Below are 43,421 nucleotides of genomic sequence, written 5' to 3'. Positions count from 1 at the left end.
CTACAACCTCGGCATCGCGAACAACGTGCTCCTGTTCGACCTGCTGGACGAGAACGTCTTCTCCCGGATCGAACTGCGGGAGTCCCGCGGCCCGTCGCCGGCGGCCGAGCGCGGCCCGGGCGGCGTGTTCCTCGGCGGCCTGTCTAGCGGCCAGGTAGGCCTGGACGGCGGCCATGCCGTAGACGGGCTGGATGAGCTGGTGTCCCTTGAAGAAGGGTCTGGCCGGGGCGAACCCGGCGGCGACCACGAGGTCGCGGATCTCTGCTATCTCGGCCTCACTGCGCGCGGTGAAGCGGACCTCCCAGCCCTTCTTGTACGTATGCCCCTTCTCGCCGCTTCGGCGGGCGGGGTCCGGGCGGCGGACGTATCCGGGCAGGCGGCCGAGGCGGAGCTGGGCCGCGCGGAGGCCGGCGGTCTCGTCACGTGACATGACGTAAGCCTAGGCAATCCCCGGGGCCGGATTGACGCCTTGGGGGTCCCTCGCCGTATGCCTTTGGTCACTCTGGGTCAGGCGACCAGGTCGCCGATCGTTTTCGATCACATATGACAACCTGATGAGCGTCAATTACTCCAAATGAGTGAGGGTATGAGGACTTTAGTGCGGGCTGATCCCGGTTTCGCGACGGTTGAGTAACAGTGCGTCAGGGTCCCGGTCGCAGGTCCTGACGGGCGGGGATGGTGTCGGCATGAGCTACCGGATTCCGTCGCCGCCGCCGTCCCTGGAGGAGCTGGCGAAGCGTCAACAGAACGTCGTCACCGCGAGCCAGTTGCGGGCCCGGGGCGTGCCGGCCCGGATCATCACCGAGCACTGCCGCCGGGGCGGCCCCTGGCAGCGGGTGCTGCCCCGGGTCTACCTCCTGCAGGCCGCCGAGCCCACCCCGGAGCAGCGGATGTGGGCCGCGCTGCTGTACGCCGCGCAGAACGGCCGTGAGGAGGGCCGCCGGGAGGGTGCGGTGATCACCGGTGCGGCCGCGCTGGCGCTGTACGGATTCACCGTCGTGCCCCGGCTGCCCGCGGTGACCGGGGTGGACGTCCTGGTGCCCCGGCAGCGCCGGCTGAAGGACGCCGGCGAGGTGCGGATCCGGCGCACCGAACGGGAGTTGGTGGCCCGCTCGGTGCACGGCCTGGCCTGTGCGCCGGTGGCCAGGGCGGTCGCCGACGCGCTGGTCGAGTGGACGGCCGGTCCGGTCGGTCCGGGAGGTTCGGCGCCGGTGCGCGAGGTGCTGCGGGAGGCGGTCTCCCGGCCCGAGGACCGTTGCACGGTGGGGGAGTTGGTGGCGGAGCTGACCGACTCCGGGCTGACCGGTGAGCCCCGGGTGCGGGCCGCATTGGACGAACTGCTCGCCACCGAGCGGGACTTGGCGCTGGAGCGGATCGGCCGCCTGGCGGACGAGTGGCTGCTGCCGGCCCCGCTGAACGCCCCCGAGCTGCGGATGCGCGGAGGCACGTACATCGCCGTCCCGGACCTCTACTGGCCGGAGCGGGGTGTCGCGGTGGAGGTGGACTCGGAGCTGCGCAGTGTGAGCGAGGGGGAGGCCGCCTGGGTGCGCGGCGGCCAGCACCGGATGGAGTACCTGGGCATCCGGGTGGTGTACGTCTCCGGAGCCCGGCTGGCCGAGGACCCGGACGTGGTCGGCGGCGAACTGCGCGAGGCCTACCGGATCGGGGGGACGGACGTGGTGGAGCTGCTGGTGGTCTGAGCGCGGCCCCGAGACGGCGGGCCGCCCCCGCGCCGCGAACGCCCCCCACTCCCCGCGGCACCCACGCGTCACGACGCACGCGCCGCGAAACCCACGCACCGCGCCCCCGCAGCCGGCCCCCCGGAGTCGTTACGAACGGACCACCGGCTCGCCGACCAGCTCGACCCCGGCCGCCCGCAGCTCCGCCAGCGCGGCGGCGGTGGTCTCCGCGGCGACCCCGGCGGTGAGGTCCAGCAGCACGCGGGTGGTGAAGCCGGCCCGGGCGGCGTCCAGGGCGGTCGCCCGGACGCAGTGGTCGGTGGCGATGCCGACCACGTCGACCTCGTCGACCTGCCGTTCGCGCAGCCACTCCACCGGGCCGCGGCCGTTCTCGTCCAGCCCCTCGAAGCCGCTGTACGCCGCCGAGCGGGCGCCCTTGTCGAAGACCGCCTCGACCGCGCCGGAGATGACGGAGGGCGCGAAGTTGGGGTGGAAGCCGACGCCTTCGGTGCCGGCCACGCAGTGCGGCGGCCAGCTGTCGACGTAGTCCGGCTCGTCCGAGAAGTGGTCGCCCGGGTCGATGTGGTGGTCGCGGGTGGCGAGGACGTGCCGGTATCCGGGGGAGGACTCGGCGATCAGGTCGGTGATGGCGGCGGCCACCTCGGCGCCGCCGGCGACGGCCAGGCTGCCGCCCTCGCAGAAGTCGTTCTGCACGTCGACGACGATCAGTGCCCGGTGCATGACGTGACTCGCATCCTCGGATCTCGGGGGCCCGCGGGAGGCGGCGCCCCGGTGGGGGAGCCCTCGGGGGTGCGCGGCCCGGTCGTGCCGGGCGCGGGGGGTCCTCGGGGAGCTCCGGGGGAACTCGGGAACTCTACGGCTGACTCTAGGGAGTGGCGCGCGGGGGCGGAAGCCCCGGGGCGGGTCTTCGGGCCCGCGTCCGCGTGGGGTGTGCGGGACGGAGCCCGGGGCCGGATCCGAACCGCCGGACCGGCCCCGGGCTCCGGTCAGTGGGCCGGGTCGGCGGGCAGGACCAGCTCGGTCGGCAGTACCGGGTCGCCCTTGGAGAGCTGGGTCGCCGACAGGGGCAGTGCGGCGCGGGCGCGCACGTGCCGGTCGCGGGCGGCGTTCAGCGGCTCCCGGCCGACGGTCTCGCCGTCCAGGACGAGCGGCACCTGCACCAGGTGCGGCCGCAGTTCGTCCGGGACGGGGCCGGTGCCGACGACCTCGGCCTCGGCGACGCCGTCGGCGTCGGGCCGGCGGGCCGCCCACTTGCGGCCGCCGATGCTGGTCTTGCCGCCGGCCGCGCGCTTGGCGACCGGCACCAGCGGGCCGCCGTCGGTCTCGGCCCGGGCGACCAGCTTGTAGACCATCGCGCAGGTGGGGTGGCCGCTGCCGGTGACCAGGCTGGTGCCGACGCCGTAGCCGTCCACCGGGGCGGCGGCCAGGGCGGCGATCGCGTACTCGTCCAGGTCGGAGGTGACGATGATCCTGGTCCGGTCGGCGCCGAGGTCGTCCAGTTGGCGGCGGACCCGGTGGGCCAGCAGGGTGAGGTCGCCGGAGTCGATCCGGACGGCGCCCAGCTCGGGGCCGGCCACCTCGACGGCGGTGCGCACGGCTTCGGGCAGGTCGAAGGTGTCGACCAGCAGGGTGGTGCCCTTGCCCATGGAGGCGATCTGCGCCGTGAAGGCGTCCCGTTCGCTGTCGTGCACGAGGGTGAAGGCGTGGGCGGCGGTGCCGGTGGTCGGGATGCCGTGGGTGAAGCCGGCCTCCAGGTCGGAGGTGGCGGCGAAGCCGGCCACGTAGGCCGCCCGGGCGGCGGAGACGGCGGACTGCTCGTGGGCCCGGCGGGCGCCCATCTCGATCACCGGGCGGCCGCCGGCGGCGGCGGTCATCCGGGAGGCGGCGGCCGCGATGGCCGAGTCGTGGTTGAGGATCGAGAGGATCACCGTCTCCAGGATCACGGCCTCGGCGAAGCTGCCCTCGACGGTGAGCAGCGGGGAGCCGGGGAAGTAGACCTCGCCCTCGGGGTAGCCGTGGATGTCGCCGCGGAAGCGGTAGTCGGCGAGGAAGCGCAGGGTGTCCTCGTCGACCACGTCCTGGTCGGCCAGCCAGTCCAGCTGGGGGGTGGTGAAGCGGAAGTTCTCGACGGCGTCCAGCACCCGGCCGGTGCCGGCCACGACGCCGTAGCGGCGACCGCTGGGCAGGCGGCGGGTGAACACCTCGAAGACGGAGCGGCGGTGCGCGGCCCCGCTGCGCAGGGCGGCCTGCAGCATGGTGAGCTCGTAGCGGTCGGTGAGCAGCGCGGTCGAGCCGGCCGCGCGCACTGAAGTGGCGTCCATGCGGATGATGCTACTACCACTTAGCGTCAGAGTGACGATTTCTCGTGGAGCGTGCCGGGCCGGAATCGCCCGGCTGTCCCCCGGATGGCAGCATGGGGCGTGAGGGGTTACGGACGACTGTGCAGCGAGGAGGACCCGGCGTGAGCGTCGCGCCCGTGGAGATCGAGCGCCCGGAGGTCGAAGGGGTACCGGTGACCGAACCGGACACGCCCTGGGTGACCATCGTGCACAACGACCCGGTGAACCTGATGAGCTACGTCCAGTACGTCTTCCAGGCCTACTTCGGCTACCCGAAGGACAAGGCCCGGAAGCTGATGATGGACGTCCACACCAAGGGTCGGGCGGTGGTCTCCAGCGGCTCCCGCGAGGAGATGGAACGCGACGTCCAGGCGATGCACGGCTACGGCCTCTGGGCGACGCTGCAGCACGACTGACGCCGGGCCGGCCCGTGCCGGCTGGGCGGGCGCCGGCGCGACCGGCGCAGGAGCGGCCGGCGCCGGCCCGATGGGTGCCGGACCGCCGGCCGTACGACCGAAGACGACGAAGACGGGCTGACCGATACAGATGGCTGGGTTGTTCGAGAGCACCGGCGGTGGCGGCGCGGCGATCGCGCTGGACGAGTGGGAGGCCTCCATCCTGCGCTCGCTGGAAGTGCAGTTGCTGGAGCTGATCGGCCCCGGTCCGGGCGGGGCCGGTGACGACCCGCTGGCCGCGCTGTTCGCCGAGGGCCCGACCGAGGCGCCGGCCGACCCGGTGCTGGCCCGGTTCTTCCCGGACGCCTACGGCGACCCGGGGAAGCCGGAGGACGAGGAGTCCAGGGTCGCGTCCGGGGAGTTCCGCCGTTTCACCGAGCTGGACCTGCGGGCCCGCAAGCGGGACGACGCGCTGTTCGTCGTCCGGGCGCTGGACGGGCTCGGCGACGGCGGGGTGCTCAAGCTGGCCGCGGCCGACTGCCCGCGCTGGCTGGGTGCGCTCAACGACCTGCGGCTGGCCGTCGGTGTCCGGCTGGAGGTCACCGAGGACGACGAGGACGGCCTCTACGAGCTGCCGGACGGTGACGAGCGCAAGCCGCTGGTGATGGCGTACCTGTGGCTGGGCGCCCTGCAGGAGTCGCTGCTGGAGGCGATCGCGGACTGATCCTGCCCGCTTTCGGGCAAGCCCCGGCCGTTTTGTCCAGGATGTGGACGATCAGCCGGGGCATTTCTTATGAAAATCGGGCAAACCATGCCAGGTCATGCTCAAATAACGCTCAGATGGACACCGCTATCCGAACCTCGCGTGGTACGACTTCTCCACCCCCGAGACCGACCAGGACGGTGCACAGTGGTCGAGAAGTCGTACGACGAAATGGTCGACAATTCACCCGACGCGGAGGGCTACGAGCGCGGGCTCGGCAGCCGCCAGATCCAGATGATCGCCATCGGCGGCGCGATCGGCACCGGCCTGTTCCTCGGCGCCGGCACCGCGATCTCCCGCTCCGGCCCGAGCCTGATCCTCTCCTACGCCGTGGCCGGCCTGGTGATCTTCGTGATCATGCGTGCCCTCGGCGAACTGCTCACCTACCGCCCGGTCTCCGGCAGCTTCGCCGAGTACGCCCGGGAGTTCCTCGGCCCCTTCGCCGGCTACGTGACCGGCTGGACGTACTGGCTGTTCTGGGTCGTCACCGGAATGGCGGAGACCACCGCAGCCGCGGTCTACGTGCGGTTCTGGGCGCCCGACATACCGCAGTGGATCAGCGCGCTGACCTTCCTGGTCCTGCTCTACGCGGCCAACCTGATCTCGGTGAAGCTGTTCGGCGAGATCGAGTTCTGGTTCTCCATGGTCAAGGTCACCGCCATCATCGGCATGATCCTGATCGGCGTCGGAGTGCTCACCCTCGGCTTCAGCAAGGCCGGTGACACCGCCTCAATCAGCCACCTCTGGCAGGACGGCGGCTTCTTCCCCCAGGGCATCGGCTCCACCGTGATGACCCTTCAGATCGTCATGTTCGCCTACCTGGGCGTCGAACTCGTCGGCGTCACCGCAGGCGAGAGCGAGAACCCCGAGAAGACCCTGCCGCGGGCCATCAACACCCTGCCCTGGCGGATCATGCTGTTCTACATCGGCGCCCTGGTGGTCATCCTCTCCCTCGTGCCGTGGACCGAATTCCAGCCCGGCGTCAGCCCGTTCGTCGCCGCCTTCGGCAAGATCGGCATCCCGGCGGCAGCCGGCATCATCAACTTCGTGGTGCTCACCGCCGCGCTCTCCTCCTGCAACTCCGGGATGTACTCCACCGGCCGGATGCTCCGCGACCTCGCGCTCAGCGGCCAGGCCCCGGGACGGCTGACCAAGCTCAACACCCGCCGCACCCCGGCCTTCGCGATCACCGTCTCCAGCCTGCTGATGGGCCTCGGCGTGGTGCTCAACTACCTCGTCCCGGCACGGGCGTTCGAGTACATCACCTCCGTCGCCACGGTCTGCGGGCTGTGGACCTGGGCGATGATCCTGATCTCCCAGATCCGCTACCGCCGGGCCTGGCAGGCCGGACGGCTGCCGGCGCCCACCTTCAAGGCGCCCGGCGGCGCCTGGGTCAGCGGGGCCGCGCTCGCCTTCCTCGCCCTGGTCGTGGTGCTCATCGGGCTGGACCGGGACAACCGGATCTCGCTGTTCGTCTTCCCGTGCTGGGCGCTGCTGCTGGTGATCGGCTACCAGGTGCTCAAGCGCCGCGACCCGCGGGCCCTCCACGGCGGCACGCCGGCCCGGGAGCCCGTCGGAGAGGGGACCGCGGACGCCCCCGGCGGGAACGTGGACACCCGCTGACCGCACCTCGGACACCACCGCGGACGGCCGTCGGGCCGTGGCTATCCTGACCGCATGCTGACCATCACCCGAGAACTCCGCGACCGGATCGTGGCCCACGCCCGCGCCGACCACCCGGACGAGGCCTGCGGCGTGGTCGCCGGACCGGCCGGCAGCGGCCGCCCCGAGCGGTTCGTCCCGATGCTCAACGCCGCCCGCTCGCCCACCTTCTACGAGTTCGACTCGGGCGACCTGCTCAAGCTCTACCGCGAGATGGACGACCGGGACGAGGAGCCGGTGATCGTCTACCACTCGCACACCGCCACCGAGGCCTACCCCTCGCGCACCGACGTGAGCTACGCCTCCGAGCCGTTCGCCCACTACGTGCTGGTCTCCACCGCCGAGGGCAACGACGAGGGGGACCCGTACCAGTTCCGCTCGTTCCGCATCGTGGACGGCGAGATCACAGAGGAAGACGTGCAGGTCGTCGAGGCCTACCCGGCCTGACCGGCACCCCCGCGGACCCGGCCCGCCGCCCCTCCCCGAGGGGCGGCGGGCCTCCGTCGTCTCAGCCCTGGGAACGGAAACATCCGGATCCCGAGACGGGCATGTCGGAGCGGGACCGGGAATCTATACGATGAGTCCATGCGTTCCGTCGATGTGAGCACTCAGGCCCCGGGCACCCGCCTCGTGGCGCGCCTGCACATCGACCTGTGCCGGCACGCCGGTGCGATCTGTCCCGGCACGCCCGCGCGCTCGCGCTGAGAGCCGCTTCACCACCCCACCCGGGCCCGCCGCCCCGGCGACGCCGGGCCCGGGCGCCCGCCCCGCCGCGTCCGCCGCGGCCACCCACTCCACGACCCGCACAGGAGCGCACTCATGGCCATCGAGGTCCGCATCCCGACCATCCTCCGCACCTACACCGACGGTGCCAAGGCCGTCGAGGGCAACGGCAGCAACCTCGGGGAACTCTTCACCGACCTCGACGCCCGCCACCCGGGCATCGCCGCCCGACTGGTCGAGGGCGGCGAACTGCGCCGCTTCGTCAACGTCTACCTGAACGACGAGGACGTCCGCTTCCTGGAGGGCATCTCCACCGCCCTCGCCGACGGCGACAGCGTCACCATCCTGCCCGCCGTGGCCGGCGGCGCCCGCTGACCTCCCGGTTCCCCCGCCGGATCCCCGCGGCACGGCGGGGGAACCGACCCGGGGGAACCGCCCCCGCCACCCTCACCGCCCCGGCCGGAGGCCTCCCTTGCGTTACGACAGTCCGCTCGAAGCCGTCGGCAACACCCCGCTGGTCCGCCTGCCGCGGCTGTCCGCCGCCGTCCCCGGCAACGACGAGGGCCTGGTGCGCCTCTGGGCCAAGCTGGAGGACCGCAACCCCACCGGCTCGATCAAGGACCGCCCGGCCCTGCACATGATCGAGCGCGCCGAGGCCGACGGCCGGCTCACCCCCGGCTGCACCGTCCTGGAGCCCACCAGCGGCAACACCGGCATCTCGCTGGCCATGGCCGCCAAGCTCAAGGGCTACCGGATGGTCTGCGTGATGCCCGAGAACACCAGCGAGGAACGGCGCGAACTGCTCCGCATGTGGGGCGCCGAGATCATCCCCTCCCCGGCCGCGGGCGGCTCCAACACCGCCGTCCGGATCGCCAAGGAGATCGCCGCCGAGCACCCCGACTGGGTCATGCTCTATCAGTACGGCAACCCCGACAACGCGGGCGCCCACTACACCGGCACCGGCCCCGAGATCCTCGCCGACCTGCCGACCGTCACCCACTTCGTGGCCGGCCTCGGCACCACCGGCACCCTGATGGGCGTCGGCCGCTACCTGCGCGAGAAGGTCCCCGGCGTGAAGATCGTCGCCGCCGAACCGCGCTACGACGACCTGGTGTACGGGCTGCGCAACCTGGACGAGGGCTTCGTCCCCGAGCTGTACGACGCCGAGGTGCTCACCACCCGCTTCTCGGTCGGCTCCGCCGACGCCGTCCGCCGCACCCGCGAACTCCTCCAGCAGGAGGGCATCTTCGCGGGCGTCTCGACCGGCGCCATCCTGCACGCGGCGATCGGCGTCGGGCGCAAGGCGGCGGCCGCCGGGGAGCGCGCGGACATCGTCTTCGTGGTCGCCGACGGCGGCTGGAAGTACCTGTCCACCGGCATCTACACCGCCGAATCCACCGAGGCCGCGGTCGAGGCCCTGCAGGGCCAGCTCTGGGCGTGACGCCCCGGCGCCCCTGACGGGGGCGGCGCTCCGGGCCCGACGCCTCAGCGGCTCTGGACGGCCCGCCGGGCCCGGGCCCAGACCTGCCCGTCCAGCGTGCCGGCCCGGCGGCGGAACGCCGACAGCGGCACCTCGCGCAGCTCGTCGGTCTCCAGCCAACTGGCCCGGCCCTGCCGGTCGCCCACCGTGCCGGGCGGCAGCGGCAGCACGCCCGGGCGCTCGGCGTGGTGCTTGCTGGTGATCTTTGCGACGGTGGCGGTCCGGCCGTGCACCCGCAGCACCAGGCACGGGCGGTCCTTGGAGCCGGGGCCGTCCTCGAACGGCACCTGCGCCCACCAGATCTCCTGCGGTCGCGGGCCCGCCCCCGTCCGCGGTCGCGGGCCGGCGGGCCGTGGGCCGGTCGGGCGGGCCGGGCGCGCGGTCGGGCGCGTGCGCCGCACCAGCGCCGCGACGGCGGCGGCCGACAGCGCGATGCCGAGCAGCGCCAGGACGATCCACGTGGCGGTCATGGCGTTCATGCGGCGAACCGTACCGGGCCCGCGGCGGAGGCCACCACCGTGCGGGCCGTGACAGTCGGGCATTTGTCCGCGGGTTGCTCCCGGTTCGTCACGGTCCTGCCACAATGCCCGTTCTGTGCCCGGAGTTCGGCCCGAAGCCCCGACCGGCCCGGCCAGGCTGCGTCACGAACGCCCGCCGCCGTCCCCCCGGAGGTGCCCTCGTGACCAGTGGCCCCGAGCTGTGGTCCTACGCCGAGATCGCCCGCCACATCAACGTCCGGCCCGCGACCGTCCGCAGCTACCGCCGGCACCGGCTGCTGCCCGATCCGGACGTGATCAACGGCAGCGGCCACCCGAGGTGGTACCCGTTCACCATCCGCGCCTGGGCCCGGAACCGGCCCCGGCGCCGCTGATCCCGGCCCGTCAACCGGTCGCGCACCCGCCCCGGGCGTTCTGGTGATTCCGCCCACAGCCCGGCACGGGGACGGGGGCAAAGTGCCGCTCCGCCCTTACCCTCGACACACCAACGCAGTGCTACCGGCCGGTCCACCGGGTCCGGCCTGCCGTTTTCCATGCTGTCCTGCACGCTTCCCGTGGAGGACGGCGATGCCGTTTTCCAACAGCAGCCAGGATGTGTCGGGGCGGAGGGGCTCGGATGAAACTGACCGTGGTGGGGTGCTCGGGGAGCTTCCCGGCCGCCGACTCGCCCTGCTCCAGCTACCTGGTCGAGGCCGAGGGCTACCGCGTCGTCCTCGACCTCGGCAACGGAGCGCTCGGCGCCCTGCAGAAGTACACCGGTCTCTACGACGTCGACGCCGTCCTGCTCAGCCACCTGCACGCCGACCACTGCGTCGACCTGTGCGCCTACTGGGTGGCCCGCAACTACCGCGCCGAGGGCTGCCCCGAACTGCTGCCCGTGTACGGCCCGGCCGGCACCGCCGAGCGGCTCGCCCGCGCCTACGACATGCCGGAGAACCCCGGGATGAAGGAGGTGTTCGAGTTCCGCACCCTCACGCCCGGCAGCTTCGAGCTCGGCCCGTTCCGGATCGGCGTCGCCCAGGTCAACCACCCCGTCGACGCCTTCGCCTTCCGGGTGGAGCACGACGGCCGCTCGCTGGTCTACAGCGGGGACACCGGCGAGAGCGCCGAACTCGTCGAACTCGCCCGCGACACCGACCTGTTCCTCTGCGAGGCCGCGTACATCGACGGGCGCGACACCTACCAGGCCGTCCACCTCAACGGCCGCGAGGCGGGCGAGCACGCCGCGGCGGCCGGCGCCCGCCGGCTCGTCCTCACCCACATCCCGCCGTGGACCGACGCCGAGCGCAACCGGCGGGACGCCGCGGACGCCTACCCGGGGCCGGTCGAGGTCGCCCGGGCCGGCGCGGTGTACGAGGTCTGAGCAGGTCGGCGGGGTACCGGGTGGCACCCCGCCGCCGCGCCCGGCGTTGCGGGCGGGCCCCGGACGTTCAGCGCTGCCCGGGGAGGGGCAGGCCGAGGTGGTCGCGCAGGGTCGGGCCGGTGTAGTCGGTGCGGAACACCCCGCGCTCCTGGAGCAGCGGGACGACCCGGTCGACGAACTCGTCCAGGCCGCCGGGGGTGAGGTGCGGGACGAGGATGAAGCCGTCGGCCGCGTCGTTCTGCACGAAGTGGTCGATCTGCGCGGCGACGGTGGCGGGCGATCCTATGAAGGACTGCCGGCCGGTCAGCTCGATCACCAGCTCGCGGCTGGTCAGCTTCTTCTCCGCGGCCACCGCCCGCCACCGCCGTGCGACGGCCACCGGGTCGCCGTGCCGGACCCTGCCCTGGACCAGCGCGCTGTCCGGGTCGGGGTCGACGGCCGGCAGCGGACCGTCCGGGTCGTGGTCGGACAGGTCGACGCCCCAGACCTGCTCCAGGAAGGCGATCGCGGTCCGCGGGCCGACCTGGGCCCGGCGGATCCCGTGGGCCCGCTCGGCCGCCTCGGCGTCGGTGTCGCCGACGACGAAGGTGGCCCCGGGCATGATCTTCAGCTCGTCCGGCTTGCGTCCGTACGCGGCGAGCCGGCGCTTGACGTCGGCGTGGAAGGCCTGGCCCTCGGTGAGAGTGGAGTGCCGGGAGAAGACCACGTCGGCGGTGGCGGCGGCGAACTCGCGTCCCTCGTCGGAGTCCCCGGCCTGGATCACCACCGGGTGGCCCTGCGGCGGGCGCGGCAGCGAGAGTCGGCCCTCGACCTCGAACTGCGGGCCGGAGTGCCGGACGGGCTCCTCCTCCGCGTCCCAGAACTCCCGTGCCAGCTGCACGAATTCGGCGGCCCGGGTGTAGCGGTCGGCGCGGTCCAGGTAGCCGCCGCGGCGGAAGTTCTCCCCGGTGAAGGCGTCCGAGGAGGTGACCACGTTCCAGGCCGCGCGGCCGCCGGAGAGGTGGTCCAACGAGGCGAAGCGGCGGGCGAGTTCGTACGGCTCGTTGAAGGTCGCGTTGACGGTGGCGGCCAGTCCGAGCCGTTCGGTGACGGCGGCCAGCGCGTTCAGCACGGTGAGCGACTCGGGGCGGCCGACCACGTCGAGGTCGTGGATCAGGCCCTTGGTCTCGCGCAGCCGCAGTCCCTCGGCGAGGAAGAAGAAGTCGAACTTCCCGCGTTCGGCGGTCTGCGCGAGGTGGCGGAAGGAGGAGAACTCGATGTGGCTGCCGGCGGCCGGGTCGCTCCACACCGTGGTGTTGTTGACGCCGGGGAAGTGCGCGGCGAGGTGGATCTGCTTGAGCGGTCGGTCCGTCATCGGGTCACCTCGGCGAGGGCGGGGGAAGCGGGGGAATCGGTGGGGGAGGCGGGGCGGGTGGCGTAGCGGCTGGCCGGGCGGGCCAGGCCGAGGTGGTCGCGCAGGGTGCGGCCGGTGTACTCGGCGCGCAGCAGCCCGGCGGCGCGCAGGGCGGGGGCGATCCGGTCGGCCAGTGCGGCCAGGTCGCGCGGCGGGTCGGCGGGCGTGAGGTGGAAGCCGTCGACGCCGTCGCCGGTCGCGGTGAGCTCGGCGAGCAGCCGCTCGTCGGCGGCGCGGTCGGGCAGGGCGGACAGAGCCGGGCCGAGCCGGGCGAGGATGCGCAGGTTCTCTCCGGACCGCAGCCGCAGCTCGGTGGCGGCGGTCAGCCGGGTCGCGCGGTCGGGGGCGTCGAGCAGGACGACGTCGGCGTGCCGGATCGCGGCGGCGACCCGGGCGCGCCCGCCGGGGGAGGCGTCCGGCGCGAGGTCGGCGGCGCCGACGGGCAGGGCGACCACCGGGCGGCCCTGCGGCGGGCGCGGGGTGATGGACGGGCCGCGGACGGAGAAGTGCGGGCCCTCGAAGTCGATGTGGTGCAGCTTGTCGCGGTCGACGAAGCGGCCGGTGGCGGTGTCGCGGATCTCCGCGTCGTCCTCCCAGCTGTCCCAGAGCCGGGCGGCCACCTCGACGGCGTCGGCGGCCTCGGCCCAGAGCTCGTCCTCGGCGGCGACCGGCCGGCGGCCGAAGGCCCGGGCCTCGGCCTCGGTGGCGGAGACGCCGACCAGCCAGCCGGCCCGGCCCTCGCTCGCCCAGTCCAGGGTGTTGACCGAGATCGAGGTGTGGAAGGGCTCGGTGTGGGTGGTGGTGACGGTCGGCACCAGCCCGACCCGGTCGGTGAGCGGGGCGATCCGGGCGAGGGCGGCGAGCGCGTCGGGGCGGCTCGGCGCGGCGGCGAAGGAGTCGTCGAGGGTGACGAAGTCCAGGGTGGCCCGTTCGGCGAGGCGGGCCAGGTAGGCGTAGTGCCCGGCGTCGAGGTGGCCGGGGCTGTCGAGGGCGGCGGACAGGTGCAACTGGCGGGGCATGGTGAGCCTGACTTCCTCGTGCGGACGCGTGCGGTCGCGTGCGGCCGCGCCCGGACACCGGCGCGGCCGTGCGGGGGCACGGCTGCGCGGGTGCGCGGCGCGGATCGGAGCGCGGTGGCGGCCCGGGGGCGGAGCCCGTACGGGCGGGGGGAGGGAACCGGCGCCGGGCGGGTCGTCAGCCGGGCGGCGGCGGGGGAACGGTCAGCTCAGCCGCGACACGCCGCGGACCACACGCGACCGAAGTCGATGTGGCTGCGGGTGACCAGCGGGCACGAGGCGTTCACCGCTTCAGTTGACCAGGGCCTCCGTCGGTTCGTCAACCGTCGTTCCCGCGGCACACCCGGGCCCGGGCACGCCGAAGGCCCCGCCCCGCCGCTGGGGGAGCAGCGGCGGGGCGGGGCCTTCGGGGAGGGGCGGTGACGCGGGCGTCAGGCCTTGGTGACGTCCTCGATCTCGTCGTCGTCCTCGCGACCGGGGGTCTTGAGGTCGAACTTGGTGATCGCGAAGCGGAACAGGAAGTAGTAGACCGCGGCGAAGACCAGGCCGAGCGGGATGATCATCCACGGGTCGGTGGCCTTGTTCCAGGCCAGCGCGTAGTCGATCAGGCCGCCGGAGAAGGTGAAGCCGTCGTGCACGCCGAGCGCCCAGGTGACGGTCATCGAGACGGCGGTGAGCACCGCGTGGATGACGTACAGGATCGGGGCGATGAAGACGAAGGCGAACTCGATCGGCTCGGTGACACCGGTGACGAAGGAGGTCAGGGCCAGCGAGACCATCATGCCGGTGACGGCCTTGCGGCGGTGCGCCTTGGCGGAGTGGGCGATGGCCAGCGCGGCGGCGGGCAGCGCGAACATCATGATCGGGTAGAAGCCCGACATGAACTGTCCGGCGGTCGGGTCGCCGGCGAAGAAGCGGGTCAGGTCGCCGTGCACGACGGTGCCGTCGGGCTTGGTGAAGTCACCGGTCTGGAACCAGGCGAAGGAGTTCACGAACTGGTGCATGCCGACCGGCAGCAGACCGCGGTTGACCAGGCCGAACGCGCCGGCACCGAACGCGCCGGCACCGATCAGGGTGTCGTTCAGGCTCTTGATGGCGTCGCCGATCGGGCCCCAGGCCAGACCGAAGAAGACGCCGATGCCGGTGCCGACGAAGGCCATCAGGATCGGGACGAGGCGGCGGCCGTTGAAGAAGCCGAGCCAGTCGACCAGCCTGGTGCGGTGGTACTTCTGCCAGAGCACCGCGGCCAGCAGACCGATCACGATGCCGCCGAGCACGCCGGGGTTCTGGTAGGTCGGGGGGACCCACTTGCCGTCGGCGATGTGGCCCTCGGCGATCGGGAACGCGGTGAGCACGTTCTTGTAGACCAGGAAGCCGACGAGGGCGGCGAGGGCGGTGGAGCCGTCGGCCTTCTTGGCGAAGCCGATCGCGATGCCGACCGCGAAGAGCAGCGGCAGGTTGTCGAAGACCCCGTTGCCGGCGGTCAGGAAGACCGAGGCGACCTTGTTCCAGCCGAGGCCGTCCTTGCCGAACACGTCGTCCTGGCCGAGACGCATCAGCAGACCGGCGGCGGGGAGCACCGCGATGGGCAGCTGGAGGCTGCGACCGATCTTCTGCAGACCCTGGAGGAGGTTCTGGCCGAACTTCTTGGCGGGGCTTGGCGTGGCCGGAGCCGTAGCGGGCGCCGGTGCCTGCTCAGACTGACTCATGGGGGTGGGTTCCTAACGGCATGGCGGTCGGTCGGGGGGACGGCACAGGGGGCCAACCGCGAACTGGTCTACACCACACGTGGTGTAGACCAGTTTTGTAGCACGGGTGGAGAAGTCGAGGAACCCCGGAAAGCGCCGTGGCCGGGAAGCGCTATGAAATCGAAACCTACTTACCGAATGGCGATCATGGTATCCGCCGTGATTGGGACTTTGGCCGATCGCGCAACAAAATCGATTTTGGCTAATCGCGCAACAAAAACACAGCGTGCCCCGTCGGATGCGTTGGGCCAGGGTCTGACGGGGGTCGGGCCAGGGCTGGGGCGGTGCCGGGCCTGGTTCGGGCCCGCGGCGGCGGCCTTTCGGAAATGCCGACGGCCCCCGGACCGGTGGGTCCGGGGGCCATTGCCGGGATAACCCGGGCGGCGCTCCGTTTCAGGCCTTGGTGACGTCCTCGACCTCGGCCTCGTCCTCCCGCCCCGGTGTTTTCAGGTTGAATTTGACGATGATGAACCGGAAGAGCGCGTAGTACACGGCGGCGAAGCAGAGACCGATCGGGATGATCAGCCACGGCTTGGTGGCGAGCCCCCAGTTGATCACGTAGTCGATCAGGCCGGCCGAGAAGCTGAACCCGTCGTGCACCCCGAGCCCCCAGGTCACCGCCATCGAGGCGCCGGTCAGCAGGGCGTGCACGGCGTACAGCGCCGGGGCGATGTAGGCGAAGGAGTACTCGATCGGCTCGGTGACGCCCGTCACGAAGGAGGTCAGGCCGACCGAGAGCATCAGGCCGTAGATCTCCTTGCGCCGGTGCGGCTTCGCCGAATGGGCGATCGCGAGCGCGGCGGCCGGCAGCGCGAACATCATGATCGGGAAGAAGCCGGACTGGAACTGGCCGGCCGTCGGGTCGCCCGCCAGGAAGCGCGGGATGTCGCCGTGCACGATCGTGCCGTCCGGCTTGACGAACTCCCCGAACTGGAACCAGACGAAGGTGTTCAGCAACTGGTGCATGCCGATCAGCAGCAGCGCGCGGTTGAACAGGCCGAAGATGCCGGCGCCGCCCGCACCCAGGTCGGAGAGGTTCTGCGAGAAGTCGTTCAGGCCGCGGCCGATCGGGGGCCAGACCCAGAGCGCCAGCACGGCGACGACCAGGCCCACCAGGGCGGTGATCATCGGCACCAGGCGGCGGCCGTTGAAGAAGCCGAGCCAGTCGACCAGCCTGGTGCGGTGGAACCGGACCCACAGCCAGGCCGACAGCAGGCCGATCAGGATGCCGCCCAGCACGCCCGGGTTCTGGTAGGTCGCGGCCGCGGCCTTCGCCGAGGAGTAGCTCACGCACTGGCCGGTCCAGGCGTCCGGGACGAGGGCCGTTCCCGCCGGGCAGCTCTCCGGGAAGGCGTGCAGGACCTTGTAGTAGACCAGGAAGCCGACCACGGCGGCGAGCGCCGTCGAGCCGTCCGCCTTCTTCGCCATGCCGATCGCGACGCCGACGCAGAACAGCATCGGCAGGCCGAAGGAGGAGTCGAGCAGCGCGCCGCCGGCGGAGGCGAAGACCTTCGCGACGTTGTTCCAGCCGAGGCCGTCCTTGCCGAACACGTCCGGCTGGCCGAGCCGGTTGAGGATGCCCGCGGCGGGAAGCACCGCCACCGGTAGCTGCAGGGAGCGGCCCATCTTCTGGAGGCCACCGTAGAAGGTGTGCCACCACGTGGTCCGCGGGGCCGTGGCGCCTGCCGAACTCATCCTTCGCCCTCCGAGAGCAGTTGCCGGCCGGAGGTCCCCTGCGGGACCCTCGGGCGGGGCCCGGGAACACCCGGGGCCGTTCCCGCGTTCCTCGGAGTACACATATATTGGTGTAGACCACTTGAACGCAGGCCGCACTCCGAGGGCGGGAACCCCGCTGATCGTCATCCTCGGGCGGCGATCGGGAGCCTGCCTGCGGGAGTGGGCCAAAAGTGGACTAACGTGGCGGACCGGACCGGCGCGGGTGATGCTGGTCGCGCTGTCCGACGGCACGGCCGCAGCCGAACCCGCGTCAGCCACCGGCACGGACCTCGCCGCCCGACGGCCGAGGGACACCCCAGCACCAGCGCAGGACGGCACCCGGCAGAGCCGCCGAAGGGCCGAGACAGAGGGAGAAATCAGATGGCCAGCAAGGCTGAGAAGATCGTCGCCGGTCTGGGCGGCATCGACAACATCGAAGAGGTCGAGGGCTGCATCACCCGCCTGCGCACCGAGGTCAAGGACGCCTCCTTGGTCGACGAGGCCGCCCTCAAGGCCGCCGGCGCCCACGGCGTCGTGAAGATGGGCACCGCGATCCAGGTCGTCATCGGCACCGACGCCGACCCGATCGCCGCCGACATCGAGGACATGATGTGAGCTGAGCCACCCAGGTTCAGCCCGCCCGGCCCGCCGACCCGCTCAGGGGGACGGCGGGCCGCGGCGCGTCCGGCCACCCCTCCCGGGGCGGCCCCCTCGCCCGCCCGAGCCCCTCACCGGCTCGGGCACCGGCCTCCCCGCCGGCCTCCCCGCCGGGCTCCCCACCGGCTGCCCCGCCGGCCTCCCCGCCGCATCCCTGAGCGGCCCCCCGGAGCGACTACGCTCAGTGCCTATGTCACGCATCGACGGCCGCACCCCCGAACAGCTCCGCCCGATCACCATCGAACGGGGCTGGAGCAAGCACGCCGAAGGCTCCGTCCTCATCTCCTACGGCGACACCAAGGTGCTGTGCACCGCCAGCGTCACCGAGGGCGTGCCCCGCTGGCGCAAGGGCAGCGGCGAGGGCTGGGTCACCGCCGAGTACTCCATGCTCCCGCGCGCCACCAACACCCGCGGCGACCGCGAGTCCGTCAAGGGCCGCATCGGCGGCCGCACCCACGAGATCAGCCGGCTCATCGGCCGCTCGCTGCGCGCCGTGGTGGACCACCGCGCGCTCGCCGAGAACACCATCGTCCTCGACTGCGACGTCCTCCAGGCCGACGGCGGCACCCGCACCGCCGCCATCACCGGCGCCTACGTCGCCCTGGTCGACGCCGTCTCCTGGGCCCGCGACAAGAAGCTGCTGCGCGCCAAGGGCCAGCCGATCACCGGCGGCGTCAGCGCCGTCAGCGTCGGCATCATCGACGGCGTCCCGATGCTCGACCTCCGGTACGAGGAGGATGTGCGCGCCGAGACCGACATGAACATCGTCTGCACCTCCGACGGCCGCTTCGTCGAGGTCCAGGGCACCGCCGAGGGCGCCCCGTTCGACCGCGCGCTCCTCGACCGGCTCCTCGACCTCGGCAGCCTCGGCTGCGCGGAGCTGGACGAGATCCAGCGCAAGGCCCTGGAGGGCTGAACCCCCGCGGGCCGAACCGGTCCGGGCTGAACCCGCGCGGGCCGAACCGGCCCGGGCCAACCGGCGCGCGCTGAACCCGCGCGGGCCCCGCGGCCGTGGACCGGATCGGACGCACGGTCAGACCCCGAACGGGAACGGCCGTTCGGCCGCGGACGGCCGCACGCGCGGGCCGCGGTGCGAACGGCCCGCCGAACGGACGGCCTGCTGTACAGGCCGGGCCCGGAGACCGTACGGTTCCCGCAGCACTCCCGCTGCGGGAACCGCGCACCCCCCGGCGCGCGTCCCACACCACGGAACCCGCGCCCCACAGGAGGATCGGATGCCGTCGAGCATCGCCCGCCCCGCCGCCCTCGCCGTGGCCGGACTCATCGCGATCCTCCCGCTCAGCATGGTGAGCTGCTCCGCCGCCCAGAAGGCGATCGACTGCGGCAACACCGCCGTGAGGATCACCGGCGACCTCGCCGACGTCACCCAGGCCTACGACAACGCGAGCAACGACTCGGCGGCCGCCGGCAAGGCCCTCCAGAAACTCAAGAACGACCTCGACCAGGTCGGGAAGAACTCCAAGAACACCGACGTCGCCAAGGCCGTGACCGATCTGCAGAAGCAGGTCGAGAACGTGCAGCGGGCCGCGGACAAGAACGAGATCCCCGACCTCAAGCCGCTCGGCGACGCCGCCGGCAACCTCACCTCGATCTGCACCGGCTGACCGCCCCGGCATCCCCGCCGCTCGGTAGGGTGGGCGATATGTCCACCCGCCTGATCCTCGCCACCCGCAACCAGCACAAGGTCACCGAGCTCCGCGCCATCCTGGCGGACGCCGGCCTGGACGTCGAACTCGTCGGCGCCGACGCCTACCCGGAGATCCCGGACGTCCCCGAGACCGGCGTCACCTTCGCCGAGAACGCCCTGCTCAAGGCACACGCCCTGGCCCGCGCCACCGGCCTGCCCGCCGTCGCCGACGACTCCGGCCTCTGCGTGGACGTGCTGAACGGCGCGCCCGGCATCTTCTCCGCCCGCTGGTCCGGCAAGCACGGCGACGACCGCGCCAACCTCGACCTGCTGCTCGCCCAGCTCTCCGACATCGCCGAGCCGCACCGCGCCGCCCACTTCTTCTGCGCCGCCGCCCTCGCCCTCCCCGACGGGACCGAGCGCGTCGTCGAAGGCCGCCTCCTCGGCACCCTGCGCACCGCCCCGGCCGGCGACGGCGGCTTCGGCTACGACCCGATCCTCCAGCCCCTCGGCGAGACCCGCACCTGCGCGGAGCTCACCGCGGAGGAGAAGAACGCCATCAGCCACCGCGGCAAGGCCTTCCGCGCCCTGGCCCCCGTGGTGAAGGACCTCCTGGCCTGAGAGCGGCGAAGGGCCCGACCGAACGTTGATCGGTCGGGCCCTTCGCTTTGAAGGACTTCTCTGTGCGGCCGAAGGGATTCGAACCCTCAAGCCCTCACGGGCCAACGGACCTAAACCGTCTGCGTCGCCACTGCGCCACGGCCGCCTGTCCTGCTGGCCATCATGTTACTGGGCACGCGGAACGCTCGGCACCTCCGTTTCGGGTGTCACCGGGTGGCGGGACCGTTCTTCTTTCTCCGGCAGTAGGTCGGAGTGACGGAATGGCAGTTCGGGCAGAGCAGCCGAAGGTTCTCGGGCCGGTTGTCGGACCAGTCGCCGTTGACGTGATCGACCTCCAGGGTCATCGGACTCCCGCGCCACTCGGGGCCGGTGCCGCAGCCCTCGCACACTTCCGGACGGCCGATCGCGGTCAGCGCTCGGCGGATGCGGAATCCGGGACGGCGCTTGTCGTCCGCCGCGCCCAGGACCAGGACCTCGGCCGGCGCGAGCCGTCGAGGCGACGGCTTGCCGCGATTGTGGGCCGCGCCTGTGAAGTGGGAGGTGTCGATCCCGAACTGCTTGATGCGGCGTCCGACATGGGCCTGTGTGCCGCCGGCTTGGCGCCGGTTGAGGTAGCGGATGACTCCGGCCACGCTGTCCGAGGCGGCAACGGCCTCCTGGAGAAGTTCCTTCGTGTAGAAGGTGGCGGGCTCAGGGAAGTGCGAGGCCTCGATGCCGTACGCCTTGATGCGCTGGCGCAGGTACGAGCGACTGTACGGGGTGGGCTCCCGGCCGAGCGCCGTGAGCATCTCGTCCAGCGTGGTTGCGGCTGCCGCGGCTTCGGTCAGCAGTTCGCGGGTGTACTTGACCGGCATGGTGGCCCCCGATGTGGGCTCGTGCGGGCCTTCTTCCGGAGGGGGTAACGAGCGGGGAGGGGTTCGGTTACGGGGGTGGTGGGTTTCGGCCATCGGTTGACTGGTTGTCGGGGGCTCCGACCTGTGATGTTTGGCTGTTGATTACCAATTGGTACAGACCTATTGACCTATGTGGTTCAGACCACATAGCTTCTGCGCCAATTGCAATCCCCCACGTGCGTGCTCCCCCACAGGCACGTGCCGACACTCTCTCCTGGAGGACCGAGTGTTGATCCGAAACACGGCGGAGCGGCGTCCCACCGCCGCTCACCGCCGGAAGAGCCCGGCGGCCCGGGCCGGTGTGGCGTCGCTCGCGGCGGCGTCGTTGGCCGGGCTGCTGATGGCGACGCTGGGCGCGGCGCCCTCGCAGGCGTCGGCGGCCGTCGACAACTCCGCGTGTCGGCCGGACGGCCTGTACCAGACGCCCGGCGTGGACGTCCCGTACTGCTCGGTCTACGACACCAGCGGGCGCGAGAAGATGGGCGCGGACCACCAGCGCCGCATCATCGGGTACTTCACCGGCTGGCGCACCGGCAAGAACGGCGACGCCCCGTACCTGGTGAGCGACGTCCCCTGGGACAAGGTCACCCACCTCAACTACGCCTTCGGCCACGTCGGCGGCGACAACAAGCTCTCGGTCGGCACCGACGGCCCGACCAACGAGGCCACCGGGATCTCCTTCCCCGGCGTCCCTGGTGCCGAGTTGGACCCGAGCCTGCCGTACAAGGGCCACTTCAACCTGCTGACGAAGTACAAGAAGCAGTACCCGAACGTCAAGACCATGATCTCGGTGGGCGGTTGGACCGAGACGGGCGGCTACTTCGGGGACGACGGCAAGCGCGTCAACACCGGCGGCTTCTACTCGATGACCGTCAACCCGGACGGCAGCGTCAACCAGGCCGGCATCGACACCTTCGCCGCCTCTTCGGTCGACTTCATCCGCAAGTACGGCTTCAACGGCGTCGACGTCGACTACGAGTACCCGACCTCGATGAAGGACGCCGGCAACCCGCTGGACTGGCAGCTCGCCAACGCCAAGCGCGGCTCGCTGGCCAAGGGTTACGCGGCGCTGATGAAGACCCTGCGCGAGAGCCTGGACAAGGCCGGCGCCGCCGACGGCAAGCACTACCTGCTGTCGGTCGCCGCCCCGTCCTCGGGCTACCTGCTGCGCGGCATGGAGACCTTCCAGGTGGCCAAGTACCTGGACTACGTCAACATCATGTCGTACGACCTGCACGGCGCCTGGAACAAGTACGTCGGCCCGAACGCCTCGCTGTTCGACGACGGCAAGGACGGCGAGCTGGCGGCCGCCAACGTCTACGGCACCGCGCAGTACGGCGGCATCGGCTACCTGAACGCCGACTGGTCGTACCACTACTTCCGCGGTTCGATGCCCGGCGGCCGGATCAACGTGGGCCTGCCGTACTACACCCGCGGCTTCAAGAACGTGCAGGGCGGCACCAACGGCCTCTGGGGCACCGCCTCGGCGACGACCTGCCCGGTCGGCTCGGGCCTGACCGCCTGCGGTGACGGCGCGGTCGGCATCGACAACATCTGGAACGACAAGGACGACGCGGGCAAGGAGTCCCCGGCCGGGTCGAACCCGATGTGGCACGCCAAGAACCTGGAGAAGGGCATCCTGCCCGACTACCTGGCCAAGTACGGCGTGTCCGACACCGCGCTGCAGGGCACCTACACCCGCAACTACAGCTCCACCCTGGTGGCGCCGTGGCTGTGGAACGACACCAAGAAGGTGTTCCTCTCCACCGAGGACGAGCAGTCGGTGGGCGCCAAGGCGGACTACATCGTCAACCAGGGCGCCGGCGGCGCGATGATCTGGGAGCTGGCGGGCGACTACAAGTGGGACGCCGCCGCGAACGGCGGCAAGGGCGAGTACGTCCCCGGGTCGACGCTGACCTCGCTGATGTACGACAAGTTCAAGTCGGCGACCCCGTACGGCGCGATCCGCTCGACGACGACGCTGCCGCAGCAGACCCTGCCGATCGACGTGTCGTTCACCAACTTCGCGCTGGGCGACTCGAACTACCCGATCAACCCGAAGCTGCACATCGTCAACAACTCGACGCTGACCCTGCCGGGCGGCACCGAGTTCCAGTTCGACTACGCCAACTCGGCCCCGGGCAACGCCAAGGACCAGTCGGGCTTCGGCCTCCAGGTCATCAAGCAGGACAACCCGGGTTCGGGCAACGTGGGCGGCCTGAAGGGCAACTACAACCGGGTGTCGGTCAAGCTGCCGGGCTGGCAGTCGCTGGCGCCGGGCGCCTCGATCGACATGGACTTCGTCTACTACCTGCCGGTGTCCACGCCGTCGAACTGGACGGTCAACGTGGGCGGCACGCTGTACGGGATCAAGGGCGACCTGACCCGCGGCGCGGTGGACGGCGGCACGCCGACCCCGACCCCGACCCCCACGGGGACGGCCACCCCGACGCCGACCCCCACGGGGACGGCCACGCCGACCCCGACGCCGACCGGCACGGCCACCCCGACCCCGACCTCGACGCCGACCTCGGGCACCTGCGCGGCCGCCCCGAGCTGGGACGCCGGCACCACCTACGCGACCCCCACCAAGGTCTCGTGGAAGGGGCACTACTACCAGAACAAGTGGTGGACCAAGGGCGACGACCCCGCGGCCAGCGGTGCGTGGGGCGTCTGGAACGACCTCGGGGCCTGCTGATCAGGGCGGTCCGCTGAGGTGAGATACGGCGGTGGCGGTGCACCCGGTCGGGGGGTGTGCCGCCACCGCTTCGTCGTGGCCGGGGGCGCGGGCCGGGGCCCGGTGGCCCCGGCCCGCGCCGGGCCGGAGCGTCAGGCCCCGACCTTCAGGTCGCGCAGCAGCTTGGCGACGTGGCCAGTGGCCCGCACGTTGTAGAACGCGTGCTCGACCTTGCCCTGCTCGTCCACGACGATCGTGGAGCGGATCACCCCGAGGTAGGTGCGGCCGTAGTTCTGCTTCTCGCCGAAGGCGCCGTACGCCTCCAGCACCTTCTTCTCGACGTCGGACACCAGGGTGACCTTGAGGTTCTCGGCCTCGCGGAACTTGCCGAGCTTCTCCGGCTTGTCCGGGGAGACGCCGATGACGTCGTAGCCGGCGTCCGCGAGGAGCTCCAGGTTGTCGGTGAAGTCGCAGGCCTGCTTGGTGCAGCCCGGGGTCAGGGCGGCGGGGTAGAAGTAGACGATGACCTTGCGGCCCGCGTGGTCGGCGAGGGACACCTGGTTGCCGTCGGCGTCGGGCAGGCTGAAGGCGGGTGCGGTGTCGCCGGGCTGGAGACGCTCACTCACGGTCGTACTCTCCTGGGGGCTGGGACGGTCGGTCGTACCACGGCAAACTTACCTCCGATGGTGGGTGGGGCCGCGCGACCGCGTGCGGCAGCTGACACACTGGGTCAGTCACACCGATCGCACGGATCGGCGGAACAACATCGGCAAGTGAATGGGGTGGCCCGAGTGGGCGAGGCGAGCACGCAGGACAAGTCGGCGCGGACGACCTCCCAGATCGAGGCGGACATCGAGCGGACGCGTGACCGGCTGGCGTCGACCCTCGACGAGTTGGCCGTCCGCGTCCACCCGAGCACGATCTCGGCCCAGGTCAAGGCCAAGGCGGCGGCCGCCGTCGAGGAGAAGACCGCCCGGGCGTACGTGGCCGCCAGCGGCGCGGTGGAGAAGCTCCGGGCGCAGTTCGTGGACGAGCAGGGGCAGCCGCGCCGCGAGCGGATCGTCCCGGCCGCGCTGGTCGGCGTGGGCCTGGTGCTGCTGGTCGCCTCGGCCCGTAAGCGCCGCAAGGGCTGAGCACCGCGGGACGGAAGGCCGGGCGCCCCGCGCGCCCGGCCTTCCGCATGGCCGGGCCAGCGTCACGCGCCGCGCCCGGGGGAGGTACCTTCGGGACCGTGAGTACGAACCGCGAGAGCCACTCCGACCACCTGCAGGACTCCGTCCGCCACGACCGGCTCGGCGAGAAGCTGCCGATCCGGATGCTGCACGACCGCGTGCTGGTGCGCATCGAGGGCGGTGAGGGGGAGCGCCGTTCGACCGGGGGCATCCTGATCCCGGCGACGGCGGAGCTGTCCAAGCGCTGCACCTGGGCGGAGGCCGTCGCGGTGGGCCAGAGCGTGCGCTCGGTGGAGCCGGGCGACCGGGTGCTGTACGACCCGGAGGACAAGCTGGAGGTCGAGGTCCGCGGCGCCACCTACGTGCTGCTGCGCGAGCGCGACCTGCACGCCGTCGCCGCGTCCCGCTTCGGTGACACGGAGGGCTCGACCGGGCTCTACCTGTGACGGCCTGATCCGCCCGGTACCCGCGGGTGCCCCCGGTCCACGCCGGGGGCACCCGCGGGTGCGTTCCTGCGGCGGCGTGTCGGTGGTGCGGGCTATGGTCCCGGCATGAGTGTGCCGGTGATCGGGGATGCGGAGCGTCGGGCCAGGCTGGGGCGGCGCCAGTCGCTGGCGCCGTCGGCGCGGGCGGCGCGGGTGGAGGACGTGGCCGACGCGGTGGTCGGGCTGCACGCGACGGACGCGGCCACGGTGTACCTGTCGGCCTGCGCGCGGCTGGCGGAGCCCTCGGCGGCCGAGGTGGACCGGGCGCTGTACGAGGACGTCTCGCTGGTGAAGCTGCTGTCGATGCGGCGGACGATCTTCGCGGTGACGGAGGGCTTCGCCCCGTACGTGAGCTCGGCGGCGGCGCGGGCGATCGCGGCGAAGGAGCGGGCCACGCTGCTGAAGCACCTGCGGGACCACGCCGAGGGCTGGGACGAGGCCCGGCTGGCCCGGACGGAGCGCGAGGTGCTGGCCGCGCTGGCCGTGCGCGGCGAGGCGACGACCAAGGAACTGTCCGAGGACGTACCGCAGTTGCGCGAGACGATGCTGATGTCGCCGGGCAAGGCGTACGAGGCGAGACAGAGCGTGGGCAGCCGGCTGCTGCGGCTGCTGGCCTCGGACGGGCACGTGCGCCGCTGCCGTCCGCGCGGCTCGTGGCTGAGCAGCAGCTACCCGTGGGCGCCGGTGCCGCAGTGGCCGGAGGTGCCGGTGCGGGAGGCGAAGGCCGAGGTGGTGCGGCGCTGGCTGGCGGCGTACGGGCCGGCGACGGTCGAGGACGTGAAGTGGTGGACGGGCTGGACGCTGGGGGACGTCCGCCGGGCGCTGGCGGACCTCGGGGCGCGGGACGTGGCGCTGGCCGGCGGAACGCCCGCCCTGGTGCTGCCGGGTGACGAGGCGCCGGCGGCGGAGTCCGAGCCGTGGGCGGCGCTGCTGCCGGCGCTGGACCCGGCGGTGATGGGCTGGCGCGGCCGGGACTGGTACCTGCGGCCGGAGGACGTGCCCGCGCTGTTCGACCGGGCGGGCAATGCCGGGCCGACGCTCTGGTGGTGCGGCGAGGTGGTCGGCGGCTGGGCGCAGCGCGCCGACGGCGAGGTGGTGTGGCGGGTGTTCCGGGACGTCGGGGCGGAGGCGGAGCGGGCCGTGGCGGCGGAGGCGGAGCGGTTGGCGGGCTGGCTGGGGGAGGTGCGGGTGACGCCGCGGTTCCGCACTCCGCTGGAGAAGGAGCTCAGGGGCTAGACGGGCCGACCGCGGGCTCGATCAGGGGGTGGCGGGCGGGGGTGCCGGGCGGCTGGCGGGGCCGCCGGTGGCGCTGGGCAGGGCGGTGGGGCGGGTCGGCTGGACCTGGCTGGGTTTGGGGGTGGGGCTGGGCCGGTCCGGGTCCGTCGTGGGCCGGGGGGCCTGGGGGCTGGGGGTGTTCGGGCCGGGGGCGGGTTGGCCGGTGGTGGCGGGGGCGCTGGGCGGCGTGTGGCCGGTGGGCGGGGCGGGGGCCGGGTCGGTGTCGGTGGGGGCGCCGCCGGGGGCGGGGGCGGTCGGGGCGGTGGTGGCGGTGGGGGTGGCGCCGGTGGGGGTGGTGGGCCAGGGGGTGGTGGCGGGGGTGCCGTGTCCGGTCTGGAGGTCGAAGTCCTGGGTGGGGGTGCCGTCGAGGGCGGCGGAGGTGTAGGCGGTCCAGATCCGGGTGGGGAAGGTGCCGCCGTTGATCCGGGTGAGTCCGGCGGTGCCGGCCAGTGGTTCCTTGGCGTGGGTCTTCGGGTTCTCCCTGAACAGGCCGACGGTGGTGGCGAGTTCGGGGGTGTAGCCGGCGAACCAGGCGGAGAGGTTGGAGTCGGTGGTGCCGGTCTTGCCGGCGGCGGGGCGGCCGAGGTCGAGGGCGGCGGAGCCGGTGCCGCGGGGGCTGATGACGTCGCGCAGCACGTCGGTGACGGAGTCGGCGATCTCCCGGTCGAGTGCCTCGGTGGGGTTGTGTTCGGGCATCTTGGGGATGTCGACGGCGCCGCCGGAGTTGGCGCGTTCGAGTTTGAGGACGGACCACGGGGCGTGTGCCTGGCCGTGGTCGGCGAGGGTGGCGTAGGCGCCGGCCAGGTCGAGGGCGCTGGGGGTGGCGGTGCCGAGGGTCATCGAGGTGTTGGCCGGGTCCATGCCGCGGACGCTGTCGGGGATGCCGAGTCTGATGGCGGTCTCGCGGACGCGGGCGAGTCCGGCGTCCACGCCCTCTTGGGCGTACACGGAGTTGACGGACTTCACCATGGCCTGGCGCAGGGTGATGGTGCCGTAGTCGATGTCGTCCTCGTTGGGCGGGGCGTAGGGGGTGGGGCCGCCGGTGACGGGGCGTTCGCTGGTGCCGTCGTAGCGGGACTCGGTGGTGATCGGGTGGCCGTCGGGGGTGTGTTGGGCGACGAGGCCGGCGGCGAGGTCGATCGGTTTGAAGGTGGAGCCGATCTGGTTGTCCTGGCGCAGTGCGTCGTTGTAGGGCTGCTTGGCGTAGTCGGGGCCGCCGTAGACGGCGACGACGCGGCCGGTGGCGGGTTCGACGGAGGCGCCGGCGACCCGGACGTCGGTGTCGGTGGCGGGGCGGGCCTGGGGGTCGAGTTCGCCGGTGAGCTGGTCCTGGACGGCTTTGGCGAAGGCGTCCTGCCGGGGTTTGTCGAAGGTGGTGGTGATGCGCCAGCCGCCGGCCTTGAGGGTGGCGGCGTCGAGGGTGCCGGAGGAGACGAGGTAGTCGTCGGCGACGCCGACCAGGTAGCCGGCCTGTCCGGCGAGGCCGGTGGCGGGCTGGGGGTCGATCGGGTCGGGGAAGGTGGTGGCGGCGCGGTCGGCGGGGGTGAGGAAGCCGAGTTGGACCATGCCGTCGAGGGCGTAGTTCCAGCGGGCGACGGCCTTCTCGCGGTTGGCGGGGGTGGCGGTCTTGACGTCGTAGAGGCTGGGGGCCTGGAGGAGGGAGGCGAGGTAGGCGCCCTGGCCGAGGGTGAGTGCGGAGGCGTCGACGCCGTAGTAGGCGTGGGCGGCGCTCTGGATGCCGTAGGCGCCGCGGCCGAAGTAGCTGCTGTTGAGGTAGCCGGCGAGGATCTCGCGCTTGTCGCGCTGCTGGTCGACCTTGAGGGCGATGAGCAGTTCGCGGCCCTTGCGTTCGATCGTGCGGTCCTGGGTGAGGTAGTAGTTCTTGACGTACTGCTGGGTGATGGTGGAGCCGCCCTGCATGCCCTTGCCGAGCAGGGTGTTCCAGCCGGCGCGGAGCATGCCCTTCAGGTCGATGCCGCGGTTCTGGTAGAAGGTGCGGTCCTCGGCGGAGACGACGGCCTGCTGGGTCTGGAGCGGGATCTGGTCGATGGGGACGTCGGTGCGGTTGACGGCGCCGGTGCGGGCGATCTCGGTGGTGCCGTCGGCGTAGAGGTAGATGTTGTTCTGGGCGACGGCGTGGGCGTTGGGGTCGGGCACCGGGACGATGACGTAGAGCACGGCGAAGCCGCCGACGGCGAGCAGGAACAGCGTGGTGAGGGTGCCGAGGGTGACCCGCCAGGTGGGCAGGAGCCGGCGCCGGAGCGGGAGGGCGCGGCGGGCCTCGCGGCGGGCGGCCCGTTTGGCCTGCCGGCGGGTGCTCAAGGTCATGCCGAGATTATCTGCTATTTGACGCTGGATCAGGCGCGGAAAACCGGGTGCGGGTGATGGTGCCCGGAGGTACGGTGAAAGGTGAAAACCGCATAGCGCACTCGCTTTCGCAGCTCCGCTCGACCGGCCCGGTACCCCCGGGTGCGGCCGGTCGGAGCCGCTGGGGCGTGCGCGTGTGTCGAGGCGCGCCCCTCTCTGCTCATATTTGTCGACAAGGAGACAATATGCTCTACGCCGCCGTTGCCCGCGGCGCCTTCCGCCGCTACTCCACCTACCGGGCCGCCACCGTGGCCGGCGCCTTCACCAACACCGTCTTCGGCATGATCCTGGCCTCCTCCTTCCTCGCCCTCTGGCAGGCCCGCCCCGGCCTCGGCGGCTACGACCAGGCCCAGGCCGTCACCTACATCTGGGTCAGCCAGAGCCTGCTGGTCACCGTCGCGGTGTGGGGCGGCGGCTTCCAGGACGACCTCCAGGAGCGCTTCCGCAGCGGCGACATCGCCGTGGACCTCTACCGCCCGGTCGACTTCCAGACCTGGTGGCTGGCCTCCGACCTCGGCCGGGCCGGCTTCCAGGCGCTGGTGCGCGGCACCGTACCGATGCTGATCGGCGGGCTGGTGTTCCGCATCCGGCTCCCCGAACACCCGCTGACCTGGGCGTTCTTCCTGGTCTCGGTGCTGCTGGCGCTGGTCGTTAGCTTCGGGCTGCGCTTCCTGGTCTCGCTCACCGGCTTCTGGCTGCACGACTCGGAGGGAGTGCGCTCGGTGATGCTGGTGGTCTCGATGTTCTTCTCCGGGATGCTGCTGCCGGTCGCGCTGTTCCCCGGTTGGCTCGGCGACCTCGGCCGGGTGCTGCCCTGGTCGGCACTGGTGAACGTGCCCACCGACGTCTTCCTGGAGCGCACCGGCGGCACCGCGCTGCTCGGGGCGCTCGGCTTCCAGCTCGGCTGGGCGGCGGCGCTGCTCGCCGCCGGCCGCGCCGCCCAGTGGCTGGCGACCCGCCGGGTGGTGGTCCAGGGTGGCTGAGCGACTCGCCCGGGAGCCGCGCACGCGGCGACCCTCCGTCCGGGAGCCCTTCGCGCGGGAGCCCCTCGTCCGGGAGTCCTTCGGGCCCCGCGCCGCCTGGGCGCTGCGCTCCTGGTGGCTCTGCGCCCGGATGTGGATGCGCTCGATGATGGCCTACCGGGCCTCCTTCGTGCTGAACCTGGTGGCCGCGGTGGTCATCCACTCCCTCGACTTCGTCGTCCTGGTGATCATGTTCCTGCACACCGACCGGCTCGGCGGCTGGAACCTGCCGGAGATCGCCTTCCTGTACGGCACCGCCACCTTCTCGCTCGGCGTCGCCAACGCGCTGGTCGGCTCAGCCGACGGGCTCGGCGCGCGGATCCGCAGCGGCTCCCTGGACACCATGCTGGTCCGGCCCGCGCCCGCGCTCTCCCAGCTGTGCGCGGAACGCTTCAGCCTGCGCCGGCTCGGCCGGCCGTTCCAGGCCGCGGTGGTGCTGGGCTGGTCGCTGACGGCCCTGGACGTGCACTGGACCTGGGACCGGGTGCTGCTGGTGCCCGTCCTGCTGGTCTGCGGCACCGTCATCTTCGGCGCGATCTTCGTCGGCGGCGCCACCGTCCAGTTCTGGTGGGGCGAGTCCAAGGAGATCCAGAACTCCTTCACCTACGGCGGCGCGACCCTGCTGCACTACCCGCCGACGATCTTCGCCAAGGAGCTGGTCGCCGGGGTGGTCTTCGGCGTCCCGCTGGCCTTCGTCAACTGGCTGCCCGCGCTGCGCATCCTCGACCGGCCCGACCCGCTCGGCCTGCCCGAGGCCTTCCGGTTCGCCTCCCCGGTCGCCGCCGCGCTCTGCGTCCTCGCCGCCGGGCTCGCCTGGCGGGCCGGGCTGCGCGCCTACCGCGGCACCGGCAGCTGAACCCCCGACCCCTCCCGAGGAGCACTCCCCATGGCACTGATCGAACTCCACGACGTCCACCGCGACTTCACCGTGCGCACCCGCACCGGCTGGTTCAGCCGGGCCAAGCGCCGGGTCCGCGCGGTGGACGGGCTCAGCTTCACCGTCGAGGCCGGCGAGTGCGTCGGCTACATCGGGCCCAACGGGGCCGGGAAGTCCACCACGATCAAGATGCTCACCGGCATCCTGGTGCCCAGCTCCGGGCGGCTGAGGGTGGCCGGGGTCGATCCGGCCCGAGAACGCGTGGCGCTGGCCCGGCGGATCGGCGTCGTCTTCGGCCAGCGCACCACCCTCTGGTGGGACCTGCCGCTGCGCGACTCCTTCGAGCTCGCCCGCCGGATCTACCGCATCCCCGACGCCCGCTACCGCGCGAACCTCGGCCGCTGCGTCGAACTGCTGGACCTCAGCGGCCTGTTGGACACCCCGGTGCGCCAGCTCTCGCTCGGCCAGCGGATGCGCGGCGACCTCGCGGCGGCGCTGCTGCACGACCCCCAGGTGCTCTACCTGGACGAGCCGACCATCGGCCTGGACGTGGTCAGCAAGGGCCGGGTCCGCGAGTTCCTGCGCGAGGTCAATCGGGACGGGGGCACCACCGTGCTGCTCACCACCCACGACCTGACCGACATCGAGCAGCTCTGCGACCGGGTGATGGTGATCGACCACGGCCGGGTGGTGTACGACGGCGGGCTGGAGGGCCTGCACACCGCCGGCCGCAGCGAGCGGACGCTGGTGGTGGACCTCGCGCAGGAGCTCGCCCACCCGGTCGAGGTGCCCGGGGCCCGGGTGACGAGGGTCGAGGGGCCGCGCCAGTGGCTGGCCTTCCCGGCCGAGGAGAGCGCCGCGCCGATCGTGGCGGCGGTCGCCGCCCGCTACCCGCTGGTGGACCTGTCGGTGCGCGAGCCGGCGATCGAGGACGTGATCGCCCGGATGTACGCGGAGGTGGCGATCGGCTGACGGGACGGCCCTGGCGGTCCCGGGGCGGCCCCGGAGCGGGTCGGACGTGCGGTGGCCGGGCGGACCGGCCCGGCCGCCGCACATCCGTTCGGCGGTCGACGGCACGTTCCGGTCCCCGTAGTCGGTGCGGGTGATCATCGTGACCCCGGGCCCCGGGCGCGAGTTGACCGGGTATCACCCGCAGAGCCGGAACCGGAGGCCCGCCGCCAGATGGCCGTACCCGACGTGACCGTGGTGGTCGCGGTCTACAACACCATGCCGTACCTCACCGCCTGCCTGGACTCGCTGGTCGGGCAGTCCCTGGCGCCGGGGCGGCTGGAGGTGGTGGCCGTGGACGACGGCTCCACGGACGGCGGCGGGGAGCTGCTGGACGAGTACGCCGCCCGCCACCCCGGGCTGTTCACGGTGGTGCACCAGCCCAACTCGGGCGGCCCGGCGGGGCCGACCAACCGTGGCCTGGAGCTGGCCCGCGGCCGCTACGTGCTGTTCCTCGGTGCGGACGACTGGCTCGGCGCGGAGGCGCTGGAGCGGCTGGTCGAGGCCGCCGACGCCTGGGGCTCGGACGTGGTGGTGCCCAAGCAGGTCGGGGTGAACGGGCGGCTGGTGCCGCAGGGGATCTTCCACGCCGACGCCGAGTCGGTGGGCTTCGCCGACTCCGCGCTGGCCTGGGCGCTGGCCGATACCAAGCTGTTCCGGCGGGACCTCGTCCGGCGCCACGGGCTGCGCCGCGACGAGGGGCTGAAGGTCTTCTCGGACCAGCCGTTCACCCTGGCGGCGTGCCTGCGGGCGGCCAGGGTCTCCGTCCTCGCCTCCTACGACTGCTACTTCCTGGTGCTGCGCGAGGACCGGGGCAACGTCACCGAGCGGGCCGGGGTGCTCGACCGGCTGCGCGGGATCGCCGCGCTCCAGCAGGTGGCCGTCGAACTGGCCGCGCCCGGTGAGGAGTTGGACGCCATCCGGGCCCGCAGCTTCACCTGGGACGTGCCGCGGCTGCTGCAGGACGGCTTCCTGCTGCTGGCGGAGGACGTGCAGGAGCGGGTGTGCGTCGAAGTCGCCCGGATGGTCGAGCGGTTCGGCGCCCGCGAGGTGTACGGCCGGCTGCCCGTCGCCGCCCGGGTGCGGCTCGAACTCGCCTGCGCGGTAGCGCCGGAGGCGCTGCGCGACCAGATCCGCTACGAGGCGGCGCACGGCGATCCACCCGTACTGGTGGACGCGGGGCGGCGGTACGCGCACTACCCGGCGTTCCGGGACGCCCGGCTGGGACTGCCGGACGAGCTGTTCCTGCTGCCCGAGGAGGAGGCCGGCGGCGCCGCCGCGGAGTCCCCCGGGCCGCTCAACCCCGCGCAGCGGCTGTGGCGCGGGCTCGTCCCGCAGCAGCTGCGGCGCGGACTGCGGCGCAACGCGGCGTGGCGGCGGCTGGCCGACTCGGTGAACGGAGGACGGGGATGAGCCTGGACGTCTGCGTGGTCGGGCTGGGCAAGCTGGGCCTGCCGCTGGCGGTGCAGTTCGCGCAGAAGGGCCACCGGGTGACCGGCGCCGACATCGCGCCCGGTGTGGTGGACAGCGTCAACCGTGGCGTGCCGCCGTTCCCCCGGGAGGCGGGGCTGGACCAGGCGCTCAAGCGGGTCGTCACCGAGGGCCGGCTGCGGGCCACCACCGACACCACGGCCGCGGTGGCCCGGGCCGAGGCCGTCGTCCTGGTCGTCCCGCTGGTCACCGCCGCCGACGGCAGCCCGGACTTCGCCCTGCTCGACGCGGCCACCGACGCCGTCGCGGCCGGGCTGCGCCGGGGCACCCTGGTCAGCTACGAGACCACCCTGCCGGTCGGCACCACCCGGGAGCGCTGGGCGCCCCGGCTGGCGTCCCGGTCGGGGCTCGCGGCCGGGACGGACTTCGCGCTGGTGTTCAGCCCGGAGCGGGTGCGCACCGGCCGGGTCTTCGCCGACCTGCGGCGCTACCCCAAGCTGGTCGGCGGCCTGGACGCGTCCTCGACGCGGCGCGGCGCCGAGTTCTACCGGGAGGTGCTGGACTTCGACCCGCGCCCGGACCTGCCCCGGCCCAACGGCGTCTGGGAGCTGGCCTCGGTGGAGGCGGCCGAGTTCAGCAAGCTCGCCGAGACCACGTACCGGGACGTCAACATCGCGCTGGCCAACCAGTTCGCCCGGTACGCGGACGAGGTGGGGGTGGACTTCGCGGAGATCGCCGACGCCTGCAACTCGCAGCCGTACAGCCACCTGCACCGGCCGGGCATCGCGGTCGGCGGGCACTGCATCCCGGTGTACCCGCGGCTGTACCTGTGGAACGACCCGGGCGCGACGGTGGTCCGGGCGGCGCGCGAGGCCAACCTGGCGGTGCCGGGGTACGCGGTGGGCGTGCTGGCGGGCGCGGTGCCCGGCGGGATCGCCGGGCAGGGCGTGCTGGTGCTCGGCGCCTCGTACCGGGGCGGGGTCAAGGAGACGGCGTACTCCGGGGTGTTCCCGCTGGTGGAGGCGGTGCGTTCGGCGGGTGCGCGGCCGTACGTCAGCGACCCGCTCTACGAGGCGGAGGAGCTGGCGGCGCTCGGTCTGCCGCCGTACGGCGGGGAGCCGGTGGTGGCGGCGGTGCTGCAGGCGGACCACCCGGAGTACCGGGACCTGACGCCGGTGGACCTGCCGGGGGTGCGGGTGCTGCTGGACGGGCGGCGGTGCACGGACCCGAAGCGCTGGGCGGGCGCGGAGGTGCGGCGGATGGTGCTGGGCGGGGAGTGAAGAGGCCTCCCGCGCGCTCCGGGTGGGGGCGCGCGGCCTGTCATGCCCAGCTCGCGATGTCCGGCCGGAGCGCGTGATCGCGGGGCACGCCCCCGTTCGCGCCGGTCAGCGGGCAGACTGGCGGGGTGAGTGACGATGCCTTCAGCGGGAAGGGCCCCGGGGTCCGGTTCACCGCGGCCGACGAGCAGAAGAGACGCGGCGTCCGCCGGATGAAGACCATCGCGACCGGCCTGCTGGCCTTCGCGACCCTGGTCTTCGCCCTGGCCACCTGGGCCAAGGCGGCCGGCGCCGGCCCGTGGGCCGGGTACGTGGCGGCCGCCGCCGAGGCGGGCATGGTCGGTGCGCTGGCCGACTGGTTCGCGGTGACCGCGCTGTTCCGCCGGCCGTTCGGCCTGCCGATCCCGCACACCGCGATCATCCCGACCAAGAAGGACGCCTTCGGCCGGTCGCTCGGCGACTTCGTCGGCGAGAACTTCCTCTCCGGCCACGTGGTCCGCGGCCGCCTGGCGGCGCTCGGCATCGGCCGGCGGCTGGGGGAGTGGCTGGCCGCGCCGGGCAGCGCCGAACGGGTCACCAAGGAGGCCTCGGCGGCGCTGCGCGGGCTGCTCGCGGTGCTCCGCGACGACGACGTGCGGGAGGTGGTCGCCGAGGCCGTGACCAGGCGGGCCGCCGCCACCTCGGTGGCCGAGCCGATGGGCCGGATGCTCGGCAAGGTGGTCGCGGACGGCGGCCACCACGGGGTGGTGGACCTGGTCGCCGTCCGGGCGCACGGCTGGCTGACCGCCAACCACGAGGACGTGGTGCGGAAGGTCACCCAGAAGACCCCGGGCTGGACGCCCCGGTTCATCGACCACCAGGTCGGCGAGCGGGTCTACAAGGAGCTGATGCGCTTCGTCACCGATATCCGGGACGACCCGAACCACCCGGCCCGCGGCGCGATCGACAACTTCCTCGCCGACTTCGCGACCGAGCTGCAGACCGACCCGGAGACCATCGCCAGGGTCGAGCGGGCCAAGGCCGAACTGCTCGCCCGCCCCGAGGTCCAGGACCTGATCAACTCCACCTGGGCGGCCGTGCGCACCCTGGTGATGGGCGCGGCCGAGGACGAGGACAGCGAACTGCGCCGGCGCATCCGCGACGGCGTGCGCCGCTTCGGCGAGCGCCTGGCCACCGACCCCAAGCTCCAGGCCAAGGCGGACGGCTGGCTCCAGGACGCCGCCCAGTACCTGGTCGACACCTACCGCGCCGAGATCACCTCGCTGATCTCCGAGACGGTGGCGAGCTGGGACGCCGACGACGCCTCCCGCAAGATCGAGGCCAACGTCGGCCGCGACCTCCAGTTCATCCGGATCAACGGCACCGTGGTCGGCGCCCTGGCCGGACTACTGATCCACACCGTGGCGGTCGCGCTCGGCGGGTGATCGGGCCACCACGCACCCGACTTGGGCCTATCCTGGGCCGAACTCCGCGATACGCGCGTAGAAGCACGGAGAAGGAAGAAGGGAACCACCGTGGTCCAGCCGGACGGAAGTCGGATCGGCCCCAGTGTCACTCGGATCGCAACCCCGGACCGGAGCATCGAGGCGTTCATCGCCGGGATGCCCAAGGCGGAACTGCACGTCCACCACGTCGGATCGGCCTCGCCGCGCGTCGTCGCGGAGCTGGCCGCCCGGCACGCCGGGAACTCCAAGGTGCCGGTCGACCCGGCGGCGCTCGCCGAGTACTTCACCTTCACCGACTTCGCGCACTTCATCGAGGTCTACCTGAGCGTGGTGGACCTCGTCCGGGACGCCGAGGACGTGCGCGCGCTCACCTACGGCGTGGCCGAGGACATGGCCCGGCAGAACATCCGGTACGCCGAGCTGACCATCACCCCGTACTCCTCGGTCCGGAGGGGCATCCCCGAGGTCGCCTTCATGGAGGCGATCGAGGACGCCCGGCTGCGCGCCGAGAAGGAACTCGGCGTGGTGCTGCGCTGGTGCTTCGACATCCCGGGCGAGGCCGGGCTGGAGTCGGCCGAGGTGACCGCCCGGCTGGCCACCGAGCTGGCCCCCGAGGGCCTGGTCAGCTTCGGCCTGGGCGGCCCGGAGATCGGCGTGCCGCGCCCGCAGTTCAAGCCGTACTTCGACCGGGCCCGGGCGGCCGGCCTGCACAGCGTCCCGCACGCGGGCGAGACCACTGGGCCGGAGACGGTCTGGGACGCGATCCGGGTGCTCGGCGCCGAGCGCATCGGGCACGGCACCCAGGCGGTGAAGGACCCGGCACTGATCGACCACCTCGGCGAACACCGGATCCCGTTGGAGGTCTGCCCGACCTCCAACATCGCCACCCGGGCCGTGGAGCGGATCGAGGACCACCCGATCAAGCGGATGGTGGACGCCGGGCTGCTGGTGACGGTCAACTCCGACGACCCGCCGATGTTCGGCACCGACCTCAACACCGAGTACGCGGTGGCGGCGCGGCTGCTGGACCTGGACGAGGCCGGGGTGGCCGGGCTGGCCCGCAACGCGGTCGAGGCCTCCTTCCTGGACCGGGCGGGCAAGGACCGGCTGGCGGGGGAGATCGACGCCCACCTGGCGGCCTGGCGGCAGGCGTAGCCGGCCGGGGGCCACGGGACGGACCACCCGGGGGACCAGCCAGGGATCGCCCGGGAGCACGCCTCCGGACCGCCCCGTCGACCTCGGTCGGCGGGGCGGTTCTGCTTGTCCGTGCGGCTCCGTGCCGGGTGTTGCCGGTTGGTGCCGGCTGGTGCCGGGTGGCGCCGGTCCCTCGTTCGGGTGATGGCGCCAGAATGGCGCCACAAATGCCTCGACATGGCGCCATCGTTGTGCCAAGCTGTCGGCCATGGACCTGACGCCGTACGTGGAAAACCTCCGGAACGAGCTCGCGGTGGCCGCCGCCGCCGGCGGGGACGAGGCCCGCGCGCTGGCCGAGCGGCTGACGCTTCCGCTGGAGTCGGCCGTGCGGCTCACCCTGCTCAACGCGCTCTCGGCCGCCATGGGCGAGGTCACCCGTGACCTCGCCCCCGGCTCGGTGGACGTGCGCCTGCGCGGACTCGACCCGGAGTTCGTGGTGACGGCGCCGCCCGGGTCGGGTGCCTTCCACGGCGATCTGCCGCCGGTGGTGCCACCATCGGCACCACCGGCGCCACAGCTGGCACCACTGGCGCCAATGGTGCCGCCGGCGGTCCCGTCGGGGGCGGCGGAGTCGGACGAGACGGGCACCGCCCGGATCAACTTCCGCCTGCCCGCTCACCTCAAGGCACGGGCGGAGGAGGCCGCCGCCGAGGCCGGACTCTCGCTCAACGCCTGGCTGGTCCGGGCCCTGGCCGGCGCGCTGGAGGGCGGCGAGCCGGCCCGCCGGCCGGCCCCCGAGCCGGGTGGCCGGGTCGCCCGCAGCATCGGCAGCCAGGGCTTCACCGGCTGGGTCCACTAGCGCCTTCGCGGTATCCGAAACACCCGTACGACCTCCCGCACCACCTTCTGCACCTTCGACGTCACCCCCGCTCCGACCAGCGGGAACACCACACGAGTCAAGAGGACGGGACAGCCATGCCCACGTACGAGACCGACGGACCGATCTCCGCCATCCTCGAGTTCGACATCGGCTCGGTCTGGATCAAGGCGAGCAAGCGCACCGACGCCGTGGTCGAGGTCCGGCCGGCCAACCCGGCCAAGGAGGCGGACGTCAAGGCCGCCGAGCAGACCCAGGTCGACTTCTCCGGTGGCCGGCTCGGGGTCAAGGCGCCCAAGCAGCGCAGCGTCTTCTCCGCCAAGAAGGGCGCGGTCGAGGTCCTGGTCGAGCTGCCGATCGGCTCCGAGGTCCACAGCGAGTCCCCGATGGCCGAGTTCGTCACCGAGGGGCCGCTCGGCGCCTGCCGGCTGAAGACCTCGCTCGGCCGGATCCAGGTGGAGCAGGCCGACAGCGCCCGGCTGGACACCGGCTTCGGGGACATCCGGCTCGGGGGCACCGCCTGGGACGCCGAGGTGTCCGGCACCGGCCGGATCGAGATCGGCTCCGTCGGGGGCCGGCTGACGGTCAAGAACAGCAACGGCGACATCGAGATCGACGAGGTGCGCGGCGAGCTCCAGGCCAACGCCTCCAGCGGCCGGATCCAGGTCGGCCGGGCCGAGGGGAACGTGGAGGCCACCTCGGCGCACGGCCACGTCCGGATCGGCCGGGTGGTCCGCGGGCAGGTCACCCTCCAGACCAGCGTGGGGGACGTCGAGGTCGGCATCGCGGAGGGCACCGCGGCCTGGCTCGACGTGCACAGCAGGGTCGGCGGCGTCCGCAACGACCTCGGCCCCACCCAGGGCCCCGGGGACGCGGTGGAGACGGTGGAGGTCCGCGGCCGCACCAATGTCGGCAACGTCATCGTCCGGCGGGCGTGATGACGACGGACGGGCGGATCCCGGCATCCTCGGCCTCCTCGGTTTCGTCGGCCCGCGGGCGCCCGGCGAGCCCGGCGGCCTCGTCGATCTCGGCGACCGCGCTCACCAAGTCCTACGGGGACAAGGCGGTGCTCGAGGGCATCGACCTGGAGATCCCGGCGGGCAGCGTGTTCGCCCTGCTCGGGCCCAACGGGGCGGGCAAGACCACCACGGTGCAGATCCTCTCCACCCTGATCCCCGCCGACGGCGGCTCGGCCCGGGTGGCCGGGCACGACGTGGAGCGCGAGGCCGACGCGGTGCGGAAGGCGATCGGCGTGACGGGCCAGTTCTCGGCGGTGGACAACCTGCTCACCGCCGAGGAGAACCTGATGCTGATGGCCGACCTCAACCACCTCCGCCGTCGGGAGGGGCGGAGGCGGGCGGAGGAACTGCTGCGGCGCTTCGATCTCACCGAGGCCTCCCGCAAGGCCGTCATCACCTTCTCCGGAGGCATGCGGCGCAAGCTCGACCTCGCGATGACCCTGGTCGGGGAACCACAGGTGATCTTCCTGGACGAGCCGACCACCGGGCTGGACCCACGGAGCCGGCGGACCATGTGGGAGATCATCCGGAGCCTGGTCGCCGACCACGGGGTGACGATCTTCCTCACCACCCAGTACCTGGAGGAGGCCGACCAGCTCGCCGACCGGATAGCCGTCCTGGACGGCGGCCGGATCGTCGCCGAGGGCACGGCCGAGGAGCTGAAGCGGTACGCCCCCGGCGGGCGGATCCGGCTCCGGTTCGCGGACGCCGGCCGACTGGCCGCCGCCGCCGCGCTGTTCGAGTACGCCACCGTCGACGCCGAGGCGCTGTGGCTGGAGATCCCGGGGGACAACTCCGTCGTCACCGTGAGGGCCGTGCTGGACGCGCTCGACAACGCCTCCGTGCAGGCCGAGTCGCTGGTCGTCGAGACGGCCGGCCTGGACGACGCGTTCCTCCAACTGACCGGGGAAGGGGCACGATGAGCACGGCCACGGCCACGGCCTCGAGTACGGCCACGAGCACGGTCGGCCACGCGCTCGGCGACTCGCTGACCATGCTGCGGCGCAACCTCAAGCACGCGCTGCGGTACCCGTCCCTGACCTTCGCGGTCGTGGTGACGCCGGTCATGATGCTGCTGCTCTTCAACTACGCCTACGGCAGCACGCTGGGCGCGGGCATCGGCGGCGGCCACTACATCGACTACGTCGCGCCCGGCATCGTGCTGATGGCGGCCACCTCCGGGTCGCTGGTCACCGCGATCGGCATCTGCACCGACATGACCGAGGGCATCGTCAACCGCTTCCGCACGATGGCCATATCGCGCTCCGCCTTCCTGGCGGGGCACGTGGTCGGCAGCGTCGTCCAGACCATGATCGGGCTGGTGCTGGTGATCGGCGCGGCCCTCGCGATGGGGTTCCGGCCGAACGCCGGTCCGGTGGAGTGGCTGGCCGCGACGGGCCTGCTGCTCTTCCTCACCATCGCCCTGACCTGGATATCGGCCGGCATCGGCCTGGTGGCCAAGACGGTCGAGAGCGCCAGCAACATGCCGATGCCGCTGCAGTTCCTGCCGTTCGTCGGCAGCGCCATCGTGCCGACCGACTCCATGCCGACGGCCCTGCGCTGGTTCGCCGAGTACCAGCCCTTCACCCCCATGATCGAGACCCTGCGCGGCCTGCTGATGGGCACCGAGATCGGTACCAGTGCCTGGAGCGCCCTGGCCTGGTGCACCGCGCTGACGCTGATCGGCTACTTCTGGTCGCGGAGCGTGTTCCACCGGCGGTGACAGGGGAGCGGCCGGTGGTGCGCCGGGGGCCCGGACGACGGAGCACCCGTCGTCCGGGCCGTCCGGCACCCCCGTAGTAATGTCCCGGCAAAGGACGACTCCGGGGGGAGCAAATGACGGTAACGCGCCGCAGACGGATCGTGTGGTGGCTCCGGGGCGCGGCGCTGGCGTCCTTCCTGGTGTACCTGCCGGGCTACTTCTCCTCCCGCCAGGGCGGGTTGGTCGAGGTCGAGCGCTGGCTGAACCACCCGGTGCCGCTGCTCGGGACGGCGGTCGCGCTGGCCGTGGCCTCGGCCGTGGCCCAGGTCGAGTTCCGCACCAGGTGGGCGCACATCGGCTGCGCGGCCGTCGTCTCCCCGCTCCTCGTGATCGGGGCCGCGGTCGGAGCCTTGGCGTACTTCTTCGGCGGCGAGGGCCGGCTGGTCGACAGAACGCCCGACCCGAGCCGCTCCGACCACGTACTGAGCGTCACCGACATCGCCTTCTCGATCGATCCGGTCTATCGGGTGGAGCTGGTGACCGGCAGCGGCTGGTCGGCCCGCCACTGGGGCCTCGGGACCTGGGAGGAGGAGGACGGTTTCGTCAGGGCCGAATGGTCCGGCCCGGGGCGGATCACGGTGACCTCGGAGAAGGAGATCCAGGTCTTCACCGTGGACGAGGACGGGACGCTGAGCAGCCCCGAGGTGACCTCCCGGGCCCGGTGATACCCCAAGGCCCGGTGACGCCCCGGCCGCCTCGGTGGGCGGGTGTCACCAGCGGTCGATGCCCATGGTCCCGGCCGCGCTGTGGATGGCGTTGTAGTGCGGGATCGACATGTCGGACTTCTTCTGGCTCGCCGGCAGGTTCCGGTCGGCGGCGCGGAACTCGTCGCGGGCCTCCGCCAGCAGGCTGGTGCCGTGGGAGACCGGGACGTCCTTGGTGCCGTGCGCCGGGTGGGACTTGGCGGCGGTCTTGCTGCCGGCGTTGATCAGGGTGCTGCGGGCCTGGTTGTAGTCGGCGACCTTGATCGTCTTCGGGTTGCGGAGCTCCGCCTGTACCCCGGCCGTCGACTGCGCCTGCTCGGCGGCCACGGCGGCGGGGGTGGCTGCGGCGGTGAGCGCGCCCGTCACGATGACGGAGGCGAGGGCGTTCCGAAGGGTCCTGTGCATGAGGGTGTCCTTCCGAGAAGAAAAGTGTCAAGGATTCGCCCCGAAACGGTCGGCGAAACAGTAGGGGTGCGAACGTCTCCGCCCTACCCCGGCCGCTGGTGGCGGAAAACCGGCTTCCGCTCCGGGAGTTCGGAGAGGATGAGATCAAGCCTTTTCCTGATTTTGCTTCAATAGCATTGAACTGGCCGCGGCATGGGGGCTCAGCGGCCCCGGTGCCGCTGCCCCGCCCGCCGCCCGTCGGCCGCCACCTCCGGCGCCGCGAGCGCGGCGTCCAGCAGCCGGCCGAAGTCCCCGCGGACGAATTCCAGCAGCTCCGCGTTGCCCGGTTCGGCCCCGAAGGCATGGCGTGCCGCACGGACCCCTCGCGGGCCCGCGATCTCCAGCACCCCGACCCGGAACGGGCCTTCGAAGAACACGGTGAACGTGTTCGGCATGGTGCGTTTCCTCCCATGGGTGTCGTGCCGCTTCCCGCGCACGCGGCCGCGCGCCGGGAGGGAACGCGCCGGACACCCAGGGAGGGAGGTTATTGACCGCCGGCCACCGCCGACGGCGCCCGGACTACCGACCGGGAGCCGTGGTCTCGCGCGCTCCGCGACGGATCGCACGGGCACCAGCGGGCCGGATTCACATGGCTTTCCGGAGGCCGTCGGAACTCGGGGGCCTCGACCCGGTCGGCGACTGCCCGGGCGCGGTCCGCTGGAGCTCGCGCGTCATGAAGACGCTGTTCGGGTCCGGCCGGTAGTCCCCGAAGGGCTCGCAGGGGGTGAACCCGAACTTCTCGTACAGCTTCCGGGCGGGCAGGAAGAACTCTGCCGAGCCGGTCTCCAGGCTCAGCCGGGTGAAACCCATGCGTGCGGCCTCGGCGAGGATGTGCTCCAGCAGCGAGGAGGCGACGCCGCTGCGCTTGCGCAGGGGTGCCGTGCGCATCGACTTCAGCTCGGCGTGGCCCGCGTCCAGTCGTTTGACCGCACCGCAGCCCACCAGCACGCCACCGTCCCGCACCGACCAGAAGGTGATCCCGGGCCGACGGAGGGCGTCGAGGTCGAGGGCGTGGGTGCTCTCGGGAGGGGAGGTGGCCCGCATCTGCTGGACGTGCTCGTCGAGGAACCGGGCGATCTCGGGGCCGGAGAGGTCGTCCGTCGAGATCTTCACCGGTGCTCCTGTTCCTGGGGCGGCAAACGCGGAAGGGTCCGGCACCTTGGTGGGTGCCGGACCCTTCCGACTGTAGAGCGCCAGGCCCGGGTCGCACGGACTCTTCCTACTGAAAGTAGGACGTGCTCTGGTAGCACCGCTGACGCCTGACGAGGGCTCATGTCCCTCGCGACACCAAGGATATTAGCAGCTCAGCTGCCGTGTGCCGAATCGAGCTCCCCACGGGGACGGCCCCGTTCGGGGTGGCGATGGGCGAGGCTCCGGTGTGACGGTCACGTACTCCGTGACCGCGACCGGCGGGGGTGACGGCCGGCTGCACGACGCGGTCGCCACCTCCGACGACAAGCGCGGCACCTGCGACACCGGGAAGGGTCGCGAGACCGGCCACACGGGTCCGGCCGGAAGCACCCCGGCACCGACCCCGGCGCCGACCCCGGCGCCGTCGTCCACCGGTGCCACCGTGGTCACCACGGCCGCGATCAGAGTGGCGCCCTGCTCGTCCTGGGCGGTCTGGCCTTCGTTCTCAGCCGCCGCCGCCACGGCTGACCGGTTCTTCGCCCGGAGTGGGAAGTCGGCGGGTCCGACTTCCCGCTCCGGGGCTCCGTCCACAGGCTGTGGGAAACGCGGAAGGGTCCGGCACCTTGGTGGGTGCCGGACCCTTCCGACTGTGGAGCGCCAGGCCCGGGTCGCACGGACTCTTCCTACTGAAAGTAGGACG

At 72.4% G+C, this 43,421-nt stretch carries 43 protein-coding genes, 1 tRNA gene and 1 pseudogene; 30 read left to right on the top strand and 15 right to left on the bottom strand.

Annotation, left to right across the window (positions count from 1 at the left end):
• Positions 1-430: hypothetical protein (locus AB0E96_RS06935; protein ID WP_359819489.1), on the bottom strand; the 430-nt coding region annotated here is incomplete at its 3' end.
• Positions 431-686: 256 nt separating this feature from the next.
• Here AB0E96_RS06935 and AB0E96_RS06930 point away from each other — a divergent pair.
• Positions 687-1,700, top strand: coding sequence for a hypothetical protein (locus tag AB0E96_RS06930; RefSeq protein WP_359819487.1), 1,014 nt, complete (start codon positions 687-689; stop codon positions 1,698-1,700).
• A gap of 129 nt (positions 1,701-1,829) precedes the next feature.
• On the opposite strand, the gene AB0E96_RS06925 is transcribed toward AB0E96_RS06930, so the two are convergent.
• Together AB0E96_RS06925 and AB0E96_RS06920 are read right to left on the bottom strand one after the other, a co-directional pair.
• The gene (locus tag AB0E96_RS06925; protein WP_359819485.1) at positions 1,830-2,420 is read right to left on the bottom strand and encodes an isochorismatase family protein; all 591 of its coding nucleotides are present in this window, start codon (positions 2,418-2,420) and stop codon (positions 1,830-1,832) included.
• Between the two features lie 266 nt (positions 2,421-2,686).
• On the bottom strand, positions 2,687-4,021 hold the full coding sequence (locus AB0E96_RS06920; protein ID WP_359819483.1) for a nicotinate phosphoribosyltransferase: 1,335 nt from the start codon (positions 4,019-4,021) through the stop codon (positions 2,687-2,689).
• Between the two features lie 140 nt (positions 4,022-4,161).
• Here AB0E96_RS06920 and clpS point away from each other — a divergent pair, with 140 nt between their 5' ends.
• The 7 genes from clpS (at position 4,162) to AB0E96_RS06885 (ending at position 9,023) form a co-directional block, all read left to right on the top strand.
• Complete coding sequence (gene clpS, locus AB0E96_RS06915; RefSeq protein ID WP_049654313.1) at positions 4,162-4,455, top strand: ATP-dependent Clp protease adapter ClpS; 294 nt, start codon at positions 4,162-4,164, stop codon at positions 4,453-4,455.
• 130 nt (positions 4,456-4,585) lie between these two features.
• Positions 4,586-5,158 (top strand): DUF2017 domain-containing protein, encoded by a 573-nt coding sequence (locus AB0E96_RS06910; RefSeq protein WP_359819481.1) that lies wholly within the window; start codon positions 4,586-4,588, stop codon positions 5,156-5,158.
• Between the two features lie 210 nt (positions 5,159-5,368).
• The gene (locus AB0E96_RS06905) at positions 5,369-6,820 is read left to right on the top strand and encodes an amino acid permease (RefSeq protein WP_359819501.1); all 1,452 of its coding nucleotides are present in this window, start codon (positions 5,369-5,371) and stop codon (positions 6,818-6,820) included.
• 54 nt (positions 6,821-6,874) lie between these two features.
• Positions 6,875-7,306: a M67 family metallopeptidase gene (locus tag AB0E96_RS06900; protein WP_359819478.1), complete on the top strand. Its 432-nt coding sequence runs from the start codon at positions 6,875-6,877 to the stop codon at positions 7,304-7,306.
• A 138-nt stretch (positions 7,307-7,444) separates the two neighbouring features.
• Positions 7,445-7,564 (top strand): putative leader peptide, encoded by a 120-nt coding sequence (locus AB0E96_RS06895; RefSeq protein WP_310593142.1) that lies wholly within the window; start codon positions 7,445-7,447, stop codon positions 7,562-7,564.
• A gap of 114 nt (positions 7,565-7,678) precedes the next feature.
• Complete coding sequence (locus AB0E96_RS06890) at positions 7,679-7,957, top strand: MoaD/ThiS family protein (RefSeq protein ID WP_030242903.1); 279 nt, start codon at positions 7,679-7,681, stop codon at positions 7,955-7,957.
• Between the two features lie 97 nt (positions 7,958-8,054).
• Positions 8,055-9,023 carry a cysteine synthase gene (locus AB0E96_RS06885; protein WP_359819476.1) on the top strand — a complete coding sequence of 323 codons (969 nt, stop codon included), beginning with the start codon at positions 8,055-8,057 and terminating at the stop codon, positions 9,021-9,023.
• Positions 9,024-9,067: 44 nt separating this feature from the next.
• Here the strand turns inward: AB0E96_RS06885 and AB0E96_RS06880 are convergent, their stop codons facing one another.
• On the bottom strand, positions 9,068-9,532 hold the full coding sequence (locus tag AB0E96_RS06880; protein WP_359819499.1) for a type II toxin-antitoxin system PemK/MazF family toxin: 465 nt from the start codon (positions 9,530-9,532) through the stop codon (positions 9,068-9,070).
• 209 nt (positions 9,533-9,741) lie between these two features.
• Here AB0E96_RS06880 and AB0E96_RS06875 point away from each other — a divergent pair, with 209 nt between their 5' ends.
• Both AB0E96_RS06875 and AB0E96_RS06870 read left to right on the top strand, forming a co-directional pair.
• Positions 9,742-9,933: a MarR family transcriptional regulator gene (locus AB0E96_RS06875; RefSeq protein ID WP_359819474.1), complete on the top strand. Its 192-nt coding sequence runs from the start codon at positions 9,742-9,744 to the stop codon at positions 9,931-9,933.
• A gap of 242 nt (positions 9,934-10,175) precedes the next feature.
• Positions 10,176-10,922 carry an MBL fold metallo-hydrolase gene (locus tag AB0E96_RS06870; RefSeq protein WP_359819472.1) on the top strand — a complete coding sequence of 249 codons (747 nt, stop codon included), beginning with the start codon at positions 10,176-10,178 and terminating at the stop codon, positions 10,920-10,922.
• 67 nt (positions 10,923-10,989) lie between these two features.
• Here AB0E96_RS06870 and AB0E96_RS06865 read toward each other — a convergent pair whose 3' ends face one another.
• The 4 genes from AB0E96_RS06865 to AB0E96_RS06850 form a co-directional block, all read right to left on the bottom strand.
• Positions 10,990-12,276, bottom strand: a complete 1,287-nt coding sequence (locus AB0E96_RS06865) for an LLM class flavin-dependent oxidoreductase (RefSeq protein WP_359819470.1) — start codon at positions 12,274-12,276, stop codon at positions 10,990-10,992.
• Positions 12,273-13,334 (bottom strand): LLM class flavin-dependent oxidoreductase, encoded by a 1,062-nt coding sequence (locus AB0E96_RS06860; RefSeq protein WP_359819467.1) that lies wholly within the window; start codon positions 13,332-13,334, stop codon positions 12,273-12,275. The genes AB0E96_RS06865 and AB0E96_RS06860 overlap by 4 nt, the downstream gene beginning before the upstream one ends.
• A gap of 428 nt (positions 13,335-13,762) precedes the next feature.
• On the bottom strand, positions 13,763-15,040 hold the full coding sequence (locus tag AB0E96_RS06855) for a PTS transporter subunit EIIC (RefSeq protein WP_359819464.1): 1,278 nt from the start codon (positions 15,038-15,040) through the stop codon (positions 13,763-13,765).
• A 432-nt stretch (positions 15,041-15,472) separates the two neighbouring features.
• Complete coding sequence (locus AB0E96_RS06850; RefSeq protein WP_359819461.1) at positions 15,473-16,774, bottom strand: PTS transporter subunit EIIC; 1,302 nt, start codon at positions 16,772-16,774, stop codon at positions 15,473-15,475.
• A gap of 402 nt (positions 16,775-17,176) precedes the next feature.
• Here AB0E96_RS06850 and AB0E96_RS06845 point away from each other — a divergent pair, with 402 nt between their 5' ends.
• From AB0E96_RS06845 to rdgB, 4 genes are all read left to right on the top strand, one after another.
• Positions 17,177-17,410, top strand: a complete 234-nt coding sequence (locus AB0E96_RS06845; RefSeq protein ID WP_030060521.1) for a PTS glucose/sucrose transporter subunit IIB — start codon at positions 17,177-17,179, stop codon at positions 17,408-17,410.
• A 232-nt stretch (positions 17,411-17,642) separates the two neighbouring features.
• Positions 17,643-18,368, top strand: coding sequence for a ribonuclease PH (rph, locus tag AB0E96_RS06840; protein ID WP_359819458.1), 726 nt, complete (start codon positions 17,643-17,645; stop codon positions 18,366-18,368).
• 319 nt (positions 18,369-18,687) lie between these two features.
• Complete coding sequence (locus AB0E96_RS06835) at positions 18,688-19,077, top strand: hypothetical protein (RefSeq protein ID WP_359819455.1); 390 nt, start codon at positions 18,688-18,690, stop codon at positions 19,075-19,077.
• A 38-nt stretch (positions 19,078-19,115) separates the two neighbouring features.
• Positions 19,116-19,721, top strand: coding sequence for an RdgB/HAM1 family non-canonical purine NTP pyrophosphatase (gene rdgB, locus AB0E96_RS06830; RefSeq protein WP_359819452.1), 606 nt, complete (start codon positions 19,116-19,118; stop codon positions 19,719-19,721).
• A gap of 63 nt (positions 19,722-19,784) precedes the next feature.
• On the opposite strand, the gene AB0E96_RS06825 is transcribed toward rdgB, so the two are convergent.
• Both AB0E96_RS06825 and AB0E96_RS06820 read right to left on the bottom strand, forming a co-directional pair.
• Positions 19,785-19,866: transfer RNA gene (locus AB0E96_RS06825), tRNA-Leu, on the bottom strand.
• A gap of 61 nt (positions 19,867-19,927) precedes the next feature.
• Positions 19,928-20,668, bottom strand: a complete 741-nt coding sequence (locus AB0E96_RS06820; RefSeq protein WP_359819449.1) for an HNH endonuclease signature motif containing protein — start codon at positions 20,666-20,668, stop codon at positions 19,928-19,930.
• Positions 20,669-20,915: 247 nt separating this feature from the next.
• On the opposite strand from AB0E96_RS06820, the gene AB0E96_RS06815 reads away from it, so the two are divergent.
• Positions 20,916-23,312: a chitinase C-terminal domain-containing protein gene (locus AB0E96_RS06815; RefSeq protein WP_359819497.1), complete on the top strand. Its 2,397-nt coding sequence runs from the start codon at positions 20,916-20,918 to the stop codon at positions 23,310-23,312.
• Positions 23,313-23,443: 131 nt separating this feature from the next.
• On the opposite strand, the gene bcp is transcribed toward AB0E96_RS06815, so the two are convergent.
• A complete protein-coding gene (bcp, locus tag AB0E96_RS06810; protein ID WP_359819446.1) occupies positions 23,444-23,917 on the bottom strand; it encodes a thioredoxin-dependent thiol peroxidase in 474 nt (157 codons plus the stop codon).
• A gap of 165 nt (positions 23,918-24,082) precedes the next feature.
• Here bcp and AB0E96_RS06805 point away from each other — a divergent pair, with 165 nt between their 5' ends.
• The 3 genes from AB0E96_RS06805 to AB0E96_RS06795 all read left to right on the top strand — a co-directional run bounded on the left by AB0E96_RS06805 (position 24,083) and on the right by AB0E96_RS06795 (position 26,184).
• Positions 24,083-24,424 (top strand): DUF3618 domain-containing protein, encoded by a 342-nt coding sequence (locus AB0E96_RS06805; protein WP_359819444.1) that lies wholly within the window; start codon positions 24,083-24,085, stop codon positions 24,422-24,424.
• Positions 24,425-24,606: 182 nt separating this feature from the next.
• Positions 24,607-24,909, top strand: coding sequence for a co-chaperone GroES (locus AB0E96_RS06800; protein WP_188306426.1), 303 nt, complete (start codon positions 24,607-24,609; stop codon positions 24,907-24,909).
• 105 nt (positions 24,910-25,014) lie between these two features.
• Positions 25,015-26,184, top strand: a complete 1,170-nt coding sequence (locus AB0E96_RS06795; RefSeq protein ID WP_359819442.1) for a winged helix DNA-binding domain-containing protein — start codon at positions 25,015-25,017, stop codon at positions 26,182-26,184.
• Between the two features lie 21 nt (positions 26,185-26,205).
• Here the strand turns inward: AB0E96_RS06795 and AB0E96_RS06790 are convergent, their stop codons facing one another.
• On the bottom strand, positions 26,206-28,551 hold the full coding sequence (locus AB0E96_RS06790) for a transglycosylase domain-containing protein (protein ID WP_359819439.1): 2,346 nt from the start codon (positions 28,549-28,551) through the stop codon (positions 26,206-26,208).
• Between the two features lie 224 nt (positions 28,552-28,775).
• Between AB0E96_RS06790 and AB0E96_RS06785 the strand changes: the two genes are divergently transcribed.
• The 12 genes from AB0E96_RS06785 (at position 28,776) to AB0E96_RS06730 (ending at position 41,107) form a co-directional block, all read left to right on the top strand.
• The gene (locus AB0E96_RS06785) at positions 28,776-29,573 is read left to right on the top strand and encodes an ABC-2 family transporter protein (RefSeq protein WP_359819437.1); all 798 of its coding nucleotides are present in this window, start codon (positions 28,776-28,778) and stop codon (positions 29,571-29,573) included.
• Positions 29,566-30,468 (top strand): ABC-2 family transporter protein, encoded by a 903-nt coding sequence (locus tag AB0E96_RS06780; RefSeq protein WP_359819435.1) that lies wholly within the window; start codon positions 29,566-29,568, stop codon positions 30,466-30,468. Before AB0E96_RS06785 ends, AB0E96_RS06780 begins: the two co-directional genes overlap by 8 nt.
• Positions 30,469-30,498: 30 nt before the next feature.
• Complete coding sequence (locus tag AB0E96_RS06775) at positions 30,499-31,461, top strand: ATP-binding cassette domain-containing protein (RefSeq protein ID WP_359819434.1); 963 nt, start codon at positions 30,499-30,501, stop codon at positions 31,459-31,461.
• 210 nt (positions 31,462-31,671) lie between these two features.
• Positions 31,672-32,910, top strand: coding sequence for a glycosyltransferase family 2 protein (locus tag AB0E96_RS06770; protein ID WP_359819431.1), 1,239 nt, complete (start codon positions 31,672-31,674; stop codon positions 32,908-32,910).
• Between the two features lie 2 nt (positions 32,911-32,912).
• Positions 32,913-34,208 carry a nucleotide sugar dehydrogenase gene (locus AB0E96_RS06765; protein ID WP_359819495.1) on the top strand — a complete coding sequence of 432 codons (1,296 nt, stop codon included), beginning with the start codon at positions 32,913-32,915 and terminating at the stop codon, positions 34,206-34,208.
• Positions 34,209-34,333: 125 nt separating this feature from the next.
• Positions 34,334-35,629 (top strand): DUF445 family protein, encoded by a 1,296-nt coding sequence (locus tag AB0E96_RS06760; protein ID WP_359819430.1) that lies wholly within the window; start codon positions 34,334-34,336, stop codon positions 35,627-35,629.
• A 114-nt stretch (positions 35,630-35,743) separates the two neighbouring features.
• On the top strand, positions 35,744-36,805 hold the full coding sequence (locus AB0E96_RS06755) for an adenosine deaminase (protein WP_359819493.1): 1,062 nt from the start codon (positions 35,744-35,746) through the stop codon (positions 36,803-36,805).
• Positions 36,806-37,052: 247 nt separating this feature from the next.
• Positions 37,053-37,643: a toxin-antitoxin system HicB family antitoxin gene (locus tag AB0E96_RS06750; protein ID WP_359819427.1), complete on the top strand. Its 591-nt coding sequence runs from the start codon at positions 37,053-37,055 to the stop codon at positions 37,641-37,643.
• Positions 37,644-37,759: 116 nt separating this feature from the next.
• Positions 37,760-38,599 carry a DUF4097 family beta strand repeat-containing protein gene (locus AB0E96_RS06745; protein ID WP_359819425.1) on the top strand — a complete coding sequence of 280 codons (840 nt, stop codon included), beginning with the start codon at positions 37,760-37,762 and terminating at the stop codon, positions 38,597-38,599.
• Entirely contained in the window at positions 38,599-39,603 is a 1,005-nt protein-coding gene (locus tag AB0E96_RS06740) for an ATP-binding cassette domain-containing protein (protein WP_359819491.1), read from the top strand. Before AB0E96_RS06745 ends, AB0E96_RS06740 begins: the two co-directional genes overlap by 1 nt.
• Complete coding sequence (locus AB0E96_RS06735; RefSeq protein WP_359819422.1) at positions 39,600-40,403, top strand: ABC transporter permease; 804 nt, start codon at positions 39,600-39,602, stop codon at positions 40,401-40,403. Before AB0E96_RS06740 ends, AB0E96_RS06735 begins: the two co-directional genes overlap by 4 nt.
• A 113-nt stretch (positions 40,404-40,516) precedes the next feature.
• Positions 40,517-41,107: a hypothetical protein gene (locus tag AB0E96_RS06730; protein WP_359819419.1), complete on the top strand. Its 591-nt coding sequence runs from the start codon at positions 40,517-40,519 to the stop codon at positions 41,105-41,107.
• Between the two features lie 45 nt (positions 41,108-41,152).
• On the opposite strand, the gene AB0E96_RS06725 is transcribed toward AB0E96_RS06730, so the two are convergent.
• From AB0E96_RS06725 to AB0E96_RS06715, 3 genes and pseudogenes are all read right to left on the bottom strand, one after another.
• Positions 41,153-41,551: a hypothetical protein gene (locus AB0E96_RS06725; RefSeq protein ID WP_359819417.1), complete on the bottom strand. Its 399-nt coding sequence runs from the start codon at positions 41,549-41,551 to the stop codon at positions 41,153-41,155.
• 200 nt (positions 41,552-41,751) lie between these two features.
• A complete protein-coding gene (locus tag AB0E96_RS06720) occupies positions 41,752-41,985 on the bottom strand; it encodes a DUF2992 family protein (protein ID WP_359819415.1) in 234 nt (77 codons plus the stop codon).
• A 265-nt stretch (positions 41,986-42,250) separates the two neighbouring features.
• Positions 42,251-42,703: pseudogene (locus tag AB0E96_RS06715) on the bottom strand (GNAT family N-acetyltransferase); the annotation flags it as partial.
• Positions 42,704-43,421: the final 718 nt, after the last annotated feature.

It is taken from the genome of Kitasatospora sp. NPDC036755 (genome assembly GCF_040636595.1).
GTDB lineage: Bacteria > Actinomycetota > Actinomycetes > Streptomycetales > Streptomycetaceae > Kitasatospora.
Note: the sequence above shows the minus strand (reverse complement) of the source record. Positions and strands in the feature narration are given on the sequence as shown.

What these genes read in the sequence shown, in the direction of transcription:
- AB0E96_RS06930 (WP_359819487.1), top strand. Translation starts at nt 687, where the DNA reads ATGAGCTACCGGATTCCGTCGCCGCCGCCGTCCCTGGAGGAGCTGGCG.
- AB0E96_RS06925 (WP_359819485.1), bottom strand. Translation starts at nt 2,420, where the DNA reads ATGCACCGGGCACTGATCGTCGTCGACGTGCAGAACGACTTCTGCGAG.
- AB0E96_RS06920 (WP_359819483.1), bottom strand. Translation starts at nt 4,021, where the DNA reads ATGGACGCCACTTCAGTGCGCGCGGCCGGCTCGACCGCGCTGCTCACC.
- AB0E96_RS06910 (WP_359819481.1), top strand. Translation starts at nt 4,586, where the DNA reads ATGGCTGGGTTGTTCGAGAGCACCGGCGGTGGCGGCGCGGCGATCGCG.
- AB0E96_RS06905 (WP_359819501.1), top strand. Translation starts at nt 5,369, where the DNA reads ATGGTCGACAATTCACCCGACGCGGAGGGCTACGAGCGCGGGCTCGGC.
- AB0E96_RS06900 (WP_359819478.1), top strand. Translation starts at nt 6,875, where the DNA reads ATGCTGACCATCACCCGAGAACTCCGCGACCGGATCGTGGCCCACGCC.
- AB0E96_RS06895 (WP_310593142.1), top strand. Translation starts at nt 7,445, where the DNA reads ATGCGTTCCGTCGATGTGAGCACTCAGGCCCCGGGCACCCGCCTCGTG.
- AB0E96_RS06890 (WP_030242903.1), top strand. Translation starts at nt 7,679, where the DNA reads ATGGCCATCGAGGTCCGCATCCCGACCATCCTCCGCACCTACACCGAC.
- AB0E96_RS06880 (WP_359819499.1), bottom strand. Translation starts at nt 9,532, where the DNA reads ATGACCGCCACGTGGATCGTCCTGGCGCTGCTCGGCATCGCGCTGTCG.
- AB0E96_RS06870 (WP_359819472.1), top strand. Translation starts at nt 10,176, where the DNA reads ATGAAACTGACCGTGGTGGGGTGCTCGGGGAGCTTCCCGGCCGCCGAC.
- AB0E96_RS06865 (WP_359819470.1), bottom strand. Translation starts at nt 12,276, where the DNA reads ATGACGGACCGACCGCTCAAGCAGATCCACCTCGCCGCGCACTTCCCC.
- AB0E96_RS06860 (WP_359819467.1), bottom strand. Translation starts at nt 13,334, where the DNA reads ATGCCCCGCCAGTTGCACCTGTCCGCCGCCCTCGACAGCCCCGGCCAC.
- AB0E96_RS06855 (WP_359819464.1), bottom strand. Translation starts at nt 15,040, where the DNA reads ATGAGTCAGTCTGAGCAGGCACCGGCGCCCGCTACGGCTCCGGCCACG.
- AB0E96_RS06850 (WP_359819461.1), bottom strand. Translation starts at nt 16,774, where the DNA reads ATGAGTTCGGCAGGCGCCACGGCCCCGCGGACCACGTGGTGGCACACC.
- AB0E96_RS06845 (WP_030060521.1), top strand. Translation starts at nt 17,177, where the DNA reads ATGGCCAGCAAGGCTGAGAAGATCGTCGCCGGTCTGGGCGGCATCGAC.
- rph (WP_359819458.1), top strand. Translation starts at nt 17,643, where the DNA reads ATGTCACGCATCGACGGCCGCACCCCCGAACAGCTCCGCCCGATCACC.
- AB0E96_RS06835 (WP_359819455.1), top strand. Translation starts at nt 18,688, where the DNA reads ATGCCGTCGAGCATCGCCCGCCCCGCCGCCCTCGCCGTGGCCGGACTC.
- rdgB (WP_359819452.1), top strand. Translation starts at nt 19,116, where the DNA reads ATGTCCACCCGCCTGATCCTCGCCACCCGCAACCAGCACAAGGTCACC.
- AB0E96_RS06820 (WP_359819449.1), bottom strand. Translation starts at nt 20,668, where the DNA reads ATGGCCGAAACCCACCACCCCCGTAACCGAACCCCTCCCCGCTCGTTA.
- AB0E96_RS06800 (WP_188306426.1), top strand. Translation starts at nt 24,607, where the DNA reads ATGCTGCACGACCGCGTGCTGGTGCGCATCGAGGGCGGTGAGGGGGAG.
- AB0E96_RS06795 (WP_359819442.1), top strand. Translation starts at nt 25,015, where the DNA reads ATGAGTGTGCCGGTGATCGGGGATGCGGAGCGTCGGGCCAGGCTGGGG.
- AB0E96_RS06790 (WP_359819439.1), bottom strand. Translation starts at nt 28,551, where the DNA reads ATGACCTTGAGCACCCGCCGGCAGGCCAAACGGGCCGCCCGCCGCGAG.
- AB0E96_RS06785 (WP_359819437.1), top strand. Translation starts at nt 28,776, where the DNA reads ATGCTCTACGCCGCCGTTGCCCGCGGCGCCTTCCGCCGCTACTCCACC.
- AB0E96_RS06775 (WP_359819434.1), top strand. Translation starts at nt 30,499, where the DNA reads ATGGCACTGATCGAACTCCACGACGTCCACCGCGACTTCACCGTGCGC.
- AB0E96_RS06770 (WP_359819431.1), top strand. Translation starts at nt 31,672, where the DNA reads ATGGCCGTACCCGACGTGACCGTGGTGGTCGCGGTCTACAACACCATG.
- AB0E96_RS06750 (WP_359819427.1), top strand. Translation starts at nt 37,053, where the DNA reads ATGGACCTGACGCCGTACGTGGAAAACCTCCGGAACGAGCTCGCGGTG.
- AB0E96_RS06745 (WP_359819425.1), top strand. Translation starts at nt 37,760, where the DNA reads ATGCCCACGTACGAGACCGACGGACCGATCTCCGCCATCCTCGAGTTC.
- AB0E96_RS06740 (WP_359819491.1), top strand. Translation starts at nt 38,599, where the DNA reads ATGACGACGGACGGGCGGATCCCGGCATCCTCGGCCTCCTCGGTTTCG.
- AB0E96_RS06735 (WP_359819422.1), top strand. Translation starts at nt 39,600, where the DNA reads ATGAGCACGGCCACGGCCACGGCCTCGAGTACGGCCACGAGCACGGTC.
- AB0E96_RS06730 (WP_359819419.1), top strand. Translation starts at nt 40,517, where the DNA reads ATGACGGTAACGCGCCGCAGACGGATCGTGTGGTGGCTCCGGGGCGCG.
- AB0E96_RS06725 (WP_359819417.1), bottom strand. Translation starts at nt 41,551, where the DNA reads ATGCACAGGACCCTTCGGAACGCCCTCGCCTCCGTCATCGTGACGGGC.
- AB0E96_RS06720 (WP_359819415.1), bottom strand. Translation starts at nt 41,985, where the DNA reads ATGCCGAACACGTTCACCGTGTTCTTCGAAGGCCCGTTCCGGGTCGGG.